The 57,671-nt window shown below is 40.6% G+C and carries 58 protein-coding genes and 1 pseudogene (2 of these 59 cut by a window edge); 41 read left to right on the top strand and 18 right to left on the bottom strand.

Features of this window, described 5'->3' with window-relative positions; translation table 11 throughout:
- The 3 genes from LV85_RS01640 to LV85_RS01650 form a co-directional block, all read left to right on the top strand.
- On the top strand, positions 1–250 hold the end of the coding sequence (locus LV85_RS01640) for a P-loop NTPase family protein (RefSeq protein ID WP_111316426.1). It extends 1,274 nt beyond the left edge of the window; only the last 250 of its 1,524 coding nucleotides appear in the window; the start codon falls outside the window, past its left edge; its stop codon occupies positions 248–250.
- A gap of 157 nt (positions 251–407) precedes the next feature.
- The gene (locus tag LV85_RS01645; RefSeq protein ID WP_111316427.1) at positions 408–785 is read left to right on the top strand and encodes a HEPN domain-containing protein; all 378 of its coding nucleotides are present in this window, start codon (positions 408–410) and stop codon (positions 783–785) included.
- Entirely contained in the window at positions 764–1,081 is a 318-nt protein-coding gene (locus tag LV85_RS01650) for a nucleotidyltransferase domain-containing protein (RefSeq protein ID WP_111316428.1), read from the top strand. Before LV85_RS01645 ends, LV85_RS01650 begins: the two co-directional genes overlap by 22 nt.
- Positions 1,082–1,114: 33 nt before the next feature.
- On the opposite strand, the gene LV85_RS01655 is transcribed toward LV85_RS01650, so the two are convergent.
- Positions 1,115–1,477 carry a DUF1304 domain-containing protein gene (locus tag LV85_RS01655; protein ID WP_111316429.1) on the bottom strand — a complete coding sequence of 121 codons (363 nt, stop codon included), beginning with the start codon at positions 1,475–1,477 and terminating at the stop codon, positions 1,115–1,117.
- Positions 1,478–1,566: 89 nt separating this feature from the next.
- Positions 1,567–2,130 (bottom strand): LOG family protein, encoded by a 564-nt coding sequence (locus LV85_RS01660; protein WP_111316430.1) that lies wholly within the window; start codon positions 2,128–2,130, stop codon positions 1,567–1,569.
- 150 nt (positions 2,131–2,280) lie between these two features.
- Between LV85_RS01660 and LV85_RS01665 the strand changes: the two genes are divergently transcribed.
- The 12 genes from LV85_RS01665 to LV85_RS01720 all read left to right on the top strand — a co-directional run bounded on the left by LV85_RS01665 (position 2,281) and on the right by LV85_RS01720 (position 13,753).
- Positions 2,281–2,856, top strand: coding sequence for a non-canonical purine NTP diphosphatase (locus tag LV85_RS01665; protein ID WP_111316431.1), 576 nt, complete (start codon positions 2,281–2,283; stop codon positions 2,854–2,856).
- A 37-nt stretch (positions 2,857–2,893) separates the two neighbouring features.
- Entirely contained in the window at positions 2,894–3,511 is a 618-nt protein-coding gene (locus LV85_RS01670; RefSeq protein ID WP_111316432.1) for a uridine kinase family protein, read from the top strand.
- Positions 3,512–3,603: 92 nt separating this feature from the next.
- On the top strand, positions 3,604–3,960 hold the full coding sequence (locus LV85_RS01675; RefSeq protein ID WP_111316433.1) for a hypothetical protein: 357 nt from the start codon (positions 3,604–3,606) through the stop codon (positions 3,958–3,960).
- 92 nt (positions 3,961–4,052) lie between these two features.
- The gene (gene secDF / locus LV85_RS01680) at positions 4,053–7,025 is read left to right on the top strand and encodes a protein translocase subunit SecDF (protein ID WP_111316434.1); all 2,973 of its coding nucleotides are present in this window, start codon (positions 4,053–4,055) and stop codon (positions 7,023–7,025) included.
- Positions 7,026–7,163: 138 nt separating this feature from the next.
- On the top strand, positions 7,164–7,565 hold the full coding sequence (locus LV85_RS01685; protein WP_111316435.1) for a molecular chaperone DnaK: 402 nt from the start codon (positions 7,164–7,166) through the stop codon (positions 7,563–7,565).
- A 356-nt stretch (positions 7,566–7,921) separates the two neighbouring features.
- The gene (locus tag LV85_RS22295; RefSeq protein ID WP_245942100.1) at positions 7,922–8,353 is read left to right on the top strand and encodes a hypothetical protein; all 432 of its coding nucleotides are present in this window, start codon (positions 7,922–7,924) and stop codon (positions 8,351–8,353) included.
- Positions 8,354–8,405: 52 nt separating this feature from the next.
- Positions 8,406–9,173 carry a histidine kinase gene (locus LV85_RS01695; RefSeq protein WP_111316437.1) on the top strand — a complete coding sequence of 256 codons (768 nt, stop codon included), beginning with the start codon at positions 8,406–8,408 and terminating at the stop codon, positions 9,171–9,173.
- Complete coding sequence (locus tag LV85_RS01700; protein WP_111316438.1) at positions 9,160–9,915, top strand: sensor histidine kinase; 756 nt, start codon at positions 9,160–9,162, stop codon at positions 9,913–9,915. Before LV85_RS01695 ends, LV85_RS01700 begins: the two co-directional genes overlap by 14 nt.
- A 56-nt stretch (positions 9,916–9,971) precedes the next feature.
- Positions 9,972–10,598, top strand: coding sequence for a response regulator transcription factor (locus LV85_RS01705; RefSeq protein WP_111316439.1), 627 nt, complete (start codon positions 9,972–9,974; stop codon positions 10,596–10,598).
- 3 nt (positions 10,599–10,601) lie between these two features.
- A complete protein-coding gene (locus LV85_RS01710) occupies positions 10,602–11,648 on the top strand; it encodes a Gfo/Idh/MocA family oxidoreductase (RefSeq protein WP_111316440.1) in 1,047 nt (348 codons plus the stop codon).
- Between the two features lie 58 nt (positions 11,649–11,706).
- Positions 11,707–12,141 (top strand): outer membrane insertion C- signal, encoded by a 435-nt coding sequence (locus tag LV85_RS01715; protein ID WP_111316441.1) that lies wholly within the window; start codon positions 11,707–11,709, stop codon positions 12,139–12,141.
- Between the two features lie 145 nt (positions 12,142–12,286).
- Positions 12,287–13,753: a glycine--tRNA ligase gene (locus LV85_RS01720; RefSeq protein WP_111316442.1), complete on the top strand. Its 1,467-nt coding sequence runs from the start codon at positions 12,287–12,289 to the stop codon at positions 13,751–13,753.
- Between the two features lie 64 nt (positions 13,754–13,817).
- On the opposite strand, the gene LV85_RS01725 is transcribed toward LV85_RS01720, so the two are convergent.
- Entirely contained in the window at positions 13,818–14,162 is a 345-nt protein-coding gene (locus tag LV85_RS01725) for a hypothetical protein (protein ID WP_111316443.1), read from the bottom strand.
- Between the two features lie 104 nt (positions 14,163–14,266).
- Between LV85_RS01725 and crtD the strand changes: the two genes are divergently transcribed.
- Positions 14,267–15,733: a 1-hydroxycarotenoid 3,4-desaturase CrtD gene (crtD, locus tag LV85_RS01730; RefSeq protein WP_111316444.1), complete on the top strand. Its 1,467-nt coding sequence runs from the start codon at positions 14,267–14,269 to the stop codon at positions 15,731–15,733.
- 210 nt (positions 15,734–15,943) lie between these two features.
- Here the strand turns inward: crtD and LV85_RS01735 are convergent, their stop codons facing one another.
- Positions 15,944–16,459 carry a regulatory protein RecX gene (locus tag LV85_RS01735; RefSeq protein WP_111316445.1) on the bottom strand — a complete coding sequence of 172 codons (516 nt, stop codon included), beginning with the start codon at positions 16,457–16,459 and terminating at the stop codon, positions 15,944–15,946.
- A 72-nt stretch (positions 16,460–16,531) separates the two neighbouring features.
- Between LV85_RS01735 and tpiA the strand changes: the two genes are divergently transcribed.
- The 6 genes from tpiA (at position 16,532) to LV85_RS01765 (ending at position 22,587) form a co-directional block, all read left to right on the top strand.
- Positions 16,532–17,293 carry a triose-phosphate isomerase gene (tpiA, locus tag LV85_RS01740; protein ID WP_111316446.1) on the top strand — a complete coding sequence of 254 codons (762 nt, stop codon included), beginning with the start codon at positions 16,532–16,534 and terminating at the stop codon, positions 17,291–17,293.
- A gap of 6 nt (positions 17,294–17,299) precedes the next feature.
- Positions 17,300–18,130: a 50S ribosomal protein L11 methyltransferase gene (gene prmA, locus LV85_RS01745; protein ID WP_111316447.1), complete on the top strand. Its 831-nt coding sequence runs from the start codon at positions 17,300–17,302 to the stop codon at positions 18,128–18,130.
- A gap of 175 nt (positions 18,131–18,305) precedes the next feature.
- Entirely contained in the window at positions 18,306–18,494 is a 189-nt protein-coding gene (locus LV85_RS01750) for a hypothetical protein (RefSeq protein WP_111316448.1), read from the top strand.
- A 103-nt stretch (positions 18,495–18,597) separates the two neighbouring features.
- Entirely contained in the window at positions 18,598–20,322 is a 1,725-nt protein-coding gene (gene recJ / locus LV85_RS01755) for a single-stranded-DNA-specific exonuclease RecJ (RefSeq protein ID WP_111316449.1), read from the top strand.
- Position 20,323: 1 nt separating this feature from the next.
- The gene (gene lptB / locus LV85_RS01760) at positions 20,324–21,061 is read left to right on the top strand and encodes an LPS export ABC transporter ATP-binding protein (RefSeq protein ID WP_111316450.1); all 738 of its coding nucleotides are present in this window, start codon (positions 20,324–20,326) and stop codon (positions 21,059–21,061) included.
- Complete coding sequence (locus LV85_RS01765; protein WP_111316451.1) at positions 21,061–22,587, top strand: GH3 auxin-responsive promoter family protein; 1,527 nt, start codon at positions 21,061–21,063, stop codon at positions 22,585–22,587. The genes lptB and LV85_RS01765 overlap by 1 nt, the downstream gene beginning before the upstream one ends.
- Before the next feature lie 97 nt (positions 22,588–22,684).
- Here the strand turns inward: LV85_RS01765 and ccsA (LV85_RS01770) are convergent, their stop codons facing one another.
- The 4 genes from ccsA (LV85_RS01770) to ccsA (LV85_RS01785) are packed head-to-tail and all read right to left on the bottom strand — an operon-like array spanning position 22,685 to position 26,583.
- Entirely contained in the window at positions 22,685–25,207 is a 2,523-nt protein-coding gene (gene ccsA, locus LV85_RS01770; protein ID WP_111316452.1) for a cytochrome c biogenesis protein CcsA, read from the bottom strand.
- A 26-nt stretch (positions 25,208–25,233) separates the two neighbouring features.
- Positions 25,234–25,650 (bottom strand): cytochrome c maturation protein CcmE domain-containing protein, encoded by a 417-nt coding sequence (locus LV85_RS01775; RefSeq protein WP_111316453.1) that lies wholly within the window; start codon positions 25,648–25,650, stop codon positions 25,234–25,236.
- A gap of 12 nt (positions 25,651–25,662) precedes the next feature.
- A complete protein-coding gene (locus LV85_RS01780; protein ID WP_211318360.1) occupies positions 25,663–25,905 on the bottom strand; it encodes a CcmD family protein in 243 nt (80 codons plus the stop codon).
- A gap of 3 nt (positions 25,906–25,908) precedes the next feature.
- A complete protein-coding gene (gene ccsA, locus LV85_RS01785) occupies positions 25,909–26,583 on the bottom strand; it encodes a cytochrome c biogenesis protein CcsA (RefSeq protein ID WP_111316454.1) in 675 nt (224 codons plus the stop codon).
- A 327-nt stretch (positions 26,584–26,910) separates the two neighbouring features.
- Between ccsA (LV85_RS01785) and vapC the strand changes: the two genes are divergently transcribed.
- Together vapC and LV85_RS01800 are read left to right on the top strand one after the other, a co-directional pair.
- On the top strand, positions 26,911–27,303 hold the full coding sequence (vapC, locus tag LV85_RS01795) for a type II toxin-antitoxin system VapC family toxin (protein ID WP_111316456.1): 393 nt from the start codon (positions 26,911–26,913) through the stop codon (positions 27,301–27,303).
- 64 nt (positions 27,304–27,367) lie between these two features.
- The gene (locus LV85_RS01800) at positions 27,368–28,663 is read left to right on the top strand and encodes a serpin family protein (protein ID WP_245942101.1); all 1,296 of its coding nucleotides are present in this window, start codon (positions 27,368–27,370) and stop codon (positions 28,661–28,663) included.
- 60 nt (positions 28,664–28,723) lie between these two features.
- Here the strand turns inward: LV85_RS01800 and LV85_RS01805 are convergent, their stop codons facing one another.
- The gene (locus LV85_RS01805; RefSeq protein ID WP_111316458.1) at positions 28,724–29,389 is read right to left on the bottom strand and encodes a heme exporter protein CcmB; all 666 of its coding nucleotides are present in this window, start codon (positions 29,387–29,389) and stop codon (positions 28,724–28,726) included.
- Between the two features lie 175 nt (positions 29,390–29,564).
- Between LV85_RS01805 and htpG the strand changes: the two genes are divergently transcribed.
- The 13 genes from htpG (at position 29,565) to LV85_RS22005 (ending at position 42,350) form a co-directional block, all read left to right on the top strand.
- On the top strand, positions 29,565–31,451 hold the full coding sequence (gene htpG / locus LV85_RS01810) for a molecular chaperone HtpG (RefSeq protein WP_111316459.1): 1,887 nt from the start codon (positions 29,565–29,567) through the stop codon (positions 31,449–31,451).
- Positions 31,452–31,798: 347 nt separating this feature from the next.
- Positions 31,799–32,455: a hypothetical protein gene (locus tag LV85_RS01815; RefSeq protein ID WP_146260408.1), complete on the top strand. Its 657-nt coding sequence runs from the start codon at positions 31,799–31,801 to the stop codon at positions 32,453–32,455.
- Positions 32,452–32,703, top strand: coding sequence for a hypothetical protein (locus LV85_RS01820; RefSeq protein ID WP_111316461.1), 252 nt, complete (start codon positions 32,452–32,454; stop codon positions 32,701–32,703). The genes LV85_RS01815 and LV85_RS01820 overlap by 4 nt, the downstream gene beginning before the upstream one ends.
- 249 nt (positions 32,704–32,952) lie before the next feature.
- Entirely contained in the window at positions 32,953–33,369 is a 417-nt protein-coding gene (locus LV85_RS01825; RefSeq protein ID WP_111316462.1) for an RrF2 family transcriptional regulator, read from the top strand.
- Positions 33,370–33,445: 76 nt separating this feature from the next.
- Positions 33,446–33,718, top strand: coding sequence for a DUF2061 domain-containing protein (locus LV85_RS01830; RefSeq protein ID WP_111316463.1), 273 nt, complete (start codon positions 33,446–33,448; stop codon positions 33,716–33,718).
- Positions 33,693–34,397: a phosphoadenylyl-sulfate reductase gene (locus LV85_RS01835; protein WP_111316464.1), complete on the top strand. Its 705-nt coding sequence runs from the start codon at positions 33,693–33,695 to the stop codon at positions 34,395–34,397. Before LV85_RS01830 ends, LV85_RS01835 begins: the two co-directional genes overlap by 26 nt.
- A 262-nt stretch (positions 34,398–34,659) precedes the next feature.
- The gene (cysD, locus tag LV85_RS01840) at positions 34,660–35,559 is read left to right on the top strand and encodes a sulfate adenylyltransferase subunit CysD (protein WP_111316465.1); all 900 of its coding nucleotides are present in this window, start codon (positions 34,660–34,662) and stop codon (positions 35,557–35,559) included.
- Positions 35,560–35,708: 149 nt separating this feature from the next.
- Positions 35,709–36,965, top strand: a complete 1,257-nt coding sequence (locus tag LV85_RS01845) for a sulfate adenylyltransferase subunit 1 (RefSeq protein WP_111316466.1) — start codon at positions 35,709–35,711, stop codon at positions 36,963–36,965.
- Positions 36,966–37,115: 150 nt separating this feature from the next.
- Entirely contained in the window at positions 37,116–39,215 is a 2,100-nt protein-coding gene (locus LV85_RS01850) for a HEPN domain-containing protein (protein WP_111316467.1), read from the top strand.
- Positions 39,212–39,988, top strand: coding sequence for a uroporphyrinogen-III C-methyltransferase (gene cobA, locus LV85_RS01855; protein ID WP_111316468.1), 777 nt, complete (start codon positions 39,212–39,214; stop codon positions 39,986–39,988). The genes LV85_RS01850 and cobA overlap by 4 nt, the downstream gene beginning before the upstream one ends.
- A 185-nt stretch (positions 39,989–40,173) precedes the next feature.
- Positions 40,174–40,749: a precorrin-2 dehydrogenase/sirohydrochlorin ferrochelatase family protein gene (locus tag LV85_RS01860; RefSeq protein WP_111316469.1), complete on the top strand. Its 576-nt coding sequence runs from the start codon at positions 40,174–40,176 to the stop codon at positions 40,747–40,749.
- Positions 40,750–40,864: 115 nt separating this feature from the next.
- The gene (locus LV85_RS01865) at positions 40,865–42,154 is read left to right on the top strand and encodes an ATP-binding protein (RefSeq protein ID WP_211318361.1); all 1,290 of its coding nucleotides are present in this window, start codon (positions 40,865–40,867) and stop codon (positions 42,152–42,154) included.
- A 31-nt stretch (positions 42,155–42,185) separates the two neighbouring features.
- Positions 42,186–42,350 (top strand): hypothetical protein, encoded by a 165-nt coding sequence (locus LV85_RS22005; protein WP_158531123.1) that lies wholly within the window; start codon positions 42,186–42,188, stop codon positions 42,348–42,350.
- A 38-nt stretch (positions 42,351–42,388) separates the two neighbouring features.
- On the opposite strand, the gene LV85_RS01870 is transcribed toward LV85_RS22005, so the two are convergent.
- On the bottom strand, positions 42,389–43,453 hold the full coding sequence (locus LV85_RS01870; RefSeq protein ID WP_111316471.1) for an acyltransferase family protein: 1,065 nt from the start codon (positions 43,451–43,453) through the stop codon (positions 42,389–42,391).
- The gene (locus LV85_RS01875) at positions 43,453–44,010 is read right to left on the bottom strand and encodes an ankyrin repeat domain-containing protein (protein ID WP_111316472.1); all 558 of its coding nucleotides are present in this window, start codon (positions 44,008–44,010) and stop codon (positions 43,453–43,455) included. Before LV85_RS01875 ends, LV85_RS01870 begins: the two co-directional genes overlap by 1 nt.
- Before the next feature lie 222 nt (positions 44,011–44,232).
- On the opposite strand from LV85_RS01875, the gene LV85_RS01880 reads away from it, so the two are divergent.
- The 3 genes from LV85_RS01880 to metK all read left to right on the top strand — a co-directional run bounded on the left by LV85_RS01880 (position 44,233) and on the right by metK (position 48,862).
- The gene (locus LV85_RS01880; protein ID WP_111316473.1) at positions 44,233–46,299 is read left to right on the top strand and encodes a helix-turn-helix domain-containing protein; all 2,067 of its coding nucleotides are present in this window, start codon (positions 44,233–44,235) and stop codon (positions 46,297–46,299) included.
- A 513-nt stretch (positions 46,300–46,812) separates the two neighbouring features.
- Positions 46,813–47,463, top strand: a complete 651-nt coding sequence (locus LV85_RS01890) for a CPBP family glutamic-type intramembrane protease (protein ID WP_111316475.1) — start codon at positions 46,813–46,815, stop codon at positions 47,461–47,463.
- Between the two features lie 145 nt (positions 47,464–47,608).
- Complete coding sequence (metK, locus tag LV85_RS01895; protein ID WP_111316476.1) at positions 47,609–48,862, top strand: methionine adenosyltransferase; 1,254 nt, start codon at positions 47,609–47,611, stop codon at positions 48,860–48,862.
- Positions 48,863–48,976: 114 nt separating this feature from the next.
- On the opposite strand, the gene LV85_RS01900 is transcribed toward metK, so the two are convergent.
- The 3 genes from LV85_RS01900 to LV85_RS01910 form a co-directional block, all read right to left on the bottom strand.
- On the bottom strand, positions 48,977–50,455 hold the full coding sequence (locus tag LV85_RS01900) for a CotH kinase family protein (protein WP_111316477.1): 1,479 nt from the start codon (positions 50,453–50,455) through the stop codon (positions 48,977–48,979).
- Between the two features lie 116 nt (positions 50,456–50,571).
- Positions 50,572–51,555: a D-alanine--D-alanine ligase gene (locus tag LV85_RS01905; protein ID WP_111316478.1), complete on the bottom strand. Its 984-nt coding sequence runs from the start codon at positions 51,553–51,555 to the stop codon at positions 50,572–50,574.
- Positions 51,556–51,759: 204 nt separating this feature from the next.
- Positions 51,760–51,999, bottom strand: a complete 240-nt coding sequence (locus LV85_RS01910; RefSeq protein WP_111316479.1) for a hypothetical protein — start codon at positions 51,997–51,999, stop codon at positions 51,760–51,762.
- A gap of 106 nt (positions 52,000–52,105) precedes the next feature.
- Between LV85_RS01910 and LV85_RS01915 the strand changes: the two genes are divergently transcribed.
- Complete coding sequence (locus tag LV85_RS01915) at positions 52,106–52,585, top strand: C40 family peptidase (protein WP_111316522.1); 480 nt, start codon at positions 52,106–52,108, stop codon at positions 52,583–52,585.
- Between the two features lie 295 nt (positions 52,586–52,880).
- On the opposite strand, the pseudogene LV85_RS01920 reads toward LV85_RS01915, so the two are convergent.
- The 4 genes and pseudogenes from LV85_RS01920 to LV85_RS01935 form a co-directional block, all read right to left on the bottom strand.
- Positions 52,881–53,258, bottom strand: a pseudogene (locus LV85_RS01920) (GxxExxY protein).
- Between the two features lie 378 nt (positions 53,259–53,636).
- Positions 53,637–54,704, bottom strand: a complete 1,068-nt coding sequence (locus LV85_RS01925; RefSeq protein ID WP_111316480.1) for an HmuY family protein — start codon at positions 54,702–54,704, stop codon at positions 53,637–53,639.
- Between the two features lie 23 nt (positions 54,705–54,727).
- Entirely contained in the window at positions 54,728–56,992 is a 2,265-nt protein-coding gene (locus LV85_RS01930; RefSeq protein WP_111316481.1) for a TonB-dependent receptor, read from the bottom strand.
- 204 nt (positions 56,993–57,196) lie between these two features.
- Positions 57,197–57,671: the end of a hemin-degrading factor gene (locus LV85_RS01935; RefSeq protein WP_111316482.1), read on the bottom strand. Its footprint extends 572 nt past the window's final position; the window shows 475 of its 1,047 coding nt (coding positions 573–1,047); its start codon lies off the right edge, out of view; its stop codon occupies positions 57,197–57,199.

Genomic DNA, 57,671 nt, shown 5'->3' on the forward strand with positions numbered 1-57,671 from the left:
AGGAGATAAGGACTACAAAGCTGCACTTCATTCAGTTCCAGGTTTGGAAGAAGTAGTGATGCAATTGGTGAAGGACATGCCAGAGAAAGAGAAGGAATTCTTTATGGAATTTGCACTTCATGGGTTAGCTGAATTCTCTCAACTGAGCAAAAAAGTGCTGGACACAGGTTTACAGTTTAAAGACTTGTTCAGCTCCATGTTTGATATGGGGCCAGGGGATCCTGATGATTTCGAGGAAGACGATTTATAGGATTTAAAACCACAGATACTAGCAGTTAATAATCGCAGATATGCGCCGAATGTTTCTAATGGCGTATGTCTGCGAAATTATTAATTAGATCAGAGAGGAAATGTAATAGTTTCTGGTTAAGATTTTGGATTATTTGATTTATAGTAAATTGGATAAAATGAATGTTGAAAACCAAATAGATTACTGGAGAAAGGGGGCCACCGAAGATTTTGAGGTTGCCGAGCTATTGATTGAGAAAGGTCGGTTTTTACATGGTTTATTCTTTTGTCATTTAGTGATGGAAAAAATCTTAAAGACTCATGTAGTGAAAACTTCAAAACAACTTGCTCCAAAATCCCATAATTTAATTTATCTCTCTGAAAGATCTGGCCTATCAATACAAGATGAAAATTTAAATTTTTTTGGTATCCTTATGAAGTATCAATTGGAAGGAAGGTATCCAGATTATAAACCGTATATTCCTGAGAAGAAATTAGTAAAAAGTTACCTGAAAGAAACACAAAAGGTATTATTATGGCTGAAAGCGAAGTTGTAGATTTATTGAAAAAGTTTGTAGAAGTATTGAAAGCTGAGGGTATTTCAGTTAGCAAGGCATTTTTGTATGGTAGCTATTCGGAGGGGACGGCTATTTCTGAAAGTGACATAGACGTGTTATTAGTATCAGATGAGTTTGAAGGGAACAATGATCTTTTGGCAGGTAAAATTTGGAGGCTCACCTCTAAAGTAAGTTCTAGAATAGAACCATTTTTGGTTGGAACAAGCGAGTATGAAGACTCAAATAATTCACCTCTAGTGACCAAAGTAAAAGAAGTTGGAATCCAAATAGTTTGATTTATATGAAAGTTGAGAGATTTGCTAAATTCATTACTTCAAATGAATCAATATCAAGGCAATTAGAGCTGGTAATCCTTGAATCCAGAATATTTTTTTACTTACCGTGGCTGCTGCGTAAAGTCCAGCCACCAGCACACATCCCAGGAAGAAAATTGCTACATAAGCTGACCATTGAGGATCCTCTATCAGAATAGACCAAATCAATCCTGCTACCAAAAAACCATTGTAGAGCCCTTGATTGGCAGCCATTGATTTTGTCTTTGGAAACACCTCAGGGGGAATTTGTTTGAAAGTTTTGCGTCCAATCGTCTCCCAAGCGAACATTTCGAAGTATAAAAAATAAAGATGAAGGGCGGCTATTAGCCCAATAATTACTTTTGAAGCGATTTCCATAAATCTTTAGGTTTTGGACAATTTAGCAAATTCTAAGGTTCATTATCAGCTGTTAGTAGCTGACAAGCTACAGTTTCCTTATCTTTTTCTCACCAATCAGCTGGCCTTCTTGCCTCATACTTTTCAATTTGATCGAGCAGATCTACAGGATCATCAGATACAATCAGCAATTCCTCCTGCTCAGGATACATAAAGCCTTCCTGCATCGCATGATTCAAAAAGTCAATCAATTTGTCGTAATAGCCATTCACATTGTAAAGTGCCAGTGGCTTCTGGATATAATGTAGCTGGTTTAGGGTCATAATCTCAAAAAGTTCTTCCAGCGTCCCGATTCCCCCAGGCATAGCGATAAATGCATCTCCACGTTCAGCCATAAGCCATTTTCGATCTCGCATGGTCTCCACTATGATCAGTTCTGTACAGCCACGGTGAGCCACTTCTCGATCCACCAATTTCTGAGGGATGATCCCCAGTACTTCTTTGCCCGCGCCAAGCATCTCGTCCGCGATCACACCCATCAAACCTACTCTCCCAGCACCATACACCAGAGACTGGTCGCGCTTGATCATCTCTTGCGCCAGAGCTTTGGCACTCGCTTCATAGACCGAATTACCTCCTTTTCGGGAACCGCAGTAAATAGTGATTTTCTTCATGAACTTGCATCAAAAGTATATCCCGAAATTAAGTGATTCACTTTATTAATGCCCAGCGAACGCTAAGGTTTTACGAAAGCTTAATGAACAAAGGATAACTTTTTGTCAAATGGCCTAGTGCTGAGAATCATTAAAGTTTATTTTTGAGTTATGAAAATTTGCTTTGCTACCAACAACCCCAAGAAAATCGAAGAAGTAAAGGCTGCATTAGGGGATAGCTTTCAAATTGTTTCCTTGAAAGACATTGGCTGCTTGGAAGAGCTTCCCGAAACTGGTGATACCCTGGAGCATAATGCTTTTCAGAAAGCAAAGTATGTGAAAGAACATTTCGGTGTGGATTGCTTCGCAGATGACACTGGTTTGGAAGTCGATGCGCTGGAGGGAGAGCCTGGAGTTTACTCTGGTAGATATGCCGGTGAGCCAAGAAGTGACGAGCGGAATATTGATCTTTTGCTCAAAAATCTGGCAAATTCTTCCATCCGAACAGCTCGGTTTAAAACGGTCATCGCACTACTCTTAGGAGATGAAGAATATAAGTTTGAAGGTCTGGCAGAGGGAGAAATTTTGAAGGAGCGTACTGGAGATGGCGGTTTTGGTTACGATCCAGTATTTCAGCCAACAGGATACAGGCAGTCATTTGCGGAACTGAGCATGGCAGAAAAGAATGCGATTTCTCATCGTGGAAAAGCTGTGGCTGAGCTAATTAGCTTTCTTAACCATAGATAATTCTGTTTAAAGCCAAAAACCACGTTAACTTTACCTCATGAAAAAACCATTCATTGTCGGCATTACAGGGGGCTCCGCCTCTGGTAAAACACTTTTTTTGGAGCGATTGCTTAGCACTTTTGATGCCGGTGAGGTTTGTTTGATTTCTCAGGACAACTATTATAAGCCTAGGGAATTGCAGCCGATTGATTCCCATGGAGTGCATAATTTTGACCGGCCTGAGAGTATTGATTTTGAAGAATATGCGGCTGATATCCGCAAAATTCAAGCTGGTGAGACGGTTCATCGTGAGGAATACACCTTCAATAATTCAGCTAAAACGCCAAAAATGCTAACCTTTAATTCAGCGCCTGTGGTAGTGGTTGAGGGGATTTTTGTGTTGTATTATCCGGAGTTGGCAAGTCTCCTTGATTTGAAGGTTTTTATAGATGCCAAGGATCATATCAAGCTCAAGAGAAGAATCATCCGAGACAAGGTGGAGCGGGGCTACGATCTAGATGATGTTTTGTATCGCTACGAGCAGCATGTGATGCCTACTTATGAGAAATACATCAAACCATTTATGAATGATGCGGATTTGATCGTGCCAAATAATCACAATTTCGATAAAGCACTAGATGTGATTCGCGCGTATTTGCGTGCTAGAACTGGCTGATCTCTACTGTTTTAATCTGATTTTGCTTTCAAATTGCAGAAATTCTTGGATGAGAAACACTCATTTTAAATAATTGGCTATATTTGCGCCGCATGAAAGCAACTAAACCAAATAGTAATTTATTCCAGCAGCGCCTCACGGTGATGCTTGCATTGCTATTGTGTTTGTTTATTTCTAGTGTAGAATATGTTCCTGAAAATGGACAAGTTGCCAATGTAGAAACACAGGATAAAGCAGCTTCATCCGATCAGGATCAGACTTTTTTGAATGTAGCAGTAGATGCAGTGGTTCCCTTCGTGGTCAATGTATCGCACAATATCCTTTATCTAATTCATGATATAGTTCGGTTTGAAGGATCTACTTTCGTTACCGAAGCTACTTCAGTTGCACAGCCAAATCAGCTCGTACAAATACTTTTTGAGCGAATCATATCCACCAAAGGACCCTAAGTTTCCTTCTATTTTCTGGTGAAAACCTGCTTCCTGCAATTCAGGCAAGCCGCAAATCTGTATTTACAATTAATTAATAATTTCAATTTCTCATGCAAAACAAAGGTGTCATTGTGTTTTTGACAGTGATCGTTACAGCATTATGCTTGTACTATCTGTCATTCACATTTGTATCAAATAATATCCAGAAGAAGGCCCAAGAATACGCAACTGACGTATCTGGCAATGTGGATTTTTCGAAAAGACAAAGCTATCTAGATTCTATCTGGAGAGCTCCAGTTTACAACTTCCTAGGAGCTGATTATACCTTCCAAGAGATAAAAGAAACAGAACTAGGACTTGGTCTTGACCTTCAAGGCGGGATGCACGTTACTTTGGCAGTTTCTCCAGTGGAGATTGTAAAAGGACTGGCTGGTAATCCTAAAGACGTAGCATTCAACAAATCTGTGGAAGAGGCTCGCGAAGAAGCGAAAACTTCATCTGATAAGTATGTTGATTTATTCTATGCAGCTTTTCAGAAAAATAGCCCTGGTCAAAAGCTAAGTGGAATTTTCGCAACTGCTGCAAACAGAGGCCGTATCTCTTTGGAATCTTCAGATTCTGAAATCCTTGAAATCATCGATAATGAGATCGAAAATGCCATCGAGCGTTCATTCAATATCTTAAGGACTCGTATCGATAGATTCGGTACTTCTCAGCCAAACATCCAAAGAATTCAAGGTTCTGGTCGTATCCAGATCGAATTGCCAGGAGTAGACAATCAAGAAAGAGTAAGAAACTTACTTCAAGGTGTGGCAAAGCTACAGTTCTGGGAAGTAATAGAGGTTAACGAAATCGGAGCTGCACTCGAAACAGTAAACGCTGCTTGGATTGCTGCAAACAAAACTTCAGAGACTGCTGCTGCAGATACTCTTTCTACAGAAAATCTTACTGGAGAAGACTCCTTAAAAAATGCGCTAGAGAAGCAACTTGCTGAGATCGATCCTACCAACCCTAATAATAATAGTGTATCACCGTTGTTTAGCTTGCTTAAGCCTAACTATGGCTTGGCATACGAGCTACGTGATACGATGGCTATCAATCGTATTTTGAAGAATGAAGATTATAAATCTTTATTGCCAAGAGATATCAAATTGCTTTGGGGTGTGAAGCCTTTCGCAGCTGAAGATGGATCTGAAACTTTGGAGCTATATGCTATCAGAGCTGAAAGAGGTACTGACGAGGCTCCATTGGAAGGTGATGTAGTAACTGACGCTCGTCAGGTACTAGATCAAACTTCTAGACCTGCTGTATCTATGCAAATGAACGCAGAAGGTGCTAGAAAATGGAGAAAATTAACATCTGAGAATATCGGTAGAAGAATCGCTGTAGTGTTAGATGACTATGTATATACTGCTCCGGTGGTGAATGGCGAGATCCCAACAGGACAATCTGAAATCTCAGGGAATTTCTCTCTTCAGGAAGCACAAGATTTGGCTAATATCCTGAAATCTGGTTCTCTTCCAGCCCCGACTCAAATCGTAGAGGAAAGCATCATCGGCCCAACCTTGGGTAGAGAGGCCTTGAATCAAGGTTTGATCTCTATGGTAGCTGGTCTATCTATTGTAGTTCTATTCATGGTAGCATATTATGCAAAAGGTGGTTTGATTGCTATTTCAGCATTGGTATTCAATATCTTCTTTATCCTAGGAATTCTAGCACAGCTCGGCACCGCCTTGACCTTACCAGGTATAGCGGGTATCGTACTGACGATAGGTATGTCCATTGATGCGAACGTACTGATCTTTGAGCGTATCAAAGAAGAACTCCGAAATGGTGTGAGTCTGATGGCTGCAATCAATGCAGGTTATAGCAAGGCATTCTCTGCGATTCTCGATTCCAATGTGACGACTTTCTTGACTGGTGCGATTCTATTTGCTTTGGGACAAGGTCCAGTGAAAGGATTTGCTATTGTATTGATGATTGGTATTGCATCTTCATTCTTCTCAGCCGTATTCATCACGAGAGTGATTGTATCTTGGATGAGCAAGAAAGGCGATAAGAGCTCTATTAGCTTTGCAACTCCATTTGCTAAGAATGCGCTAAGTGCATTGAGCTTTGATTTCTTAGGTAAAAGAAAAGTTGCTTACCTGATTTCTTCTTCAATTATTGTGATCGGACTAGGTATGGCTGTTGTCAATGGATTGAAATTTGGCGTTGACTTTACTGGAGGTCGTTCTTACATCGTTGCATTCGACGAGCCAATGGCTGCTTCTGACTTGAAATCTGGATTGGATAGAGAGTTTGATGGATCTGTGGAAGTGAAAACTTACGGTTCGAATAACGTGCTCAAAGTAACTACATCTTACCTAGTTAACGAGGATGATGCAGCTTCTAACCTAGAGGTAGAAAGCAAAGTAAAAGAAGGAATAGCGAGTGTAACTGGCCTTGCATTTACAGATGATGCTGAGTCATTAGCTTCTGGTCAATTTGCAATTACCGGCTCTTCCAAAGTAGGAGCTACGGTAGCAGATGATATCAAAGCATCTTCAGCTGAAGCGATGATCGTGGCACTGGTGGCGATCTTCTTGTATATTTTACTGAGATTCCGCAAGTGGCAATTCTCCTTGGCTTCCATCATAGCCTTGATTCACGATACCTTGTTTGTGATTGCAGCCTTTGCTATTGCAAGTGCATTTGGAGCCACCTTTGAGATCGATCAGGTATTTATCGCGGCGATCTTGACTGTAATCGGTTATTCGATTAATGATACCGTGATTGTATTTGACCGTATTCGTGAGAATATCGAAAATAAGGGAACGAGTAAATTGGTGAAAGTATTCAATGACGCGATCAACCAGACTTTGGGACGTACTTTGATTACTTCCTTTACTACTTTGATCGTAGTGATCGTACTACTTGTATTTGGTGGTGAGGTATTGAGAGGTTTCTCCTTCGCTCTATTTATCGGTGTCCTAGTAGGTACATACTCTTCTATCTATATCGCTACGCCTATTGTAGTTGATTTGATGAAAAGAGAACTTGATAACGAAACTGCCGCTAAGGAAGCCAAAAAGCTTGCTTAAATAGCAGTTCAAATTTCATACTAAAAGGAGCGGGTGTTATACTCGCTCCTTTTTTCTTTTCAAGTACCTTGGAAAATTCTTATCTTTTGGGAACAAAAGTATTTTCAATATTTCACATTTTCACAAAAGCACTTTTCAATGAAAATCGATAAATCAGATTTCGAAAGCATGAAAGCCAAGTACGACAAAGAAGTCAAAAAAGGCAAAACTGCTAAAGGCAAAAAAGGTAAAGATAAATTAGACCAAACCAATTGGATATTTTTTGATAGAGAAACCTTAGAGAAGCTATTGGCCAAAGCGGATAAGGATCCAAAAAAGGGAGGAATTCAGTTTTATATTACAGAATATACCGAGGAGGTCGCTACCAAGTACCATCCAAAAGAAGTAGAGCAGTTAACCGGAGCATTGACGCTAGTGATGAGACCAGCAAATGTGGAGAATGAATTGGTTATCCCATTGCTAAAAGGAGGTGAAGATGAGTATGAAAATAATGGTAGAATCTGTCCACCATATTGTGATCCAGAACCTACTAATACCTGATAATGGATAGTAGATTCTGGAAAGCATTTGGAGATTGGTATCTATTTGCTATCGCTGCTTTTTTAGTGATAGGTACTTACTATTTTCTTAAGCTCAATAGAAAGGAACAGGCCAATAGTTATTATTGGCTGCCTTTTTTAATCCTTGTATTTACAGTTTTCTATGAAAATCTCGGTGCCTACACCAATTATAATTTTGAGTTCAAAAAATCTGTCAATGCGTTTTTGGGTAATACTGAATTCCCAAAGTACAATCTCTGGGTATATAATCTTACTAATAAGCAGATTTCTACGATACTATATCTTTTTTTAATCAAAACCTGGCTGGAACCATCCAAAAAAAAGTACATCAATTGGATGTTGATTGTATTTGTGAGCGTTGCTATGTTTTTGCAATTATCTGGGATTGAACCGCTTTATTTAAATCAACCCTTCATTTTTTCAATGGGAGCAAATATGATTTTGCTAGGAAGTGGGCTTTATTTTATAGGAATCATTACAAATGATATGTATTTGAAAGCCAATCCCTTCAGATTGCTTTCTTTCTGGCAATTAACTTTCCTTTTATTCACTTATTCTTTGACATACATTAATTCAATGACCATGATTTATCTTTATGAATTTAATGCTCCATTAGGTGAAAGTATAGGTCAAATAGATAGAGTTATGGGTGTCTTAAACAAAGCAATTCTTGTATTGATTATTGCCTCACCATTTTTAGGTAGATTTTTCGATCCTGAACCATTTAATGCTTCGAAAAAAGTATCTGATTTATCCACCCAAATTTGATGTTGCTCATTGCTAGCAATCATGAATTTACAGATTTTCCAAAACATGAGAGATGGACAACAGATTGATTGAGGCCTTTTTCACAGCATATCCATTGACTTCAATTTCCTTGTACTTGATTATGATAATAGGCACAGTTTGTTTTTTTAGACTATCGAAAGATGAGAGAAAAAACATTCATTATTGGCTTCCTTTCTTAATCCTAAGTTTTACTTTTTGCTATGAAAATTTGGGGAACTACACGAACTACAATTATGAATTCAAAAAGTCGGTCAATGAATATCTGGGGAATTTCAAATACCCCAAATTCAACCTCTGGCTATATAATGTAGCCACTAGGCAAATTGGCACTGTACTTTATTTGTTATTGATTAAATCCTGGACGAAGGCATCCAAAAAGAAATACATTAATTGGATGATAATTGTGTTTATCGTTACTGTCTGCCTCCTTCAGTTTTCAGGTGTAGAGCCTATTTATCTCAGCCAACCTATCATTTTTGCCTTGGGGGCAAATATGATTTTAGTAGCAGTTGCTTTCTATTTCATAGATTTGATTACAGATCCATTTTATTTGGCAAAAAAACCATTGAAATTAGTTTCATTTTGGCTGATGACTAGTATCCTGTTCTCAATTACATTGAGTTACATTAGCTCTGTCACCTTGATGTATTTATATGAGGTCAACCCTATTTTGGGACAAGGGCTTCAGCAAATCCAGATCGTGATGAAAATCATCAGCTTAGGGGTACTGACCTTGGTGATAGCATCTCCATTCCTACCTCGATTATTTGACAAAGAACTTTCCTATGAATCCTACTGAAGACCAGATTTACGTTATTATTTTTAGTACACTCTTTTTGGGTGGCCTGATGTCTACATTTGTAGTCGCCATGGTTTTTATCCATAGGCAGAGGCAAGCCCAAAACAAACAAAAATTAGATCAGATCAAATTGGAACATGAAAAGACTCTATTGAATATCGAAAATGAAATTCAGCAGGAAACGCTGACTCATATCGGTAGGGAGTTGCATGATAATATTGGCCAGTTGCTATCCTTGGCCAAGTTGAATTTTGGATCTATCAAAGAGCATAAGCGTGAGGAAGGAAAAGAAATCCTAAACTTGGTGATTAAAGAAGTTAGAGGGCTATCCAAGCAACTCAATCTAGACTGGGTAGAATCGATCAGTATCAATGAATTTATTGCTCAGCAGCTCGCACGCATCGAATCAACTGGATTTTGTCAAACTACCCTACACGCAGATGTTGAGCTTGATGATTTGCCAAAAGATCAAAAGTTGGTACTTATCCGTGTGATTCAAGAATCTCTGAATAATGCGATCAAGCATGCTTCCCCGGAAAAAATAGAAATCAGAATAATGGAGAATAAGCGCGAAAAGCAAATTCTAATAACCGATAATGGCAAAGGATTTGACTCCTCGCAGAAATCCACTGGCTCTGGAATGTTCAATCTTAAGAAAAGAATGGAGACCGTTGGAGGAGAATTTAACCTGACTTCTGCTGTCGGAAAAGGAACAGAAATCAAATTAATCTTGCCAAATTAGAATATAGGGTATAATTTGAAGTTTAATCCCCCCGAAGAACTAATTACCCTATTCTAATGATCAGGATTGGCCTGGCTGACGACCACAAATTATTTGCGAAAGGAATCGAAGGAATTCTCGAAGAAGAAGATGACCTGTTGGTTGTTGGTGTGTTTCCCAACGGCCAGGAACTCTGTGATTACATTGCTGAAAATGAGATCGATGTAGTACTGACGGATCTCAATATGCCGATTCTAGATGGATTTGGGGTCTTGGATCATTGTAAAAAGAAACACCCACATTTGAAGGTCGTTGTCCTCTCTATGTATGATGAGGAGAAGATCTATAAGAAATGTATTAGCCAAAAGGCAGATGCGTTTATTCTGAAAGATGCTGATCCTGATGAGTTGATTTTTACCATTCATGAAGTTTTTGAAGGTAGGCATGTGTTGAATTTTGACAGAGTCAAAAAACAAGCAATACAAGGTGCCTATTTTGATGCTTTTAGGATGAAATACAAACTTTCACGCAGAGAAACTGAAATCATCCAACTCATCAAGGATGGTATTCAAAATACGGAAATCGCCCAAATGCTGAACCTCAGTAAGCAAACTGTAGAGACGCATCGCAAAAATATTCACCTCAAGCTTCAGATCAGTTCTCGAATAGAACTGGTGAACAAGGCCCACGAAATGAACCTATAAATTATGAGTACTCCTATTAAGACCGCTATCGTAGGCTTCGGCTCTGTGGCTGAAAAAATGCATGCCCCACTTATCGCCGTGTGTCCAGATCTTGAGCTGGTTGCCTCAGTGGAGCGCCGCACCAATCGCTGCGAGGAATTGTATGCTGGTGTGACCACTTACAGGAGTTTGGATGAATTACTTTCCGCAGATGTAGCTGATCTGATCGTGATCACTACACCCAATGAATACCACTTTCCTATGGCCATGCAATGCCTGGCAGCCGGAAAACATGTGGTGGTAGATAAGCCTGTGACAATCTTCTCGCATGAAGCTGAGCAGCTCAATAAGCTGGCAGATGAGAAAGGCTTGATCTGTTCGGTCTTTCATAATCGTCGCTACGATGGGGATTTTATGACGGTGCAGAAATTAATGCGTGAGGGGGATTTGGGAGATCTAGTTTATTTGGAGTCTCACTTTGATCGCTTTCGACCAGAAGTTTCTGAGAATTGGAGAGAAAAGGAAGTGCCTGGAAATGGAATCACTTATGACCTGGGTGCACATTTGATCGATCAGGTGGTCTTACTTTTTGGCCTGCCAAACTGGATTCATGCAGACATCCGCAAGCAGAGAACTGGTGCCGTTGCGGACGATTATTTTGAAATTATCATGGATTATGGTTCACTAGTAGCTAAGGTGACTGCAGGTGTTCTAGTGAATGTGCCTACTCCAAAGTTTTTGCTTTTGGGTAAAAAAGGCTCCTACCAAAAGTTTGGTTTGGATGTGCAGGAAGCAGCTTTCAAAGCTGGTGAAAAGCCAGAAGGCTCAACTTGGGGTGTGGAAACTGCGGAGAAGTGGGGAAATCTTTTCCTCAGCGAGGAGACCAGAGCTTACGAAACTATTCCGGGGAATTACAGAATTTTGTACCAAAACGTGGCAGACGCCATTTCGAAAGGCAGTTCGCTGGATATTACCATCCCGCAGACCATCAGTGTTTTGAAGATAATAGAAGCCTCATTTAAGAGCTCCGCAGAGGGGAAAAGAATTTCTAAAGCCGAGGGAGGCTGGTAATCCCCGTCCTTTTTGGCTGAGGTTTTGGGTTAATCGATTCAGTATTAAAAACTGAATTATGAAAAAACTATTCCTCTTATCTCTCACCTTATTCACCTTTATCTCATTAGCGCAGGCACAGATTAGTGCAGGTGTCAATATCCAAAGCTCAGAGACTTTTGTAACTATAGGTACCAATCCGAATAACAAAATTTTTGGTGAAGGACGAATCGGAACTGGTGGGGACATCGGTGTAGAACTGATGGGAGCCTATAATATCATCCAAAAAGATGATGTCAATTTTTATCTGGGTCTAGGGCTTGGGTTAGATGATGATCGAAACCACGATCATGATGACGACGATGACATCTACATAGCCTTACCATTTGGACTTTTAGTGACTCCCTTCAACAGTAAGAACCTCGGTCTAGTCCTAGAAGCAGCACCAATTCTGGCTGATGATCATGGAGATTACTTCCGTGCTGGATTTGGCTTCAAATACACATTCAGATAAAACAATAAACCACCAACAACCAAAAAAGGTCAACTCAGTGATTGAGTTGACCTTTTTGCATGTTAGGAAACTTCCCTGCAATTTCGATTCCTAGAGACTTTCATTTTTCTACGGGGATTCATTCATTTTCCCTATTTTTGCGCCTATGGCAAAAACAGCAACTCCTGCGGAAAACGCGCAATTGAAAGATATTATTTCCCATGCCAAAGAGTATGGATTTGTTTACCCTAGTTCTGAGATCTACGACGGCCTTCAGGCAGTCTATGATTATGGAGCTTATGGTGTAGAGTTGAAAAACAACCTGAAGCGCCTGTGGTGGGAGACTATGACACGGGTTCAGGATAATATTGTCGGTATCGATGCCTCGATTTTTATGCATCCTACCACATGGAAAGCTTCTGGTCACGTAGACAGCTTTAACGATCCGATGATCGACAACAAGGACTCTAAAAAGCGTTACCGTGCGGATGTTTTGGTGGAAGAACATGCTGCAGTGTTCGAAAGAGCTGGAGATATAGAAAAGGCCAATGCACTTACAGGTGCCTTAGCTAGATTGTTAGAAGCTGAAGATCTTGACGGAGTAAGGGATTTGATCACTAATGAAGGCATCAAATGCCCTATCTCTGGCACTTCTAATTGGACAGATGTTCGTCAGTTCAACCTGATGTTTTCTACCCAAGTGGGTTCTGTGGCTGAAGATTCTACTACGATTTACCTCAGACCAGAGACTGCTCAGGGTATTTTTGTCAACTTCCTGAACGTGCAGAAAACTGCCAGAATGAAAATTCCTTTTGGAATTGCTCAGATCGGTAAAGCCTTCAGAAATGAAATCGTAGCCCGTCAGTTTATCTTTCGTATGCGTGAGTTTGAGCAGATGGAGATGCAGTTTTTTGTACGTCCTGGCACTGAGCTAGAATGGTATGAGAACTGGGCGGATATGCGGATGAAATGGCATTTGGCATTAGGGATTCCTGCGGAAAAGCTAAGGAAGCATAACCATGAGAAGCTTGCTCACTACGCAAATGCCGCGATGGATATCGAGTTTAATTTCCCATTTGGCTTCAAAGAAGTGGAAGGGATTCACTCTAGAACTGATTTTGATCTGAAATCACATCAGGAATTCTCCAGAAAGAAGCAGCAGTATTTCGATCCAGAAGTGAATAAGAATTACATCCCCTATGTAGTGGAGACCTCCATAGGAGCGGACAGATTGTTCTTATTGACGCTTTGCAATGCCTATACTGAAGAGACCACAGAGGAGAAAAGCAGAACCTATCTGAAACTTCACCCAGCCATTGCTCCAGTGAAAGCGGCAATTCTTCCGATCACGAAGAAAGATGGCTTGCCAGAAAAAGGAAAAGAGATTCTAGAGTTATTGAAATACGATTTCAATATCATCTATGAAGATGCTTCTTCTATCGGCAAGCGCTACGCTCGTCAGGATCTGATCGGAACACCATTCTGTATTGCTGTGGATCACCAGACCTTGGAAGACAACACAGTGACTATCCGTCATCGGGATACTACGGAGCAGGAGAGAGTTCCTATCTCTGAGCTTCATGGTAGAATCGCTGAAGCGACAAGTTTCAGAAGAGTTTTTGAGAAATTATAAGAATTAGACAAGTATAAAAAACCTCCCAAGAGCGATCTTGGGAGGTTTTATAGTTTATAAAGGTTTATTCCTGTTTCAGCCATATAGATTTATCCCCTTCTTCCATAAGTGATCCATCATCTAGTTTTTTGAATGTCAATTCTAGGCCGAACTGATCATTTTTTTCAATCTTGATTTTTTGTCCTTTGATTTTATAGGAAGTTCTTGAAATTATATCTCCACCATATAATACATCAGCTACTCCCCCGGCTGCTAGCGTGATAAATCTGCCGCAGCCATACAAAGGATCATTCGCTGGAAGACAATCTTCAGGAGAATTTGCGTATGATCCCAAAATGTCTGGCTCCTCCAGTTTGTCGCAAGAAATAAAAACGAAAGCGAGTAGCGTAAGGAGTAGTAAGTTTTTCATAAAAAAGGAGTTAAGTGTATCAACAGTACGATTGGGAGCTAGTGATTGCTACAAAGCGTCTAACATTTACAAAAAATGCTAGTTTAGAGTTTGAATAGAAGTTCATGACAAAGAAAGCACTCATCATCGGTTCTGGTATTGCAGGCATAGCGGCGGCTATTCGATTGGCTGTGAAGGGCTTTGATGTTGAGGTATTCGAAGGGAATTCTTATCCAGGTGGAAAACTCAGCGAAATTCAACTGGGCGAATATCGCTTTGATGCAGGACCATCACTTTTTACACTCCCTGAGCAAGTGGATGCCGTTTTTCAATTAGCGGGAAAAGAACCCAAGGAATACTTTGCCTATGATAAACTGGATGTCACCTGCCAGTATTTCTGGGAAGATGGGACTAGTTTGAAAGCCTATGCAGATCTTAATCGTTTTGCTAAGGAAGTTCAGTCCAAACTGGGCGAAGCTGAATTAAGCATCCACGAAGCACTCAGACAATCCGCTTTTATATACAACAGTTTAGCGCCGCTCTTCATGAATCGTTCACTTCACAGGTTTGATACCTGGACGAATCCTCTTGCGCTGAAATCCTATTTGAGAATGGGGAAATTGGGGATTTTCTCTACCATGAACGAAGCAAATCAGAAGCAATTTACCCATCCGAAACTGATCCAGCTCTTCAATCGCTATGCGACTTACAATGGATCAAATCCTTATGAAACCCCTGCTACGCTCAATATTATTCCTCATCTGGAATTTAATATCGGCGCTTTTTTTCCAAAGAAAGGCATGCATGATATCACTCAGAGTCTGTTCAAGCTATCCGAAGAACTTGGGGTGAACTATCATTTTGGCCAGAAAGTAGAGAGGGTTTTAGTGGAAGCAGGTGTAGCAAAAGGCATACGAGCAAAAGGCGAAGATCACTACGCTGACTTAGTCGTTAATAATATGGATATGGTCAATGCATATAAGACCATTCTAAAAGATCAAAGACAACCCAAGCTTTTACTCAAGCAAGCCAAATCAAGTTCAGCGCTGATTTTCTATTGGGGAGTCAAGCGGGATTTTCCGGAACTTGACCTTCACAATATTTTCTTCTCGGATAATTACCCGCTGGAATTTGAGCATATTTTCAAGCGAGGGACGATATATGAGGATCCGACGATCTACCTAAACATCACATCTACTCATAAAAATGACGATGCGCCAGCGGGATGTATGAATTGGTTTACGATGATCAATGTGCCCAATAATCAAGGGCAGGATTGGGATCAGATGATCGCTGAAGCAAAAAGAAATATCATTCACAAGCTCAATCGTATCTTAAAAACTGATGTGGAGTCGCTGATCGAAGTAGAGGAAATTTTAGACCCACGAACTATAGAATCTAAGACTTCATCCGCTCAAGGTGCTCTCTATGGCAATAGCTCTAATAATAAGTTTGCGGCATTTCTCCGACATGCGAATTACTCTTCCTCGATAAAAAACCTGTACTTCTGTGGAGGCTCTGTGCATCCTGGCGGTGGTATTCCGCTTTGTTTGCTTTCTGCGAAGATTATGACTGAAATGGTGGAAGGGTAGTGGTCAGTTTTCAGTCGCAGTCGTAGAATAGGGAGAAATTGTTTTCACGTCATTGCGAGGAGGAAGAATGACGACCTGGCAATCTCAAAATGGTTCAAGTCTCATGACTTGGACCTAAAATAATGAAGTCTTCACACTTCTATCAGTCAGTTTAGAGAATCATCTGTAGTCTGAAGGTTGCAATAAAATAGACATAAGCCTGCAGACTGATCACTGAGACTGATCAGAGATCAATCCCTCAATCACTTCTTTCACCAAATCCATTTCAAAACCCTTGTTCATCAGATATTGAGTGACTTTGTACTTTTTCTTAAAAGAATCTGACTCCCTAGTTGTTTCCCACTTCTTCTCCGTTTGGCTCAAAAGCGTATCATAATACTCCTCAGCATCGATTTCAGTTAGGCCTTTGCGAATAAGTTCTTCAGAGATTTCACGCATTTTTAGCTCCATTCTGATTCGATTCCTTCCCCATTTTTTTAGTCTGAACTTTCCTCTTGCAAAGGCTCGTGCATAGCGTTCTTCATTTACAAATTCCTCCTCCACCAGTTCCGCGATTATTTTCTCCGCGGCTTCATCTTTGATGCCCTTCTCGTAGAGTTTACGCCGAATTTCCCAAGGACAGCGATCCTGATAGGCACAGAAAGTCGTCAGCTTTTCAAAAGCGTCTTCCTGCGACCAGGAGTTTTTTCCTGACTCATTTGGCTTATATTTTCCCCAACTGGACATTTTCCGTAATTTTAGACCAAATTATAGTGAATCCCTTTTTTATCAAACCTTATTAAATTTTCAAAACTCATTATGCGTAAGAAAATCGTAGCCGGCAACTGGAAAATGAACATGACCTTCGAAGAAGGCCAGACTCTTACTTCCGAAATATTGAACATGATGAAGGACGAGCATTCTGGCGATGCAATCGCTGTGCTTAATCCTCCTTTTCCACATATTTTCCCAGTCAAAAAACTGATCGGAGAAGCAAAAGCTGTATTTATCGGAGCGCAGAACTGTTCTGACAAAGAAGCTGGAGCATTTACCGGAGAAGTTTCTACCAAGATTCTAGCATCCTTCGGTGTGCAATATGTAATTATCGGCCATTCTGAGCGTCGTGAATATTTCCAAGAAAGCAATGAGATGCTTGCTGCCAAAGTGAAGCTTGCTCTTGTGAATGGCTTGACTCCTATTTTCTGCTGTGGCGAATCTCTTGAGATCAGAACAGCAGGTACGCATGAGGCGACCGTTACAACTCAGTTGACTGAAGGTCTTTTCGACTTGAGTCCTGCCGATTTCTCCAAGATCGTGATTGCCTATGAGCCAATCTGGGCTATCGGAACTGGCAAGACTGCTAGCTCTGAGGAGGCGCAGGACATGCATGCTGCTTTGAGAAGTCATGTAGCATCTAAATATGGTAAAGACATCGCAGATGGCACTTCTATCCTGTATGGTGGAAGCTGTAATCCAAAGAACGCACAGGAGCTTTTCGCGAAGCCTGATGTAGATGGCGGATTGATCGGTGGTGCTTCCTTGAAGTCTCGTGATTTTGTAGATATTATCAAATCATTCTAATATAAAATGGATTACCTGGAGTTTAAAATCAAGTGCCTTGATGAGTTCAGGGAAATCCTAATAGCTGAATTTTCTATGATAGGCTTTGATTCCTTCCTCGAAACAGAGGAGGGAATCGATGCTTATACACTGGAATCAGATTTCGATCGGCCTGCTTTCAATGCGGTGATCGACCAGTATATCGTGCCTGCTGAAATCAGCTTGGTGGAAGGCGTCATGCCCAAAGTCAACTGGAATGAAGAGTGGGAAAAAAATTATGATCCCATTGCTGTGGACGATCTGGTCTATGTCAGAGCCTCTTTTCACCCAAGCAAGCCTGAGTTCAAGTACGAGATCGTGATTAATCCCAAAATGTCTTTTGGCACGGGACATCATGCTACCACTTTCCAGATGCTTCGTCATCAGGGTAAAATCGATCACCAAGACAAAAGAGTATTGGATGTGGGTTCTGGTACAGGAATCCTTGCTATTATGGCTCAGCTACTTGGTGCCAAGCAAATCGAAGCATTCGATATCGATGATTGGTGCGTGGACAATGGCAATGAGAACTTTGATCTCAATGGATTGAAAACTCGAATGGAATTGGGGACCATCCGCGAAGTGAATCCTCAAGGTGAGTTTGACATAGTCTTGGCCAATATCAACAAGAATGTGCTGCTGGATGAAATGGATATCTACGTGGATTTGCTAAAGGTAAATGGGTATTTATTGCTTAGTGGATTCTATACAGAAGACATTGAGGATCTTACTAACTGCACTATGCCGCTGGGATTAGAATTGATTTCTAAGGAAAGTAAGGATAACTGGGCAGCCTTGATTTTGCAGAAAAAAGTGTAAGGACAACAGACCGAAGTAAAAAAGGTTAGTTGTAAGCCAAGAAAGTGGAATGGTTCTGAGGCTCACAGGCATCACATGCTGGCGTAAACCGTAAACTAAAAATCGTAATCAACAGGAGGAACTTTCAAGTTTCATCAGGACTTGTCAAACTCTACGACTTTAACAGATAACCTTCATGACTGAACTGATTATATACGCTGTCGTTTTTGTGCTTTTGATTGGGCATTGTCTTTTTGCAGGGAAAATGTATCGTGCTGTACACGCAGATTCCAGCTTGACATTGCATGAGAAAAACGATTGGAAACTTAAAGCACTTATTTTTCCAGCTTATTTTTGGGGAAAATATAAGAAGGCAAAAGGTTAGTTTTTTTGCTTTCAATTAAACTTTTGGGCTTCAATAGCCGATAATAGAACCAGTACTTTTAATTTATCAATTCACAAGAAACTTAGTTTACTAAATTAGCTTCATGGAGTACCTCTGGAAACACAAGCCCAAAACCTCACAAACAGCCATAGATGAGCTGAGCAAGGCGATCAATGTCAATCCGACATTGGCCAATATGCTGATTAATCGTGGGGTGGAGAGTTTTGAGCAAGCGAAGAGTTACTTCCGTCCCGCGCTCAGCTCACTTCATGATCCTTTTTTGATTAAGGATATGACTGAAGCAGTGGATAGAATTCAAGTTGCGATTGCTGCGGAGGAAAAGATCATGGTCTACGGTGACTACGATGTGGATGGTACGACGGCTGTGGCATTGATGTATGGTTTTCTGAAAACCTTCTATCCAGATGTGGTTTTTTACATTCCAGATCGCTACAAAGAGGGGTATGGGATTTCTGAAAAAGGCGTAAGATTCGCTGCCGAGAATGATATCAAGTTGATTATCGCGTTGGATTGTGGAATTAAGGCGATTGAGAAAGTTGCCTTAGCTTCCGAACTTGGGGTTGATTTTATTATTTGTGATCACCACACCCCTGGTGATGAGCTTCCAGCTGCAGTAGCCGTTTTGGACTCTAAGCGGAAGGATTGTACTTACCCATACAAGGAACTCAGTGGGGCTGGTGTTGGCTTCAAGCTGATTCAGGCTATCGCGATGAAGCGAGACATTGACAGTTCTCAATTGGATGCTTATTTGGATCTGGTGGCAGTGAGTATCGCTGCGGATATTGTCCCGATAACTGGAGAAAATAGGATTCTTGCATACTACGGACTTGATCGTTTAAACAATACTCCACGACCAGGCTTGAAGGCTTTGATGCTGAGCAGTAATTTGGAAAAGGACATCGGTATTTCGGATGTGGTTTTCAAAATTGGCCCGAGAATTAATGCTTCTGGAAGATTGGAGCACGCCAAGGCTTCTGTGGAATTACTGATTTCTTCTGATTTGGAAGGCGCCATGGAGCGCGCCAAAGTAGTAGATGAGGTGAATGCAACCAGAAGGAATTTTGATGAGAATATCACCAAGGAAGCTTTTGAAATGATTGCTTCTCGCGAGGAATCGGCTGAGTGGAATTCTACCGTGCTTTTCAAAGAAGACTGGCACAAGGGTGTAATAGGAATTGTAGCGAGTCGTTGTATTGAGAAATATTATAGACCTACGATCATTTTGACGGAGTCCAATGGCAAAGCAACCGGCAGTGCCAGATCTGTGGTGGATTTCAATATTTATGAAGCGATAGAGGAATGTGCTGATCTGTTGGATCAATTTGGAGGACATATGTATGCCGCTGGATTGACACTTCCAGTGGAGAATGTTCCTGCTTTTCAGGAGAAATTTGAGGCAGTGGTGAAGAGCAGAATTCAGGAAGTTCATCGCAAGCCTGTGATAGAAGTTGACGATGAATTGCTTTTAGATCAGATTAATTACAAGTTTTATAATATCTTGAAACAAATGGCGCCTTTTGGCCCTGGAAATACGGAACCGATTTTTCAGATCGCAAATGTTTATGCCGAAGATGTGATTGTATTGAAGGATAAACACCTAAGATTCAAAATCGTCCAAGATGGTCAGGTGACTACTCCTGTTTGTCTGGGATTTGGGATGGCAGATCGGGCAAAAGATCCGGATCTGACAACTGTGAACATGCTTCGTGGAAAAATGCGATTTGATATAGTTGCCGAAATGAGAGAAAATGTATTTCGCGATAAGAGTAGTTTGCAACTCTACGTGAAAGACATCAAATTTGACTGATATGATTCTTCGTGCCGAAAATTTAGTAAAAATCTACAAAGGTCGCCGGGTGGTGAATGATATCTCCGTGGAGGTAAGCCAAGGTGAGATAGTGGGCCTTTTAGGGCCAAATGGAGCTGGGAAAACGACTTCCTTTTATATGATTGTAGGCTTGGTCCAGCCCAATGAAGGCAATATTTTTTTGGAACAGAAGAATATCACCAGTCTGCCAATGTATAAGCGTGCTCAGGCAGGAATCGGATATTTGGCTCAGGAAGCATCAGTTTTTAGAAAGCTTTCAGTAGAAGAAAATATTATGGCGGTACTGGAGATGACCAAGATGCCAAAGAAAGAGCGCAAAGAAAAAGTGGAAAGTTTGCTGGAAGAATTCAGCTTGACCCATGTGCGAAAAAATCTCGGAATGGTGCTATCGGGAGGAGAAAGAAGAAGAACGGAGATCGCTCGAGCTTTAGCTGTAGATCCCAAATTTGTTTTACTCGACGAGCCTTTTGCCGGAGTGGATCCTATTGCGGTGGAAGAAATACAATCTATTGTAGCAAAACTAAAAACTAAAAATATTGGCATTTTGATCACAGATCACAATGTAAACGAAACACTTTCTATCACTGATAGAGCCTACTTGATGTTTGAAGGTAAACTGCTAAAAGCCGGAACTGCAGAAGAGCTCGCAGCAGATGAACAAGTGCGAAAAGTGTATTTAGGATCTAATTTTGAGTTGAAACGAAAAGTTTTTAATTAATGGCGGTTCTGAATTCTTTTATGACCTGGATCTTTAAGAGCCGTGTTGGTCAAATCGAAAACTTTAAACAAAACCCAATAGCTGTCCAAGAAACTATTTTTCAAGCGCTATTAGAAGCAGGAAAGAATACTGACTTCGGTAAGGTACATGGGTTCTCAGAGATCAAAAACTACACAGATTTTGCTAAAAGCGTACCTATAAGGAATTACGATATGTTTAAACCTTTCATTGACAAAGCAATGGAAGGAAGGGATAACGTCCTTTGGAATACGGAAATAGAGTGGTATGCCAAGTCTTCGGGAACTACTTCCAGTCGCAGTAAGTACATCCCTGTTACTTATGAAAGTCTGGAAGAGTGCCACTACAAAGGTGGAAAGGATATGGTTGCGCTCTATATGGCCAATTATCCAGATTCGCGAATGTTTGCTGGTAAGACTTTGACCATCGGTGGGACCTTAGAAAACAATCCGCTAAATCCTCAAGGAACTGCTAGAGCTGGAGATATCTCTGCGGTGATCATGGAGAATTTGCCTTTTTGGGCATACTTCGTCAGGACTCCTTCCAAAGAAACCGCTTTGATGGGAGAATGGGAGGCTAAAATCGAGAAAATGGCTCGCGAGACCATGGACGAGGATGTGACCTGCATGGCGGGGGTTCCTACCTGGACTATCGTGCTTTTGCAAAAAGTATTGGAATTAAAGAAGGCTAAGAACATCACTGAAGTTTGGCCAAATCTAGAGGTGTTTTTTCATGGAGCAGTTGCTTTTGGTCCATATAGAAGTCTTTTCAAAGAACTTATTCCTTCGGAAAAAATGCGCTATATGGAGACTTATAATGCCTCCGAGGGATTTTTTGGAATTCAGGATCAGAAAGATTCTGATGAATTGCTCCTATTATTGGATTATGGGATTTTCTATGAATTCATTCCTATGGACGAATTGAATAATGAAAACCCGGCAGTGATTCCACTTTCCCAGGTAGAGTTGGACAAAAATTATGCTTTAGTGATAACTACCAACGGTGGACTCTGGAGATATAAAATAGGGGATACGGTGAAGTTCACGTCTACGGCACCTTATCGATTCAGAATATCTGGCAGGACAAGGCATTTTATCAATGCATTTGGTGAGGAAGTGATTATCGAAAATGCTGAAAAAGCCATCCAATATGCAGCTGAGCAGACTGGTGCACGAATTGCCAATTTCACAGCAGCGCCAGTTTATTTTGATGGCTCCGGATCAAAAGGTGCTCATGAGTGGATCATTGAATTTCAGAAGAGTCCATCCGACCCTGCTGAGTTTGATCGACTTTTAGACCTGCATTTACGTGAGATTAATTCGGACTACGATGCCAAGCGTCACAAGGGGTTAGCTTTAGTCGAACCCATAATCCATCATGCGCCTGCTGGTCTTTTCGAAAAGTGGATGCGCAGCAGAGGTAAACTGGGAGGTCAGCACAAGGTTCCTAGACTTTCTAATTCCAGAGAATATTTAGATGAGATATTGGGGATGCTTCAGGAAGTTTGAAAAAGTAGGATAAAATAACAGAGCCCAGTGAATTATCACTGGGCTCTGTTATTTTTCTAACTTAATCTTTTTGACTTCAGAATTAAGATTTCTGATTTTAAACTTCCAATCCTTTATCCCGCATCTTTTTGAATTCATCGAATCTCCTGAAGATTGCCACTGTAAATCCTGCTAGCATAATGATGGTTCCTATCCAAAGTATGTTGATATAAGGCTTCACGATCGCTTTCATAACGACATAGTCCTTTTGGTATTGATTTGCTTTAAAGACAAATTTGTTGTCCTCTGGCAAAATGTTTTCCAAGCTGATTTTAATTCCCAACTCATTATCGATGACTGGTAATTTCCCTACTTGATTGTTGCGAATAATGAAGGTAGGTTGAAGCATTTTCTCCACATCATAATCAAGGATTCTAAGATTGGCTCTTACTGCTACATCACCTTCTTGTAGCACATAGCCGTCAAGTTCCGTGAGTACATCTGCTCCATCGAAGTAAGTCACATAATCTGCCACATGGAACTGCTCACCTGGTGTCACCTCATATAATTCATCTTCTTTCCAATCAGGATCTTCAGGATCATTCATGGCTGCTACGTAGGTGTATAGATCCTTGTCGATAAAGATTCGTGAGGCTGGAGAAGAAATCAATCCGCCCATACCCTCATTGAACTGGGACATTGGGCTCAGAGAGAATTTTAGCACTTCATTTTGATAATATTCGATCTGGAAATAATCATTCTCTTCCAGTACGATATCTACTTTATCGCCTTTTTTGAAGTAATCTTTATAATCCTCCAATGCGATAGCCTCATTGACTTTACCTGTAGATTGTAAGATCTTAGCAGGTACATTCTCAGAAATACCTTTGACCTTCTTCTGACGTCCACGGTAGATCACCGTGTAATCTTTCATCTGTGTAGGCTTATTGATCCAAAGCAACACATGCTCTTTGTTCAGCTCATCTTCCCAGCTATTGCTGTAGGTCAAGCCAGACATATTGATAGAAATGGTGTCAGAATATCCTGAGCTGAACATAATTCCTATTAGAATCATACCCAAGCCAATATGTGCCAAAGAACCACCTGCAAGTTTGAAGGAAGACTTTTTGAGGATTTTGATCAATATCACTGAGTTGGCAGTGATCGTAAATGTGCCTGCAAGAATTACGATAATGTATTGCCAATCATATACTTTGGCCAGGACAATTATCGCAGCCGAAAGTAAGACTGAAATAATATAAGGAGTCAAAAGCGCATCTTTCAAGGCCTTCTTGTCCATTTTCTGCCACCAGAAGAACTGTCCCACAGCAGTAAGCATCGCTAGCGCTACGGCAAACCAAAGTTGGAATTTGGTATAGAACTCCACCTGATCTGCTGGAGGAGCCATATTGGATATGCCTCCAAAACTTTCCACCATTGCATTCCACGCTGGAATAGAAGTAGGAAGAATAACCTGAAATGCCATCAGTGATAGGGTAGTCGCACCGATAAACACCCAAAATTCACGGGAGTAAACAGAAGCTTCTTTTTCTGAGGTAGGAATATGTTTCCAGTTTATCACACAGAGCACTACAGCTACCACAAGGAAGAAAAGCATGTAGATCAGCAATTGGCCTGAAAGACCAAGATCAGTAAAGGAGTGAACTGAAGAGTCTCCAAGTACACCAGATCGAACTAGGAACGTGGCATAAAGTACCAAAAGGAAGGTCATGATCACCAAGACCATTGAGGTCTTCAGTGCCGTAGCACTTTTCTTATAGGTAATCATCGTGTGGATAGAAGCCACTAAAATTAGCCAAGGGACATACACTGCGTTTTCTACAGGATCCCAGTTCCAATACCCGCCAAAGTTCAGCGTCACATAAGCCCAGTAAGCTCCCATAATGATTCCCATTCCTAGGATCATCGCGGAGAAAATCGCCCATGGCAAAGCTGGACGAATCCATTCAGTATATTTTTTGGTAACCAATCCACCCATCAAGAAGGCGAAAGGAACCAAGGTAGAAGCATATCCTAAGAACAAGGTAGGAGGGTGAATTACCATCCAGATATTTTGCAGAAGTGGATTCAAACCTGTGCCATCTTCAGGGACGAAATCAGGATTCATCTGGAAGATAGGTGCCTGAGTGGCATCTCTCAGTAGAATAAAAGGAGAACTACCTAATTTCAAATCGCCAATAACAACTCCCAAAATCATGGAAACCAAGAAAGCTTGAACGAGTGCAAACACAATCATTACGGGAGCTTCCCAGAACTTGTTGGTGAAGATCAGGATGCTGCCCAATACCACATTCCAAAAGATCCAAAGGATAAAAGCCCCCTCTTGACCTTCCCAAAAACTGGAAATCATGTAGTGAACTGGGAGGGCTTCTGAACTGTGAGAATACGCGTAATAGTATTCGAAGCGGTGATTGTAGATGATTTCAAAAAGTGACACTGCTATCATCACTGCTGATATGCCGTGTATTGTGAAGCTGATTCTACTGAATCTCTTCCAACTTGCCTTTTCTATTTCGTTTGCACGAAAATATTGAATGTATGCGTATGCGGTAGTCAGTGCACTGACGAAGGCCACTATGGTCATGAAGTGGCCAAGATTACCGATAAAGGTATTGATCATGGATTTTTTATTCTAACTGCTCTACCTCACATACCTGCCGCCTGCACTTCAGTTTCCTGATATTTTGATGGGCATTTCATCAGTATTTTATCGGCAATAAATATTTCATCATTCTTATAAGAACCAATTACCACCACAGATTCTGATCTTGTAAAATCTGCTGGAACCGGCTCATTGTAAAACACTTCTTGCTCTACTCCTTCGTTGTCCACTAGCATAAAAGTGAAGGAAACTTTGTCTTCCCGTACCTTTAAGCCAGTTACTTCTCCACTAGCGTCCTTCTTTAGTTGTCCTACTACGTGGATAGCTTTATCTTCTCCACCTTGCTTCATTTCTTTAGCAGTGGTGAAAGTTTCGTAGCTACTTGCATCACCGATCGAAGTCATGATGATTACGATCGCTATTGCTATGATTCCTAGTCCTAAGAGATGCCCTTTCTTCATAATTATTGAATTTTAGGAGTGAAGATTCTTTTCAAGTTTGCTGATCTTTCGATCGGTACTGATCAGATAGAAAAGGATTCCTACAAATATGATCAGGATAACTCCTACCAAGACGTAGATTTTGCCATTTGATCGCATCAGGTCTGCCATTTCCACGGAGCTATTGCTATAGTCAGCATCAGTGACAGCGATTTTCTCTTGTGCCATAGCCGTAAGGCTGAAAATCAAAAGAACTATAGTTACTAATTTTTTCATTGATCAGGAATTAATCATTCTGTCTTCCATTGTCCTCTCCACCCTACGCATTCTGACGCGTACAGTTGCGATCCAACAGCCCAAAAGCGTCCATCCAATTATCGCTGGATAGAAAACTGCCCGTAGCTTGGAATCCAAGTCGTAGGCATTGAAACCCGGGTTGCCACCATTTCCAGGGTGCAAACTGTCTGTTAATCTTGGTAATACGAAGATAAGTGGAATAAAAGCCGCGAATGCGAAAATGTTATAAATGGCTCCGATACGAGCTCTCTGCTGAGAGTCAGTCAGTGAATTTCTTAGAATTAAATAGGCAAAATACATCAATATACCTATGGCGGCTGCATTCTGCTTGGGATCACCACTCCAGTAATCTCCCCAGGTAAATTTTGCCCAAAGCATCCCGGTTACGATTCCCAAGACGCCAAATAGAATGGCTGAGTTAGTGTACTCAATGGCCATATCATCATGTCTGATGTCGTTGGTGCGAAGGTATTTGATGCTGTAGTAGACTGCTGCTACCAGCATCAGGATCATTCCGAACCACATGGTCACGTGAAAGTGTAGGGCACGGATGGTTTCGTTGAGGATAGGAAGTCTAGGTGCTTCCATCAGCAAGCCTGCGATAAGGGTGTACAGCAGCAGGGCGATTGCAAGAATTTTCCACCAGGATTGGCGCATAAGGAGCTTTTGCTAATTCAAGTGCAAAAATAAGGCATAAGTTCCTGAAAACGGTGCTTTTTGTGAGTTCTTTTACCACGGAGGTCGCTGAGATTATCGCGGAGTTCGCTAATTAGGGAACATTTAAATTGATGATGGGAATTGCTGCTTTAGAAACACTTGTTTAAATACTCTTTAATATGTGAAGGCTTCTGGTTTGCCTACGAAAAAGGCAACTGTAGAAGAGGGCTTGCGCTTAATACTTACCTTGAAAAAGCAGAAACGAATCAAGGAGTTTCGTGGTAAAATGGCATGGGAAGGTGATCTGGATAGAATGAGGACCGATTCATGATCCTCGTTGATTCTTCAGTTTGGATAGATTACTTCAATGGAAAAGTGAATGAACAAACTGATTTTTTGCATAAGTCACTTGGGACGGAAATTATCTGTACCGGGGACCTGATTATGACGGAAGTCCTTCAGGGTTTCACCGCTGACAAAAGCTTTAGAGAAGCAAAAGCTTTTTTTGAAGATTTACATTTCTTCCATCTAGGAGGAAAAGAAATAGCACTTACAAGCGCAGAGAATTTTAGATTATTAAGAAAAAAAGGAGTGACTGTGCGAAAAACTATTGATTCTGTCATCGCCACCTTTTGTATCAATAATGAAATTGATCTCTTGCACAATGACAAAGATTTTGAGCCTTATGTGACTCATCTTGGGTTGAAGTCGATTTTCTGATCATGTTTTAGCCCAATTGTAGCGTTTTAAGAGAAAGCAACGTCATGTTGAAAAATTGATCGCTATGAGAACTTTCTTTGTCAAAACCCAAACGTATCCAAAGCTTTTAGTAAGCATGTCGATTCTTTTCGCATTTATCCTCTGCTTTAGCTGTATAACCGGCGAGGATGACGGTCCTTCAGGAAAGGTGGAGGCAAATCTGAGAACGCTTTCTATGGATGAAAACAGCCTCTCGGAAGCAAATACCCAATTTGCAATCAATCTTTTTCAGCAAATTGCTACAAATGGGCAATCGGAAAATTTCTTTTTTAGCCCATATTCAGTTCACCAAGCATTGGCTATGGCGATGAACGGCAATGATGGGGAGGTTTTAGAAGAATTTATCCAAGTTTTGCAAATGGAGGGCATGAATCTGGAAGAAGCAAATCAGGCCGTCAAAGATCTCACATCATTCTTGCTGGAAGTAGATCCAAAAGTAGAGTTAAACATTGCTAATGGGATATGGTATAAAGAAAAATATCAAGTACAGGTCCCGTTTAAGAATACTTCGCAGGAATACTTCAATGCGGAGATTGCTCCGCTTGATATGAAGGATCCAAATTCTGTTAACATCATCAATAACTGGATAGAAAAACAGACCAATAATCTAATAAAAGATATGTTGGACTTTATTCCGGAAAATGCTGTGATGTACTTAGTCAATGCAATTTACTTCAAGGGGGACTGGAGCTATAATTTTCCAAAAGACAATACCCGCAAAGAAAAATTCACAGTCCACAATGGTCAAGAAATCATGGTAGATATGATGGACATGGGTGAATCTGCGGGATTCAAATCTTTTGGAACTTCAGATTATACGTATTTGGAAATTCCTTATAGTACGGGGCAATATTCCATGGGAATACTCATCAATGAAACCGGTGATCTTTCTCAACTTTCATCTCATTTCACGATGGAAAATTTAAATGAATGGCGAGCTAATTCCTGGGATGTCAACTTGATTTTGAAAATGCCGAAATTTAAGATTGAATATAGAATTGATGACCTTTCGAATGATTTAAAAACGATGGGTTTGGTTAGACCATTTGATTATCATCAAGATAACTTTACGAAGTTATTCTCCAACCCAACCGACCCTTTGAAAATCAGTAGGGTGATTCATCAAGCGCTTATAGAAGTAGATGAAAAGGGCACAGAAGCAGCAGCCGCTACTATTGTTGAAGTTGTTGAATTGGTTAGTTTACCACCCAATAAAGACGCAGTGGTATTTACATTGGACAGACCTTTTATCTTCTTTATCCAAGAAAAACACAGTGGTGCTATTTTGTTTATGGGGAAATTGGAGAATCCTAACCAATAGAGAGATGGTAGATAATCTTCCAATTTTTCAATCTACCATGTCGGACAATTTTTCCCAATCTCAAGACCTCCACAAATAAGGAAACAAAATATATCCTGTCACTGCAACAATCGCATTGATCGCTAAAAGTGAAAGTAGATAATCCATACTTACACTCCAATCCAACCCATCCATCGCATTTTTGGAAATACGGATAGCCATCAGTAAAATCGGAATGATAACAGGAAAGCTCAGAATAGCCATTAGCGTCGCATTATTTCCTGCTTTGGAAGCTATGCCGCTGACCATAGTCAGGCTGGCTGAGAAGCCCATGGCTCCCAATACCAAATTCAGGATAAACAAACCTTGGTCTTGAATGGGGTTTCCCAAGATCACTGAAAAAACTCCATAGCCCAAAAGCGCTAGAATTAGAGTTAGCCCGGTGTTATAAATAATCTTGGAAAGAATAATCGCCTCAGGAGAAGCAATCATATAATAATAGAGTTGTCGGCCTTGATGCTCTTGCACAAAGCTTTTTGCAACGGCATTTACCGCTGAGAAAAGAATAATGATCCAATACAAGGCATTCCAAGTGGGAGTGGAAATGTTTCCTTGCTGAGCGCCAACACTCAAATAGGTAATAAAAACTGCAGATACCACATAAAGCAAAATCCCATTCAGCGCGAATTTCTGTCGCCACTCCAGCGTGACTTCCTTACCTACCAGAACCGAGATTTCTTTCCACATCACCCAAAGGTAAGTCAGAAGTATGAAGTGAGAAATCTAAAATCGTGAAATTTCAGATTTTTCACTTTTGATTTCTGACTTTTGTTCCTGCCAAATTGACACCAAAACTGCTTTGGAACAACAGTTGCAATTCTGTGCCCGACAAACAAGTGTTTAACTAAACTAATTTATAGCCATGCAGGAAAAAGGCACGATCTCGATCCATACCGAGAACATTTTCCCGATTATCAAGAAGTTTCTCTATTCTGATAACGAGATTTTTCTAAGAGAACTCGTTTCTAACGCAGTCGATGCGACACAAAAAATCAAGCGATTAGCGACATTAGGTCAGTACTCAGGTGAACTTGGTGACACTACGGTGGAAGTAAGTTTCGATGAGAAAAAGAAAACGATCACCATCTCTGACCATGGTCTTGGGATGACTGCTGAGGAGATTAAAAAGTACATCAACCAGGTGGCTTTCTCCGGAGCAGAGGAATTTGTGGAGAAATTCAAGGATGCTAAAGACGCCAATGAGATCATCGGTAAGTTCGGTCTAGGTTTCTATTCGGCATTTATGGTCGCTGACAAAGTAGAAATCAACACACTTTCTTACCAAGAAGGTGCAGAAGCTGCTAAGTGGACTTGCGACGGTTCTACTTCCTTCGAAATTTCCAAAGGAAAAAGAAAAGAGCGAGGAACAGATATCATACTTCATATCAACAAAGATTCTGAGGAATTCCTAGACAAGTTCAAACTTCAAGGGATCTTGGACAAATACGCGAAGTTCCTTCCTGTTCCGATCAAATTTGGTACAAAAACCGAATCTGTAGAAGATGGAGTGGATGACAAAGGCGAGAAAAAATGGAAGTCAGTAGAAGTTGATAATTTCATCAACACAACTGCTCCGATCTGGACGAAGTCTCCAAGCGAATTGACAGACGAAGACTACCTGAAGTTCTACAAAGAACTTTATCCAATGTCTGAAGATCCGCTTTTCTGGATTCATCTGAATGTGGATTATCCATTCAACTTGACGGGAGTATTGTACTTCCCGAAAGTGAAAAACGAATTCGAACTTCAGAGAAATAAGATCAAACTATTCTCTCGTCAGGTATTCATTACAGACGAAGTGAAAGACATCGTTCCTGAGTTCTTGATGTTGCTTCATGGAGTAATTGACTCTCCGGACATTCCTCTCAACGTATCTAGAAGCTTCCTTCAGGCGGATTCTAACGTGAAGAAAATCAATTCTTACATCACCAAGAAAGTAGCGGATAAGCTTGCTGAGCTGTACAAAAAAGACAGAAAAGCATACGAGCAGAAATGGGGTGATATCGGACTATTCGTGAAATACGGAATGATCTCCGAGGACAAATTCTATGAGAAAGGAAAAGACTTCGCTTTGCTTAAGAATACCAATGGCGAGTTCTTCACTATCGAAGAATACCAGTCTAAAATAAAGCCAAATCAAACAGATAAAAATGATCAAGCGGTCATCTTGTATGCAACTGATTTGGACAAGCAGGATAGTTTCATCCAATCTGCTAATAAAAAAGACTACGATGTATTGGTGATGGATTCTCCGATTGACAGTCACTTTATCCAAAACTTGGAATCCAAGCTGGAGAAAACTCAGCTGAAGCGTGTGGATGCTGATGTGGCTGAGAAGTTGATCCAGAAGGATGAAACTTACGCCAACTTGCTAACTGAAGATCAGAGCAAGGAAGTGAAGGAGATCTTCGATAAAGCGATCAACAACAAGACTTACACGGTAGAAGTGGAAGGTTTAAGTCCTGAGGAACTTCCGGTGACGATCACTATGGAGGAATTCATGCGCAGAATGAAAGAAATGGCTGCTACCGGTGGCGGAGGAATGGGCTTCTACGGTTCTCTTCCTGATGCTTACAAAGTAGCCATCAACGGAAATCACCCTGCAGTGGATAAAGTTCTAAAAGCAGCAACTGAAGAAGAAAAGATCAAGATTGCTAAACAGTCATTTGATTTAGCACTACTATCCCAAGGCTTGCTAACGGGTAAAGACTTGACTGCATTTGTAAGAAGAAGTGTGGAAATGCTTTAATAGCTTTAACCCTTGAGGTTTTTGAAACCTCGAGGGTTTTTGTAGGACTATTAAAATCCCTAGCTCTTTCGCTGTGGATTTTTTGGTTTCCATATTTTCAAACCTAATTTTTCTTTGTTGATTACAAATATTTTGATTTTTGGTAATTAATTGTATAATAGCAGGTTGTGAATTGTATTTTGTTATGAACTAAAAATATATTATCTGATTGTCAGTTTGTTAACTAAATTTTAAGAGAATTTTTAGAGTAAAATTTGGATTTATTATTTGGGGGGGGTATATTTAGTTCAAGTTCAAGACGCTGCAGACTTTTTGTACAATTAACAACTCTAAAATTTTTAAGAAAAATGAAAACAATTAAACTAATGGCAGTTGTATGCCTAGCATGTTTTGCCTCCTCGTGTGAATTAGGAAATACGGAAATTGTTCCGAATGATGAGCATTTATTGATCAATAAAGAGGAAAACATAGTTAAATTAATTTTAGATGATCCTTTAACAGAAAAATATTTTAATTCATTGAATGCAGTTTTTCAAATTCGTGAACTCAAAAAAAATACTTCCGATAATAATAATTTAAGGATCACTGATTTTAATTCTTTAGAAGAGTTTAAGGAGTTTGTTTATGACAATTTTGAGAACCCTGAAGAAACTTATCAAACTATCTATAACTCTGCATCTTTGGGTCAAGAGATTAGAGGAAAATTCCCCGATATCGATAAACTTAGCCCTGAAGATTTTGAAAAAATAGTAAATCAAATTTCGTTTTCAATTGAAAATGTATCTTACGAAAATGCAAAACGTGGACAATGTGAGGATCAGCTAAGTTCAGATTTGCAGACTTGTCGTGACGGGGCATTAGTAGCAGCAGCTGGATGTGGTCTGTTAACACCAACACTGCTTGGCGCTCTAGGTTGTGGGGGAATCGTTTATTTAGCTGAATTAGTTTGTATTGATGATGCTGATAGATCTTATGGTATATGTAAAATTTATGAAATCCAATGAACAAGTTAAAACGTTTTGAGCAATTTTCAGTTGTGATAGCTATTGGGGTAGTTTATTTTGCTCTTTTGTTTAAGTCTATTCCAATAGCAATTTTATTATTACTATTTGGACTCGTAATACAAGTCTATATCTATTTTTTATACAAAAAAGAAAATAGAGGTCGTGAGTTTTTGAAAAGTAAAATTGCCCCTTTTATTGTTGGTACTTTTCTCATCATATTTTTCTTTGTGAAAGATTCATTTTTTTAGTCATAAGGAAATTTAGGGATAGAAGACTTAGCTTTCCAATCAGTCCTTTGATATGGCACTTCTTTCCCAAGGCTTGCTTAAAGGCAAGGATCTGACTGCATTCGTGAAGAGAAGTGTGGAATTACTTTAAATAATTGCTATTCATTATGAATATTAAAACGGGTATGATTCCATACCCGTTTTTTTTGCCATATTTATAAAAGCCTAGTAGCGTACTAGGGTATTCCCTGAAAAAGCTTATTTTTGTCTATGCTTTCTAAAAAGACCAAATACGCCCTGCATGCCCTGACTTACCTAGGCAAGCACAGAGATGAGAAAACGGTGTTGATCCAGGAAATTGCTGAGGAGCATGGGATTTCTCATAAATTCTTGGAGAATATCCTGTTGGAACTCAAAAAAGCCGGCATGCTCGGAAGCAAAAAGGGCAAAGGTGGAGGATATTACCTAATCAAAGAGCCTAAAGATATTCCGCTTTCTCGCGTGATCCGACTGCTGGATGGGCCGATTGCTATGCTTCCTTGTGTGAGTTTGAATTACTACGAACCTTGCGATGAATGTAAAAATGAGGCTGTTTGTGGAATAAATAGAGTAATGATCCAAGTAAGAGACGAGACACTTAAGATACTGGAAAACAAGAGTTTAGAAGATATTCTCAAAGAAGAGTAAAATTTTTTCACCATTAACCCTATATATTTTATAGGGTTTATATACTTTTGTACTTTACTCTCGTAATAAACCTAGTATGATTTTAGACCAACCACTCAAAAAGCTGTTTGCCAGCAAGCCGGGAAAAGACAGCAATGCGAAGAGCATGCTTAAGTCCATCTCATGGCGAATCGTCGGTACGCTTGATACGATCATCATCTCGTATTTTGTGACGGATCAGATAGTGATGGCCTTGTCCATAGGATCTGTTGAGGTCTTCTCCAAAATCATCCTGTATTATTTTCACGAGCGTGCCTGGGAAAGTGTATCAAAAGTAGAATCCAATGACACAAAGAAAGAATATGCATGAGTTAGAAGCTCAGTTGGCGCAATTGAGCGCTGGGGAAGGCTTGGCTTTGATTGCGGATTTATTTCCAGGGAAAGTCACTTTTTCTACGTCTTTAGGGCAGGAAGATCAGGTGATCACGCAGTTGATTGCTAGTGGGAATATTCCTGTTCAGATCTTTTCTTTGGACACTGGAAGGCTTTTTCCTGAGACCTTGGACTTGCTAGCTAGAACTGAAGCCAAATACAAGCAGAACATTAAAGTATATTATCCTACCACCCATTCTGTAGAGAAGCTGGTTTCTGATATTGGAATCAATGGTTTTTACGATTCGGTTGAAAATAGAAAATCTTGCTGTTTTGTGCGTAAGGTGGAACCACTAAGAAGAGCTTTGGCAGGAAATGATATCTGGATCACTGGACTTCGTGCTGAGCAGTCTGCCAATCGTAGCGATATGAAGTGTGTTGAATGGGATGAAGCTAATCAGATCATCAAGTACAATCCTTTGCTGAATTGGAGTTACGATCAGATGATCGCATATATAGATGAGAAGAATATTCCATATAATCCGCTCCACGATAAAGGCTTCATCAGCATAGGCTGCGCACCTTGTACTAGAGCAATTGCCGACGGCGAGGATGCTAGAGCTGGTCGCTGGTGGTGGGAAGATTCGAAGAAGGAGTGTGGGCTTCATGCGAAGTGACGGATGTTTGATGCCCGATGTCTGGTGAGGGGCCTCACTTCGATATTCATCATTTAACATTCATTATTCGAAATTAGAAAATTAGAATCAAGACAGAAGACTTCTGTCAGTCTGAGCGAAGTCGAAGACAATTAAATATGACATTAGAACTTCAACATTCATTATTCAGCATTTTACATTCGATATTAGAAGATTAATTAAGAATGACGAATACCGAATTATGAATAATGAAGTCCATTCGAAGACATAAATAGTAAAAGAAATGAACAACCTATTAATACCTAATCCAAAAGAAGCAGAATCGATCCACATCATCCGTGAGGTGGCAGCGCAGTTTGAGCGTCCGGTTTTGCTTTTTTCTGGAGGAAAAGACTCGATTACGCTAGTAAGACTGGCGCAAAAAGCTTTTTATCCAGCAAGAATTCCTTTCCCCTTATTGCATGTGGACACAGGGCATAATTTCCCGGAGACCATCGCATTCAGAGACAAACTTGTAGAAGAGCTTGGGCTGGAGTTGATCGTACGTAATGTACAGGATTCTATTGATCAGGGAAAAGTTCGTGAGGAGCGAGGAAGATATTCTAGTAGAAACTCTCTTCAGACTACTACGCTTTTGGATGCGATCGAGGAATTCAAATTTGATGCATGTATAGGTGGAGCAAGAAGAGATGAGGAAAAGGCCAGGGCTAAAGAGCGAGTATTCTCTGTAAGAGATGACTTTGGACAATGGGATGAGAAAAATCAGCGCCCAGAGCTTTTTGATATGCTAAACGGTAAAATCCATGTGGGTCAGAATGTGCGTTGTTTTCCGATTTCCAACTGGACTGAATTGGACGTTTGGGAGTATATTAAAACAGAAAATATTGAGATTCCATCGATTTACTTTGCGCATGAGCGTGAGGTATTCCTTCGTGATGGGATGATCTGGACTGCCAATGAGCATGTGTTTAGAGAGGATCATGAAGAAGTACTCGTGAAAATGGTTCGCTTCAGAACGGTAGGTGATATGACTTGTACAGCCGCAGTATTTTCGGAAGCGGTATCGCTAGAAGATGTAGTTGGTGAAATCAGAGACTCTTCCATCTCCGAGCGTGGTGCAAGAATCGATGACAAACGATCCGAAGCTGCGATGGAGAAAAGAAAGAAAGTCGGGTACTTTTAGAAGTAGCGACGTCATTGCGAGAAGGAGGTACGACGACGAAGCAATCTCCTAACTATTAGACTGCTTCACTTCGTTCGCAGTGACGGTAATTAACAACGAAGAGGTCTGGGCCCATGGTCTATTGACTATCAACTAAACAACTGAACAACATGTCTGAAAATAGAAAATTGATAAAAATCGCTACTGCAGGTTCTGTAGATGATGGCAAGAGCACACTAATCGGGCGATTACTATACGATACAAAGTCTTTGACAACTGATAAAATCGAAGCAATCGAGCGTAGCTCCAAGCAACGTGGATACGATTACCTGGATTTCTCTTTGGCCACTGACGGATTGGTAGCTGAGCGTGAGCAAGGAATCACGATCGACGTCGCGCATATTTATTTCAATACTGATAAAACCAACTTCATCGTAGCCGATACTCCTGGTCATGTGGAGTACACGCGAAACATGGTGACAGGTGCTAGCACTTCTCAGGTAGCGATCATCCTGATCGATGCAAGAAAAGGCGTGATAGAGCAAACTTATCGCCACTTTTTTATTGCCAATTTGCTACGCATCTCCCATGTGGTCGTCGCGATCAACAAGATGGATTTGGTAGATTATGACGAGGAAGTGTATTTGAAAATCAAGGCTGATTTTGATGTCTTGGTAGCCAAATCAGATTTCACAGAAGATCAGATTAACTTTATTCCTGTCTCTGCACTGAAAGGCGAAAATATCGCTCGTCAATCAGAGGAGATGCCTTGGTATGTAGGCAACACACTTTTGCATCATCTGGAAGTGCTTGAGCCAGCAGATTTGCAGGAGAGCTCTGTGGCTAGATTCCCGGTACAATATGTCATTCGTCCTAAGACGGAAGCTTGGCATGACTTCAGAGGTTTCTCAGGAATGCTTTATGGAGGAAATCTGAAAGTTGGTGATGAAGTCACTTTACTTCCATCCATGAATACTTCCACGATTAAAAGTATTCACTATTTCGATCAGGAGATCCAAGAAGCTGCTCCTGGAAGTTCCATCGCCATTACTTTGGATACAGAAGTAGATCTAAGCCGTGGAGATATGTTGGTGAAAAGTTCATCTGTACCAAGAAGTGAAAAGCAACTTACCGCTACGATCTGCCAGGTAAATAGTAAGCCATTGAAAGTAGGCGGAAAATACATTTTACAGCATGGAGTGAATCGTGTGCTAGCAAAGGTCGATCAGATTGAATCTAGAATCCATACTGATTTTACGGGAACAGAAACGGCAGATCAATTGAAATTGAATGACATCGGACGAGTACATTTCCGCTTGAGCAAGCCGATTCACTTTGATACTTACAAAGAAAATAAAGCAAACGGAAGTTTTATCCTGATAGAGGAAGGAGAATACGACACTGTTTCTGTTGGATTCATTGAGTAGTTTACCTTCGGAATTCATCATTAATAATTCGACTTTACGTGTTATTTGAGGAGATTTCTCGCGTGCCCTTGGCAGTTTGAAAGACCTTGAATGTCAAATCAACAAACCTATTACACCACTAACCCGATAGGGTAAAAAGAATTTTAAGCCATGCAAAGCTTTAGAACCGAATTAGAAAATCCTATAGTAGAACAGGATATCATCGACTTAGAAAAGAAAATTGCGCTTTTCAACGGTGGTAATATAGACGAGGAAAAATTCCGCAGCCTGCGTTTGGCGCGAGGCATCTACGGCCAGCGACAGCCAGGTGTGCAGATGATCCGTATCAAACTGCCTTATGGCCGTGTTTCTTCAGATCAACTTCGCCGAATTTGTAAGGTTTCGGATGAATATTCTACCGGAAGGTTGCATATCACTACACGTCAGGATATTCAGATTCACTACGTGAGTTTGGATAGGACGCCTGAGCTTTGGTCTGAGTTGGAGCGAGATGATGTGACTATTCGTGAGGCTTGTGGCAATACTGTGAGGAATGTCACTGCTTCTGAAACCGCTGGCATCGATCCAAATGAGCCTTTTGACGTGACTCCTTATGCGGATGCGACATTCAAATACTTTTTGAGAAATCCCATATCTCAGGAAATGGGCAGGAAATTCAAGATTTCCTTTTCCTCTTCTGATGAAGATACAGGCTTAAGTTACTTGCACGATTTGGGCTTTATCCCAAAAGTGAAAGTAATCGATGGACAGGAAGTTCGTGGATTCAAAGTAATGCTCGGTGGAGGTCTGGGATCTCAGCCAAGGCATGCGGAATTGTACACTGATTTCATTACTGCTGATCAGATCATTCCATTTGGGGAAGCTGTGATCAGAATCTTTGACCGCCATGGAGAGCGAGCGAAGCGTATGAAGGCCAGAATGAAGTTTTTGATCAAAGACATGGGCATTGAAGCCTTTTTGGATTTGGTCGAAAAGGAGAAAAAAGCGCTTCCATTTCAGTCTTATCCAATAGACTTTGAGACATATGATGCTGCGCAAAAGCTTCCAGATGCTCCTGCTGCCACAGTAGAAGAGGAGTTAGGTTTGGATTTTGAGCATTTCAAACTCACCAACATTTTGCCTCAAAAGCAAAAAGGCTTTGTCTCCGTAGGTGTAAGAGTTACACTTGGAGATTTCTACACTGATCAGGCTAGAAAACTGGCTGATTTGGTAGAGAAATATGCAAGTGGAGAAGTTCGTTTTACCCTTCGTCAAAACTTCCTGATCCGTGATGTTCGTGAGGATTTGGTTCCATATTTCTACAAAGAGTTGAAGGAAATTGGTTTGGCTTCTGCTGGTTATAATTCTTTGGGAGATATCACTGCATGTCCAGGTACAGATACCTGTAATCTTGGAATTGCAAGTTCAACGGGTATTGCAGCGGAATTGGAAAAAGTAATACTTGCCGAATACCCTCAATATTTGAAAAATCAGGATTTGGTGATCAAGATTTCTGGCTGTATGAATGCCTGTGGTCAGCACAATATGGCTCATATTGGCTTCCAAGGTATGTCTATGAAGTCTGGCAAGGTTGTCATTCCTGCGCTCCAAGTTTTGCTTGGTGGAGGAAATATGGGCGATGGAAATGGACGCTTTGCAGATAAAGTGACCAAAATCCCAAGTAAAAGAGGCCCGCAAGCTTTGAGGATTTTGCTGGATGATTTTGAAGCAAATGCCAATGATCAGGATTTCTTGAGCTACTACGATGAAAAAGGGCAGATCTATTTCTATGATTTATTGAAGGAATTAGGTGATGCTTCTACAGTGACTCCAGCCGACTATGTGGATTGGGGAAATACAGAAGAATATAAGATCGCAGTTGGTGTGGGTGAATGTGCCGGTGTGGTGCTTGACTTGGTAGCTACCTTGCTTTTGGAAGCAAAAGAGAAAATCGACATCGCTCAGAAATGTCTGGAAGAAGGACGCTGGTCTGATAGTATCTACCATCACTATGCGGGTTTGATCAATGCTGCCAAAGCGATTTTACTTAGCGAAAGCTTGAGTGCCAATTCGTATGCAAACATTATTGCCCAGTTTGACGAGGCTTTTGTAGCAACGGGAAAAGTAGATTTGGGCGGGACATTCGCGGAGAAGATCTATCAGATTAATCAGAACGAGCCTACTGAAGAATTTGCAAATGCTTATGCTGCACAGGCTTTGGATATTTATGGTTTGCTGAAAAGCTACCGTGAGGAAGAGGTGACTGCATGAAATTAGTCATTCAACCAAAAGTAACACTGGTCGGAGCAGGGCCAGGTGATCCTGAGTTGATCACTCTTAAAGCCGTTTTGGCACTTAATAAGGCCGACGTGGTCTTATATGATGCGCTTATAGATCCGGTCTTGCTTGAGCATGCACCAGAGACTGCGCTTAAGTTATTTGTTGGCAAGCGAGTAGGAAAGCATTCGCAGCCACAAGAAGATACGAATCAACTTTGCGTCAGCCTAGCCAAAAAGCATGGACATGTGGTACGTCTCAAAGGCGGAGATCCATTTGTCTTTGGGCGTGGATCGGAGGAGATCGAATATATAGAGGCATTTGGAGTCAGCACAGAAATGATTCCTGGTATTACTTCGGCGATTGCAGTTCCTGCATCAGCGGGAATTCCAGTGACCAAGCGAGGAGTATCCGAGAGCTTTTGGGTAGTAACTGGTACCACTTCCGCTGGTGAACTTTCCAGAGATTTGGCATTAGCAGCACAGTCTACAGCGACAGTTGTTGTATTGATGGGTACGAGGAAGTTGGCTGAGATTTCAGAGCTTTATACTAAGTTTGGAAAAGCGGATCTACCGATAGCGATTATTCAAAGTGGCACAACGCGCGAAGAAAATATCGTAGCAGGTTATATTTCTGACATCCTCCAAAAAGCTGAAGAAGCGAAGGTGGAAGCACCTGCGATTATAATCATTGGTGAGGTTGTTCGTGAAAGTATGAAGCTGGCGGAGATATATCGGGAAGTGGTTACAGTAGCTGGAAGACGGTAGACGGAAGACCGAAGAAAAAAAGCACAAGAAGTTTTTTCAGTTTTAAGACTTTGAAATGGGCCACGACAGAAAAGATTTGGTTACTTTCCAACGTAATATCCAAGACCGAATGATGAATTCGGAATATCGAAGTCCAGAATTCCCCGAGTCTATTGTCTTGATTCTAACATCTTGATTCTAAAAAAATGAACCACCTATACCCCATATTTCTTAAAGTACACGAACTCAATGTGCTCCTAATTGGTGGAGGAAATGTGGGTACGGAGAAGCTTCAGTTTCTTTTGAAATCAAGTCCTAATGCTCAGGTGACGGCAGTTGCCAGAGATTTCTCCCAAGACTTCTTGGATCTAGCAGCGACTACAGATTCAGTTACTCTCATAGAAGATCTGTATCATGAAAAGTATCTAGGAGGTAAGCACATCGTCATCGCAGCGACGGATGACAAAGCAATCAATCGACAGATTAGAGATGAAGCTAAAGAGCGGTACCTTTTAGTAAACGTGGCCGATACGCCAGACTTATGTGATTTCTATTTGGGAGGTATAGTCACCAAAGGAAATTTGAAAATAGCCATCAGCACAAATGGCAAATCCCCAACTGCCGCGAAGCGTCTACGTCAGCTTTTAGAAGAGGTGCTGCCAGAGGAAATCGATGATCTACTCGTAAACCTCAATGCCTACCGCGATACACTTAAAGGCGACTTTGAATATAAGGTGAAGGCGATGAATGAGCTTACTGAGGGATTGGTGAAGAAGGGATAAGAATTAGAACAATCTAAATAATCACATAATAAGTTAGAATTATGTGATTATTTTCACACTTTTATAACTTAATGTGTGAAAAATGCTTTTCAATCGAATTCTTACGTCCGAACTTTTGAAGTGGAAAACTAAGCTAGACCCCAAGCCCTTGTTGGTAAAAGGTGCTCGGCAAGTTGGGAAAACTTCCTTAATCAAAGATTTTGGAAATAAGTATTATGAGCAGATTGCATACTTTAACTTCGATAGGCAACCTGATTTACAGCAATTTTTTGAGCTCACCAAAGACCCTGAACGAATCATTCAGAATCTCTCTTTGGTAGTTGGCTTTCCTATCTTACCAGGTGAGACACTGATTTTTTTTGATGAGATTCAGGAATGTAAGGAAGCCCTGAACTCGCTTAAATATTTTGAGGAATCTAATCTCAGCCATCACATTATTGGAGCTGGATCTTTACTTGGTGTTACACTTGGAAATGCTAAGTCTTTTCCTGTAGGAAAAGTAGATTTCTTGGACATGTACCCTCTGACATTTCTAGAATTTTTAGATGCTAAGGATAAAGAAATGCATCAGTATCTTCAATCAATACAGTCTATAGAACCCATTCCTGATTACTTTTTCAATAGAATACTGGAAAGCTTCCGACTTTATACGATATGTGGAGGCTTGCCTGAAGTAGCAAAAGAACTGGTGGAGAGTAATTCGCTAGAAAGGGTGGAAGAGCTGTTGTTCGCTATTAATAGAGCTTATGAATATGACTTTTCTAAACATGTGGCAGAAAAAGACATTCAAAAAATAGCTTTTATTTGGGATTCAATTCCATCACAACTTTCCAAAGAGAACAAAAAATTTCTATATCAAACTGTAAAAAAAGGAGCTAGAGCTAGGGAATATGAAGATGCGCTGACTTGGCTGATTCAGGCTGGATTGGTTTATAAGGTTAATAGGGTGAATAAAGTGGGGATACCATTTTCCGGATATGATGACTTAAGTGCTTTCAAGATTTATCTGCTTGATATGGGGCTACTACGTCAAAAGGCACAGCTTGAAGCACGATCTATCTTGAATCCGAATGGTTTATTTTCAGAATTCAAGGGTGCTTTGGTGGAGAATTACATTCTCCAGTCTCTTTCAGCCCAGTTTCAGATTAAGCCACGATATTGGACTTCGGATGGTATAGCTGAGATAGATTTTTTGCTTCAGTTCAACAATGAATTAATACCTATAGAAGTAAAATCTGAAGAAAATGTGAGAAGCAAAAGTTTGACTTTTTATTCAAAGACATATAATCCTCGAGTCAAGCTTAGATTTTCGATGAGGAATTTGATTAATCAAGAAGAGCTGATAAACATCCCATTATTTCTTGCTGATAGAACCAAGTTCTTTTTGAACCAGCAGTTACATTAGAAAATTCTGATTTTGCTAGAAGGGATAAGAAATGAACCTCAGGCTCTCCATCAACTTTTACTATAGAGATGAAGAGCTTTGTTACTTCCAAATAATCCGAACCATCAATGCCTACCGCGATACGCTGAAAGGCGACTTTAAATATAAGGTGAAGGCGATGAATGAGCTTACCGAGGGATTAGTGAAGAAAAGCTAAAGAAATTGGCCCTGGGAGTATGCAGAGCCAATTTGCTATTAGGCTATTTTTAATCCGAACAAAGGTCTGAGAAACTTAAGTCTGCGGATCAGTTCATATGTACCAAAGCAGCCCGCAAGAGTAAAAGCCAATACTAGGATAAACTGAACTATTGTGGGAACTGGAATGGGAAATATCAAAACCGATGCTAAATACAAGAATACCATGTGTAGTATGTACACTGGATAGGCAGCCTGACTAAGGTAGGCCAAGGTTTTACTTTTTTTGTTTAGATGGATACTGCCAAATGCAAACACCAAAAGAATCCAACACAATGACTCTGTAGCTAACAAATACCCAGGTGATACTTTGCCAAATTGAGACATTCGGAGAACATATAATCCCATAGCAATCACTACAAATAACCACCGCCATATTTTGATCATTTCCCAGAAACCTGCCCCAGTCATCACAAAGCAAAACCCAAAGAAGAATGCCAGCAGTCCGAGGAAAAACCCATGCCAAGTCATCGCATACATCTCAAAGGGCAAGGGATTGACCAACATTACTTCAGCTACAAATGCCGCCAACACAATTAACAGTCCCCACGGTTTACTGAGCGATCTTTTGATCCATGAGGCAAGCTTTCCAGTTTCATTTTTCTTGAGGTAAAACAAGATTGGTGAAAGCAGTAGAACATAGGAGAAGATGTTTCCTAAAAACCACAGGTGAGCAGAAGACCAGATATAGTGCAATGTCATGTCGTAATAGTAACTGAATAGCAAAATGTGCAGTGGAACAATTGCAAATATCCCAAACACATAAGGCATAAGAATCCTGTAGGCACGCTCAGCGATCAATTGCATCCAGTTTCGCTTCCGCATTGCAAAATATACACCCATACCTGATACAAAGAATAGCAGCGGAATCCGCCAAATATTCAGCAGAGACATAGCATACCAAAGCTGATCCAATGATTTGGGTGAAGTAATGAAACCAATCATTCGGCCCCAAGATTGAAATCCGATCGAAATGTGATAGATCAAAAGTAAGCCGATTGCAATCACTCGAATCCAATCAATGTCGTATCTCCTTTGAGGTACATTTTGAGGTTTTTCACTCATTACTGCAGCATTTTTGCAATTTCTGGACGGATTTTTTCCAAATATGCATAGTCTAGCTTGAGACCCATTGGCTCTAAGGAATTGCCTATGACATCATAGATATCCTTTACAGCAGCAAATGGTGCGGACACATTATCTAGCGCTGTTGTGTCGTATTTATTTTTGATAGTTTTATCAGCACCTTTTTCCAATAGCAGCTGGACAATTTCCGGACGGCCAAAAAACGCCGCAGAAATCAGGGCTGTGGAACCATCGTTGTTTTGGAAGTTGATGTCTGCACCTGCATCCAGTAGTAGCTTGGCTGCTTCCAGTTTGTCAAATACCGCTGCTGTGATAAGGGGGCTCGATCCGCCAAAAGGATCTTTTACATTTAGGTCACTGCCAGCTGCAATGTGTTCTTTAATCGCTTCTAGATTGTTAGTGATGACTGCGGTTTGCAGATCAATTTCCGGAGCGTCTACTTTCTTTTCTGAAGCAGTAGCACAGGAAACCATTATAAACAAAGTAATAAGGAGCGCTGGCGCAAATAATCGATAGATTGAAACAGATGTTTTCATAGATAATTTTGTTTGATTTTTATTTGTGACAAAGTAAAATCAAAGGGCTGCGCAGTACTAAATAGCCTTGCTCACAAATCCATAAGAGATCAGGAAAGCGATATAAATTATGATGCATGGATATAAATTTTGACGCAAAATGCTGCAAATAGAGATTTTTGCCTGCTCGAAAAATGAGCGACCAAAAGGCCAAATCAATGATTTTTCTCCTAGTTTTACTGCATGGCCAGGACCTCTCCACAGGACAAAGAATTTTTAGATCAGCTGATTGCATTGGTTGAATCGCAGCTCGGGGACGAAGAGTTTGGTGTCGCGGAACTTGCTGATGAGATGCACATGAGTCGATCCAATCTTCTACGCAGGGTCAAGAAAGCATGCAATCTTTCGGTTAGTCAATTGATCAATCAAATCCGGTTGGAGCGTGCCATGGAGATGCTTCGAAATTCAACGCTGAATGTCTCTGAGATTTCTCATCAGGTTGGATTCAACAGCCCCTCATATTTTATTAAATGCTTTCGTGAGTACTATGGTTATCCGCCAGGAGAAGCAGGGAAACATGCTATTACTGAGCCGGTTGAAGTTGAGCCTTTAGCAGAGGAATTGAAAGGCTCTAAGCTTCCTTATTGGATTGGAGCTGCAGGACTGCTGATTTTGCTGATTGTGGGTTTACTGCTGTATAAAGGTGAGATTTTTGGAGAGCAGGTCTCAAGGGAAAAATCAATTGCTGTATTGCCTTTCAAAAATGATAGTGCCGACTCGACTAATGTCTATCTCATCAATGGACTGATGGATGCCACGCTCAACAACCTTCAAAAAATCAAAGATCTACGTGTTCTTAGTCGGACTTCATCTGAGAAATACCGGGAAAGTCACAAGTCCATTCCTGAGATTTCCGAAGAACTGCAAGTCAGCTACCTGATAGAAGGAAGCGGACAAAAGATTGGGGAGAGTATCGTGCTGAATATTCAGCTGATCGATGGAGCAAGTGACAAGCATCTGTGGAGTAAGCAATACCGACGAGAGGCGAGCGATATTTTCACATTACAGCAAGATATTTCTAAAGATATTGCTGAGAAAATTCAGGCAATTATAACTCCTGAGGAGCAAAACCGGATTGAGAAAGTTCCTACAGAAAATCTGAAAGCTTATGATTCTTTTCTGAAAGGACTCAATCTATTGAACAAAGGCGGAGATGACAATCTCCTTTCTTCAGTTGGTTATTTTAAGGAAGCAATCAAAGAGGACAAATCATTCGGGTTGGCCTATGCCTATGCTGCAGTGGCCTTGTATTATCACGATGTATTTCGAGAAGAAAAGACTCATCTAGAAGAGATGTCCGTCTACGCGGATCAGGCGGTTTTATATGACCCTACCTTGGACGAAAGCCTAAGAGCTAAAGCCTTGTATTACATGCTGAAAAAGGAGTATGCTAAAGCGCTTCCTTATTTAGAAAAGGGTTTGGAGTACAATCCCAATTCTGATCAGATTCTCATATTGCTGGCAAATTACTATAGTATGTATATGCCGAATACCGGAAAATATCTGGAATATGCGATACAAGGATTGCGACTGGATATAGCGGCAATGGATTCTGCATCCGCTAGCTTTCGTTACCTTGAAGTGGGTAATGGACTTATCCAAACGGGGTTTGTGGATGAATCACTTGACTATATTGATCTTGCCCGTGCTTATTTTCCAGACAATGCATTCGCTGGCTATGTTAGAGCTTTTATCAGCTATGCCAAAACCAAAGATTTACGTGATACGAGGAATCAACTCAAAGCGGAATTTGCCAAAGACAGCTCAAGGATAGATATCTTACAGGATCTGGGTAAAGTCAGCTATTACCTCCGGGAATATGACTCTGCATTTCTGTATTATGATAGACTAAATCAAATTCGTGAGCAGCAAAAGCTAGATGTTTATGTTCATGAAAATATGATTATTGGCGTCACTTATGTGAAAGTAGGAGAGATCGAAAAAGGGCAGGAGCTGATCCAGAGCTATAAAGATTACATTGAATCAAACCAGACGATATATAGGCCATTGGGCTTGTCCACCTATTACGCTTATAGGGGAGACTATGATAAAGCTTTGGACTACTTGAGGCTTTTTTCAAAAGAGGATAATATCCTGTTTTGGGTGATTTTATTTCTTCCCGAAGACCCTACCCTAGATAAGTTCAAAGAAAATCCTGAGTTCAAGGAAATCTGGGCTGGTATCGAGAAAAAGTTCTGGGATAACAATAGTAAAATCCGATTGCAGCTGGAGGAAGAGGGCTTGTTGTAAAATTGGGTTTAGTGAGCTGAAAAAATAAAGTTGACCTTTTGTAATTATTGACTAATTTTTTAAATTGATTTCACTTTTCACTTTTAGATCCTTAATATGAAGCGAATTGCAGTGGTTAAGATTTTAGCATTTACAGTTTCCTTTTTAGATTCTTCCTGCTTTTTTGCAAACAGAGATGAAGTCAAAAGAGGATTAAGAGCTGAGCCAGCTATTGAAGTTTAGATTAAATAGGATGAAAAAGATTGTTAAAGGATTTATCTGGGTACTCGCAATTATTTATGGGTTAAACGCTCTTTATATTCTTTTTTTTATGAGTTCAGAAGATGATTTTGATCTATTGGTTTTTGAGGGAGTCAGTAAATGGACTGCGGGGTTCAGCTATCTAGTATTTGCCATTGTGTTGTTTCTCTCTATAAAATTCGAAAAGAAGAAAGAGGTTTAATGTGTACCTGAAGAATTTTTAATGAATAGTCTAGCTTTAATTTTTACCTAATCTTGATATTTCTCAACTCTATGAAAATCACTGTTATACAGGACTTTCTCGCTTTTCTAAAAGACCCAAAAAGAGCCGAGACCTATTCTGAAATGCCTTCAAAAAGCTTCTTTACTTTGTTAATAGTCACATTGGTACTGATTATTCCCTTTGGTTTTTTGCTAAGCTTATTGGGAGCGGATCAATTTGATTCAATACTTGAAGAACTAATCAAAAAAAGTAAGTTGCTGGTGATAGTTCTAGGTATTTTCTTAGCTCCATTGATAGAAGAACCGATATTCAGACTTCATCTTAATTTAAAGAAATCTTCTATATGGTGGAGTTTGGTCTTATCCCTTTTAATGATGGGTGAGCTATGGTATTTGGTGCTTGCCTTTATGGTTTATTTGATTTATCTGCTCATTATGGTTAGCCAGCAGGAGCGCATAAATCTCAAATTCGTTGTCTATGCCTCTGCAATCTTCTTCGGTGTCGTCCATCTTGGAAACTACAGTAACTTCGATTTTGCTTCTCATTTTTACTGGATCCCCTTCTTAGTTGGCATTCAGTTTTTTGTAGGTTTGATTCTTAGCTATATTCGGCTCAATCATGGCATTAGCTATGCGATGTTGTTTCATGGAGCATATAATGCCGCCTTGATCATCCCAGGGGTTTATTTTTATGAAGGATGATTTTGAGGTTTTCCAATAGTTAGTTTAAAGAATTAACTGATGGTGCTTTCAGAATGCAGCAGTTATCTCTTCTCTTAGATTTTTTATTTCCCCCAGTTCCAGTATTTTTGTGCATCCATTAAAATAGCATTACCCTACATTATATATGGCATATTTATTCACTTCAGAATCCGTTTCTGAGGGGCATCCAGATAAAATCGCAGATCAAATTTCTGACGCGTTAATTGATAATTTTTTAGCATTTGACCCAAATTCCAAGGTAGCTTGTGAGACGCTTGTGACGACTGGCCAGGTGTTTTTGGCGGGAGAGGTAAATTCTGATATCTACCTTGATGTGCAGAAAATTGCTCGTGACGTGATCAATAGAATCGGTTATACCAAGAGTGAGTACATGTTTGAAGGGAATTCTTGCGGTGTGCTTTCTGCGATTCATGAACAATCTTCGGAAATCAATCAGGGTGTAGTTCGTCAGAATCCAGAAGAACAAGGTGCAGGTGATCAGGGAATGATGTTTGGTTATGCAACCAACGAAACTGAAAACTACATGCCTTTGGCTTTGGATCTTTCTCATATGATCCTTCGTGAATTGGCGGAGTTGAGAAGAGAAAATAAGGATATCACCTATATCCGCCCAGACTCAAAAGCTCAAGTGACGATCGAATATAGCGATGACAATGTGCCTCAGCGTATTGAAGCAATTGTGGTTTCTACCCAGCACGATGATTTTGACGAGGAAGGAAAAATGCTTGCCAAAATCAAGTCTGATATTGTTTCTATCCTAATACCACGGGTAGTTGCCAAACTGAAGCCAGAGATACAGAAGCTTTTCACTTCAGAAATCAAGTATCACATCAATCCAACCGGGAAATTTGTAATCGGTGGACCACATGGTGACACAGGTTTGACAGGTAGAAAAATCATTGTAGATACTTACGGTGGTAAAGGAGCTCATGGCGGTGGAGCATTCTCTGGAAAAGACCCTTCTAAAGTGGATCGTTCCGCAGCATATGCTACACGTCATATTGCCAAGAATATGGTGGCAGCGGGCCTAGCAGATGAGGTTTTGGTACAGGTTTCTTATGCCATTGGAGTGGCTAAGCCAATGGGTATTTATATCAATACATATGGTACTGCCAAAGTAGACATGCACGATGGAGCCATTGCACAGAAAATCGAGGAGTTATTCGATATGCGCCCATATGCCATCGAGCAGCGCCTGAAGTTACGTAATCCTATCTATGAGGAAACTGCCGCTTACGGTCACATGGGTAGAACCAATGAGGTGGTAACGAAAACCTTCTACTCTCCATACAGACCAGAAGTTACGCTTGAGGTAGAGCTTTTCACTTGGGAAAAACTAGACTATGTGGATAGAATTAAATCCGCTTTCAATATTTAATTGAAGAAAAATCACACATAAAAAAATGGCTGTTGGGAATTCCTAACAGCCATTTTTTATCTGTCCTAAATTGCTCACTTGAATTATTTGAGGAGTCTAGCGGAGAAAACCAGATTATAAATTGTTGATAAACCCAGTCATATAGGTAGCTCTATTATCTAACCAATTTTTTAAGGTTTTTACATCAGCGCCATTTCTATTCCAGACCTGATAATCTCTATTTTTAGCCCCTTGAATGATGAATGCGTATTCATCAATGTAATCCAGCAATTCATTGAAGTTATTAGCTTGGAAATTGGTCCAATTCTCTTTCATCAAGGCTTTAATCTTTGGGTCTTTCAAAAACTTAGAAAAAAACTGAGTCCCTTTAGCCGGAGATGACCAAAATATTGGGGTATTATACCTAGAAAAGTGCTCCTGTGTCCCCTCATATCCAAAAGCCCAATCAAAATCCCATATAGGTCCCATGGTAAATTTCCCCGTGCTAGCCTTATGGATATAGGTGCTTTTGGGATGATTGATTTCCTGGTTGTCGGTTAGCATGTATACAATAATGTAGTTGGCTATTGAATTAGCATCTATATAATCCAGATAATCAGTGTTGGGGAAATCTTCACTAGCGATCACTTCCTCTAATGATTCAAATTGATCCTTGACCACCGTGAAGCCAGTCACATCCTCTGGCTCTGGATATTTTAAAGTTACTGGCAAAGCAAAGCCTTTGGATTTAAACTGCCATTCCTCATCATAATTGGTATCTAGATTCAGAAGTATACCTGCATCATCCACATCAACTCTATTGGTTTTGACCTCAACCTGCTCCGTTAGCATATACAATCCGAGGTATTCCTCATTTATAGTTACCTCTACAGGTATCATGGTATTGGTGAAAGGCATATCTAGCAACTGCCCTATTTTCATCGCAACAGCATTTAGTAGGTGTGTGCCATCCAAATAATTAGCTAATAGGACCCAGTCTTTTTCCGGCTTTAATCCAAATACTTCCTCTTTACTGTCTAATTTAATTTTGTAGGGTTTTTTGGGTAAGCCCCAAGTGGTGTTTCCTCTTCCTTTAAATTTCCCGGTGCTAGTGAGGTCATCGTACTTTGATTGTCCTTCAAAACTCACGGAGCCTTCTAAATAATCTTCTTTCGAGGTAATTGATGCGCCACTACTTGTTTTGATTTTTACTTGAGCTAACTGGGTGTCCCAGTTGATATTGATCTTGTATTCTTTTATGCTGCCCGAAGCAGATTGTAGCTTGTAAATGACAGATTCTCTGAAATCCACAGTGTTTTTTCCGCTAGTCTGCTCTTTCCCATTGATTTGTACTGCCACCGCATTAGAAGTAAATGTAGGAATCAAGTTGTAATTATAACTTCTGATTTCACCATTGACCACATCATCTTGTATCGTAAATACGATGTCTTCCTCTAATTCAGGATTGTTGCTTTTTTCAAAAACAAAACTTTTAAAAAGTAGCGAGTTGTCATTTACATCAGGCGTGTTTTCATTCTCATGACAGCTTGCAAAAAGTAGCAAAGTGAATAGGTATAAATAGCTAAGAGGTTTTGATGGTGCTAATTGAAACATTTTTTCCGTAACTATTTATAAGGTAATAGGTTGTGAATGTACTGTAAGATTATTGGTTGCTCAGTTTGTTTCCAGGGATATTATCAACTTGGAAAATTTTGGAATGGAGATTCTTATCAAAACATCTCCTCAATCAACTGAGTATAAAAATCTCTGACATCCATGCCGATGGCTTTTACTTGCTGAGAGATCAGGCTTGTTTCGGTTTGTCCCGGGACAGTGTTTACCTCGATGAAGTAAAATTTTCCAGTTTCATGCTGCAGAAAGTAATCCACACGAATTGCGCCTTTACAGTTTAGCTTAGTGTAGATCTGAGGGATAATTCTATTCACACGAGTAACTTCTTCTTCGGATTGACGGCCTGGCGTGATTTCCTCAGTTACACCTGCTACATATTTGGATTCGTAGTCAAAAAACTCCTTGCTACTCACGATCTCAGTAGCTGGAAGCACTGTGATTTCTCCCTTTCCTCGGTAGCAACCAATTGAGAATTCGCGGCCAGATACAAACTCCTCCACCAAGACTTGGCTGTCTTCAGCGAAAGCTTTTTCAAGTGCCTCAGGTAATTCTCCCCAGGTTTTCACCTTAGACATTCCGATAGAGCTTCCACCATTGTTGGGTTTGATGAAAAGTGGTAAGGTCAAACCATCCTCCACAAGCTTTAGATTTGCAGCTGAGTTTTCAAAAAGCTGAATTGATTTAGCAATGTGCAATTCTTCTATATCGTCTATTACAGCCTTTGTATAGCCCTTGTTCATCGTGATGGCAGAGCTGAGCTGATCACAGGTGGTGTAAGGAATACCAATCATGTCGAAGTATCCGGCAAGCTTGCCATCCTCACCCGGAGATCCGTGAAGAATATTGAAAACTCCATCAAAGGTGATTTTATCATCGCCAATAGTGATGCTGAAGTCATTTAGATCCACTGGAATTTTTTCTCCTGATACCGTTAGAAAATGCCAATCACCTCGATAAATCAAGATTTTGTACACATCATAAAGATCACGATCAATGGTTTTTTCGACTACAGCAGCGCTTTTCAATGAAATCACAGACTCACCGGTGTATCCACCTGTCACAAGGGCAATTTTTCTCTTCATGGTATCAGAATTAACGATACGAATTACTCGATTTTTGGGGGATTTCCCACAGATGATAGAGGATTGTTTTTGTGAATTGTGTTCCCGTAGATATTCGCTGATAACTAGCGCAAATATTCGCTGATTAGATCTGTAACAAACTATAATTCGATATTAAAAATCCCCATAAATCAGCGGCCTTTTCTGCGTAAATCTGCGGGAAAATTAATCCAGCTTAATCTGATCCAGATAGAATTTCATGCGAGTGTGATCACGGGGCAAAAAGTCAATTTTATCGATTTTGTCCTGCTTATGATTGTAGAAGACCTCTACGTATTCACTTTCTAGCAAATACAAATTCACCTTGTGCTTGTAATACCGAATACCCACCACAAAGGTCCCTTCTGTGTAGAGGGTACTTATTTTTTTGTGGAAGGGAAGGCTGGCGAATTCTTCTTTGCTCATAATATTCTATTGCGTTCGTTAAGTTACAAAAATGAATCTCTTTTTTGATCAAAAAAGGTTGATTCCTGATCGGCTTCGTCTTATACTTGAAAGAACAAAAACCACTATGCTGCGCAAACAATTCCGTTTTACTGCTTTTTTTCTTGTGTTGGGATTGATGCTTGCGAGTTCCTGTGCATCCAAAAAGAAGGTGGCGTCTGAGCCCTTTAATACTGTTATTCAGACTGCTAGAAGTTATACAGGCACCCCATATCGCTATGGAGGTACGACTCGTTCTGGGATGGATTGCTCTGCCTTGGTTTACCATTCCTTTTACTCGGTGGGAGTTACGATGCCGAGAGTCTCTGCGGATCAAAGTAAAATGGGCAAGAGTATTCGAAAGAATGAAATCAAACCTGGAGATGTATTGTTTTTTGCCACAGGGAAAAGGAGAAAGCAAGTTACGCACTCGGGAATTGTGACAGAGACTTCTCGTGGAGATGTTCGATTTATTCATTCTTCTACTTCGCTTGGCGTGTCGGAAGATTACCTGAGTAATAATTATTGGTCCAAAGCATTTTTATTTGCCAGAAGAGTACTCGATTAAGAGAAGGATTCTCGCGGCGGCGCAACGGCGCGGCGTTGGGTATCCTTTGAAGTCTGTTTAGATTTCGGAGATGACACAAACATCATATTTTATTGGTTGGTCAGCTAGTCGACCTATCGTGGTCCTTGTGGCTAAAAAACTTGGTAGAGTCCAGCTTCTGGAGAAGCAGGACAACTATAGCTTTGTGCTCTCTGCGTCAAGCTCTGTGATTTGGCCGTGATAAAAACAATCTTTACCGCAAAGACGCAAAAATCGCAAAGTATATCGCGGAGAAAAATGATTCTTTTCTGGATGCTTACAGATTATTCACCACTCTTTTTATCCCTTCTGTTAGTTTAGAGACATTAAAATTTAGAAGTAAGCCAAGTTTGATGTCAGATAATCTCAGATAAGTTAAAAGCTGAGCAAAATGAATAGCTGAAAATTCGTCAACTGCCTTAACTTCTATAATCACCTTTTTATCTACCAGTAAATCAATACGATATCCTGCTTCCAATTTTACCTCCTTATAAATTACCGGCAACCCAACTTGAGTATTTACCTCCAAACCATGCTTTCTCAATTCATGAGCTAAGCAAACCTAATAACTACTCTCTAGTAGCCCAGGTCCTAATTGCTTATGCACCTCGATAGCAGATCCAATAATTATAGAAGAAATCTCATTTTCAGTCATTAGAAAAAATATTAGCCGATTAAAATTTGAAAACTTTTATTCATAAAAACAAGCAGTATACAACTGAATAACAATAATCTCTGCGATATACTCTCCGTCCTTAGCGCCTCTGCGTTGAAAAAAATCTTTACTGCAAAGGTACAAAAATCGCTGCCGACAGCTGAACGGGAATATATCGCCGAGACAAATTCTTCTTAAAGAACAAATTTTAAAGCAATAGATATAGTTGAATTTTTTAAATCCATGCAAACAGCAAAGAACTAAATACACCAATCAACTCTCTGCGTCAAGCTCTGTGCCCTCAGTGGTTAAAAATATAAAAACCAAGAACAGCTTCTGCCATCCTTGGTCTTTAAGAAATTCTGAACCTAATTATTTTTACCCTTCTACTACTAGCTCGTATTCGAAGGTTGGCATTCCTCTTTCACCATCTTTAGTCAAGGAAAGGAATCGCACTTTGTAAATGTTTGCGTCAGCATCTTTCACGACGTAATAAATATCAGTTTTTACAGCAGGTGCTGGTGTGCCTGGAGGGCCTCCACCGCTTCTCCAGCTAGAGCCAATCACTAGACGATCAGCTGTTTCAAAACTTAAAGAGAATACATCTTCCTCAGTAAAATCGGCATAAGCAATGTCGGCTTCTAATACCTGCGCTGCTCCTACGCCTCCGTAAATATTATTGTAAACTAGATCTTGGAAGAAATAAGCTAAGGTGCCATTAGTAGCATCTGGATAAGGTGTTGAGGATGTTCCTGCAGTCCAAGCGATATCCCAAGCTGTTTTAGCTGGTTCTACCTCTACGATACCATCTTCAAAACTTACATAAACTAAATTCCCTTCGCTATTTTTTGAAACTTCTAAGGAAGTAAAAGTGTCTGAATCTGCATCAGCATGCTCAAGCGTATAGCCAGTTCCATTTCTAGTAATTCTGATTTTTTTCCAAGGCCTTTCGGTTGCCTCGCTAGTTCCTCTGTTCAGAAGATAAACTTCATTGTCTCCAGCAGTTGGGCTGATAGCTGCTATAGCAGTATTGGAAAGTGGGTTAGCTGCATCATCTACATGTAGGATACCTTCCAAATTGGTGAAAGTGAGGATCAATTCTCCGCTAGCCTCAGCAGCAGCGATCTCGTCAGCGCCTACCTGGGAGATATCAGTTTTGCCAGTAGAAGAAGCCATTGCTCCTGTAGTTCCGTTGATTAGGACTTTGAAGTCAGAACCAGAAGAAAAAGCAAGATCCCAAGACTCTCGCTGAATAGCAGTCTGCTCGCCTGTACTCAGATCGATGTAAGCTGTATTTGGATAAGTGCTCCCTCCTCCGTCAACTTCAATAAGCCCTGACTCTGAAGGTGGAATTACTACTGGTTTAGGATCATCATCATTGCATGAGCTGAAAAGTCCCATGCCAGCTGCTAATGCAGCGAAAGAAAGAATGCGTACTTGTTTCATTTTACTATTAATTTGAGAATTAGTTACTGATTAAATTGGTATTGAATACCTAGGAAATATGATCTTCCGTAGCCGATTGGCCGACTGCTTCCTGTGCCGTGTGCGTCGCCTCCACCGGAGCTACTGTTGATTTGTTTTACATTAAAGAGATTTCTAGCTCCTGCATTTACCGAAATGCCGTGCTTGAATTGCTTTCTTACACTGAAATCCATCCACTGATAACCGTCGAGTTGGACTTCTTTTGCGCTTGGGTTGCCATCTGCATCTGTTACAGTTTCGTAACCCGGTAGCGAACCAGTAAGCTTATAGAATAAAGTAAATGTGGTGTTCCAAGGCTGAAGTGAGTAGCTCAGGTTGGCATTGATTTCTGGTGTCCAACTCATTTCTTGTACTTCTTCGGATTCCTCAGAGAGTTGATTGTATCGACCGATGTAGGATAAGCCAAGGTTGCCATCCCAGTTTTTATAGCTTTGGTTGTGATTCAGGGTAAATCCCGCAGTTCGGTAATTTTCTATATTGAATAAAGTCGTGACTTGGATGTCATCCGGATCTTGGCCATAAGCGATTCGGTTATCCACATTATTATAGAATGCCCCTAACACAGCCCCTACTTTCCAATCTATGCTGATTTGTTTTTTCCAGTCCAATGAGCCGTTGAAGCTATGAGAGGTCTCTGCTTTCAAGTCTGGATTTCCGGTGATGCTGTGACTTGCATCAAAGAAGTTGAAGTACAACTCACGGATAGAGGGTGCTCTGAATCCTTGCGCATAAGCTAGTCTCAAGTCGAGATTTGGTGACAAGGTGAATTTGGTGTTCAAAGAAGGTGTCAAATCAGGAGCCTCATAAGCGGAGTTGAAGGTTTTTCTTAGGCCGGGTTTGATCTGAATGCCCTGAGTTGGCTTCCACTCTGCAGACAGAAAAACAGCATAATCTTGTATGCCTTCGTTCTCGGTGATCCGTTCACCAGAACCTTCTTCGAGATTTAAATCAATTCCTGGTTGAAAATTAAGTTTTGAATTGAGCTTCCACATGCCGATCATTCTCCAGCTGAAACCCCTGTATTTGATCCGGGATTGAGATCCAGGAGCTTTGGAAAGGTACTTTTCTCCAGTTCGAGAATTAGTAACCCATGTTTCTGTATCACGCTTATAATCTGTAAATGCTCCTTGTAGGTTTAGGGAAAAATTGTTTGAAGTGTCCCAGTGTCCATTCAATCTGTGCATCCAGCGATTGGTGATGAATTTCTGATCGATCATTTCCAACGGAGCCTCTGGACCATCGGCATAGATGGTTTCATTCAGGAAGTCTGCCTGATAGTTTAGCGAAAGACTTTCTCCCATATATCCTGCTTTGACGTTGGCGAAGTTTTGATCTTTTGGCAGCCAAGCCTTCTCTCTTCCTACTTCATTGCCTTGCCATCCACCAAAATTGTTTTGGGAAAAACCCGCTCCGAAATTCCAGTTTTTCAATCCATAGGTGCCAGACACAGATCGGATATGTGTTCCTTTCCCTGCAAATGGACTGTATTCTGAGCCTACTGTTTCTTCTTGGATTTTGGCTTGAACCGCTAGTTTTTGGGAAGCGGAAGTTTTGGTGATAATATTGATCACGCCAGCCAGTGCATCAGCTCCATATACAACTGACATCGGGCCTTCGACGATTTCGATTTTTTCGATCTGATTGATATCAATCTGATTGATGTTGATTTCGTTTGAAGTTCCTTGACGGCCTACCATCGGTACACCATCGATTAGTATTTTAATGTTTTGCCCAGACATTCCCAGGAGCTCCATATTGCTGGATCCTGTGGCATTGTCCTGTGAAAAACGAATGCCAAGCTCAGTATTTAAAACTTGCTCGATATTTTGAGGAGCACGATTTTGAATGACAGTCTGATCTATACTTCTGACTTGGTAAACAGAGTTTTTGGCAGTCTGAGGGTCGAAATTGCCAGTGACTACGAAAGTCTCTAACTCTGATTCTGACTCATGAAGTTTGAAGGTCTCAGTAGTTTTTCCCGCTGGCCAATTCACCCAAAGAGTCTCAAACCCCACTGCTGAGATTTTGAGTTTGCCTTCTTTAGGGAGTTTTGCAAGCGTGAAATTTCCTTGCTCGTCAGCAACTTCTCCTTTGAGTTCAGGAAGCCAGATCGTAGCATGAGAAATCGCCTCGCCTTTGGTGTCCACTACTTTTCCTTTCAACACAGCTTGGGCTTGTACCCAAAGTGGCGTTACCAGCAAAAGCAACAAAAAAAGGAGTAAGTGTTTATTTAGATCAAATCTATGCATGTGCATAAAAATTTTTGAGATGGCGGGATACAAATCCCTTCGATACTTAATTATTGCGCTCCCTGTTTTATTTCAACAAAGCGACACAAAATTTAGATGATTTGGTGAACTCCAGCATTTATGCCACTTCGGTCTCCTGTCTTCGGTCTTCAAGCCAAGAAATCAAAGAATAGGAGGGAAATGGCATAAATGAGGATGATCAAATCAAAGGCTATCTACCAAAGCTTTCCACTCAGGTTTCTGAGGAAGTCCCGGCTTTCTCAATCCGAAGAACTGAGCGACCATTTCGCCTTCTTTATCGAAAAGCTCAACAGCAGATACCAACCCATCTTCCGTATTTTTATGAACTACATAGGCTTTGTCAACCACATTTTCATTCAAATGCATGTTGAAATCCGGATCAAGTACATTGAGCCAATCACCCATCTGGCGAACAGTCTGTACTTTGCCTTGGTGGATTTGGATATTGCCTTTGTTTCCTGCGAAAATCATGATTGGAAGCTTAGTCTCAGCGGCAGTTTCTACAATTTTACGTGCAGAAAGTCTGTCGATCTCATAAGCCCACTTGTCATCGATCCACTTCACAGCATCTTGTCTGTTTAGCTTGTATTTGCGAAGCATACCAAAGAAATCATGCGTATCCTTCATCGTTTCCCAGTCTTTAGAGAATCCTTCGAAG

The sequence above is a fragment of the Algoriphagus chordae genome (assembly GCF_003254055.1).
Taxonomy (GTDB): domain Bacteria; phylum Bacteroidota; class Bacteroidia; order Cytophagales; family Cyclobacteriaceae; genus Algoriphagus; species Algoriphagus chordae.

Excerpts from the sequence above, each read along its gene's own strand:
- LV85_RS01645 (WP_111316427.1), top strand. The coding sequence starts at position 408 with ATGAATGTTGAAAACCAAATAGATTACTGGAGAAAGGGGGCCACCGAA.
- LV85_RS01650 (WP_111316428.1), top strand. The coding sequence starts at position 764 with ATGGCTGAAAGCGAAGTTGTAGATTTATTGAAAAAGTTTGTAGAAGTA.
- LV85_RS01655 (WP_111316429.1), bottom strand. The coding sequence starts at position 1,477 with ATGGAAATCGCTTCAAAAGTAATTATTGGGCTAATAGCCGCCCTTCAT.
- LV85_RS01660 (WP_111316430.1), bottom strand. The coding sequence starts at position 2,130 with ATGAAGAAAATCACTATTTACTGCGGTTCCCGAAAAGGAGGTAATTCG.
- LV85_RS01665 (WP_111316431.1), top strand. The coding sequence starts at position 2,281 with ATGAAAATTTGCTTTGCTACCAACAACCCCAAGAAAATCGAAGAAGTA.
- LV85_RS01670 (WP_111316432.1), top strand. The coding sequence starts at position 2,894 with ATGAAAAAACCATTCATTGTCGGCATTACAGGGGGCTCCGCCTCTGGT.
- LV85_RS01675 (WP_111316433.1), top strand. The coding sequence starts at position 3,604 with ATGAAAGCAACTAAACCAAATAGTAATTTATTCCAGCAGCGCCTCACG.
- secDF (WP_111316434.1), top strand. The coding sequence starts at position 4,053 with ATGCAAAACAAAGGTGTCATTGTGTTTTTGACAGTGATCGTTACAGCA.
- LV85_RS01685 (WP_111316435.1), top strand. The coding sequence starts at position 7,164 with ATGAAAATCGATAAATCAGATTTCGAAAGCATGAAAGCCAAGTACGAC.
- LV85_RS22295 (WP_245942100.1), top strand. The coding sequence starts at position 7,922 with ATGTTGATTGTATTTGTGAGCGTTGCTATGTTTTTGCAATTATCTGGG.
- LV85_RS01695 (WP_111316437.1), top strand. The coding sequence starts at position 8,406 with ATGGACAACAGATTGATTGAGGCCTTTTTCACAGCATATCCATTGACT.
- LV85_RS01700 (WP_111316438.1), top strand. The coding sequence starts at position 9,160 with ATGAATCCTACTGAAGACCAGATTTACGTTATTATTTTTAGTACACTC.
- LV85_RS01705 (WP_111316439.1), top strand. The coding sequence starts at position 9,972 with ATGATCAGGATTGGCCTGGCTGACGACCACAAATTATTTGCGAAAGGA.
- LV85_RS01710 (WP_111316440.1), top strand. The coding sequence starts at position 10,602 with ATGAGTACTCCTATTAAGACCGCTATCGTAGGCTTCGGCTCTGTGGCT.
- LV85_RS01715 (WP_111316441.1), top strand. The coding sequence starts at position 11,707 with ATGAAAAAACTATTCCTCTTATCTCTCACCTTATTCACCTTTATCTCA.
- LV85_RS01720 (WP_111316442.1), top strand. The coding sequence starts at position 12,287 with ATGGCAAAAACAGCAACTCCTGCGGAAAACGCGCAATTGAAAGATATT.
- LV85_RS01725 (WP_111316443.1), bottom strand. The coding sequence starts at position 14,162 with ATGAAAAACTTACTACTCCTTACGCTACTCGCTTTCGTTTTTATTTCT.
- crtD (WP_111316444.1), top strand. The coding sequence starts at position 14,267 with ATGACAAAGAAAGCACTCATCATCGGTTCTGGTATTGCAGGCATAGCG.
- LV85_RS01735 (WP_111316445.1), bottom strand. The coding sequence starts at position 16,459 with ATGTCCAGTTGGGGAAAATATAAGCCAAATGAGTCAGGAAAAAACTCC.
- tpiA (WP_111316446.1), top strand. The coding sequence starts at position 16,532 with ATGCGTAAGAAAATCGTAGCCGGCAACTGGAAAATGAACATGACCTTC.
- prmA (WP_111316447.1), top strand. The coding sequence starts at position 17,300 with ATGGATTACCTGGAGTTTAAAATCAAGTGCCTTGATGAGTTCAGGGAA.
- LV85_RS01750 (WP_111316448.1), top strand. The coding sequence starts at position 18,306 with ATGACTGAACTGATTATATACGCTGTCGTTTTTGTGCTTTTGATTGGG.
- recJ (WP_111316449.1), top strand. The coding sequence starts at position 18,598 with ATGGAGTACCTCTGGAAACACAAGCCCAAAACCTCACAAACAGCCATA.
- lptB (WP_111316450.1), top strand. The coding sequence starts at position 20,324 with ATGATTCTTCGTGCCGAAAATTTAGTAAAAATCTACAAAGGTCGCCGG.
- LV85_RS01765 (WP_111316451.1), top strand. The coding sequence starts at position 21,061 with ATGGCGGTTCTGAATTCTTTTATGACCTGGATCTTTAAGAGCCGTGTT.
- ccsA (WP_111316452.1), bottom strand. The coding sequence starts at position 25,207 with ATGATCAATACCTTTATCGGTAATCTTGGCCACTTCATGACCATAGTG.
- LV85_RS01775 (WP_111316453.1), bottom strand. The coding sequence starts at position 25,650 with ATGAAGAAAGGGCATCTCTTAGGACTAGGAATCATAGCAATAGCGATC.
- LV85_RS01780 (WP_211318360.1), bottom strand. The coding sequence starts at position 25,905 with ATGAAAAAATTAGTAACTATAGTTCTTTTGATTTTCAGCCTTACGGCT.
- ccsA (WP_111316454.1), bottom strand. The coding sequence starts at position 26,583 with ATGCGCCAATCCTGGTGGAAAATTCTTGCAATCGCCCTGCTGCTGTAC.
- vapC (WP_111316456.1), top strand. The coding sequence starts at position 26,911 with ATGATCCTCGTTGATTCTTCAGTTTGGATAGATTACTTCAATGGAAAA.
- LV85_RS01800 (WP_245942101.1), top strand. The coding sequence starts at position 27,368 with ATGAGAACTTTCTTTGTCAAAACCCAAACGTATCCAAAGCTTTTAGTA.
- LV85_RS01805 (WP_111316458.1), bottom strand. The coding sequence starts at position 29,389 with ATGTGGAAAGAAATCTCGGTTCTGGTAGGTAAGGAAGTCACGCTGGAG.
- htpG (WP_111316459.1), top strand. The coding sequence starts at position 29,565 with ATGCAGGAAAAAGGCACGATCTCGATCCATACCGAGAACATTTTCCCG.
- LV85_RS01815 (WP_146260408.1), top strand. The coding sequence starts at position 31,799 with ATGAAAACAATTAAACTAATGGCAGTTGTATGCCTAGCATGTTTTGCC.
- LV85_RS01820 (WP_111316461.1), top strand. The coding sequence starts at position 32,452 with ATGAACAAGTTAAAACGTTTTGAGCAATTTTCAGTTGTGATAGCTATT.
- LV85_RS01825 (WP_111316462.1), top strand. The coding sequence starts at position 32,953 with ATGCTTTCTAAAAAGACCAAATACGCCCTGCATGCCCTGACTTACCTA.
- LV85_RS01830 (WP_111316463.1), top strand. The coding sequence starts at position 33,446 with ATGATTTTAGACCAACCACTCAAAAAGCTGTTTGCCAGCAAGCCGGGA.
- LV85_RS01835 (WP_111316464.1), top strand. The coding sequence starts at position 33,693 with ATGACACAAAGAAAGAATATGCATGAGTTAGAAGCTCAGTTGGCGCAA.
- cysD (WP_111316465.1), top strand. The coding sequence starts at position 34,660 with ATGAACAACCTATTAATACCTAATCCAAAAGAAGCAGAATCGATCCAC.
- LV85_RS01845 (WP_111316466.1), top strand. The coding sequence starts at position 35,709 with ATGTCTGAAAATAGAAAATTGATAAAAATCGCTACTGCAGGTTCTGTA.
- LV85_RS01850 (WP_111316467.1), top strand. The coding sequence starts at position 37,116 with ATGCAAAGCTTTAGAACCGAATTAGAAAATCCTATAGTAGAACAGGAT.
- cobA (WP_111316468.1), top strand. The coding sequence starts at position 39,212 with ATGAAATTAGTCATTCAACCAAAAGTAACACTGGTCGGAGCAGGGCCA.
- LV85_RS01860 (WP_111316469.1), top strand. The coding sequence starts at position 40,174 with ATGAACCACCTATACCCCATATTTCTTAAAGTACACGAACTCAATGTG.
- LV85_RS22005 (WP_158531123.1), top strand. The coding sequence starts at position 42,186 with ATGAACCTCAGGCTCTCCATCAACTTTTACTATAGAGATGAAGAGCTT.
- LV85_RS01870 (WP_111316471.1), bottom strand. The coding sequence starts at position 43,453 with ATGAGTGAAAAACCTCAAAATGTACCTCAAAGGAGATACGACATTGAT.
- LV85_RS01875 (WP_111316472.1), bottom strand. The coding sequence starts at position 44,010 with ATGAAAACATCTGTTTCAATCTATCGATTATTTGCGCCAGCGCTCCTT.
- LV85_RS01880 (WP_111316473.1), top strand. The coding sequence starts at position 44,233 with ATGGCCAGGACCTCTCCACAGGACAAAGAATTTTTAGATCAGCTGATT.
- LV85_RS01890 (WP_111316475.1), top strand. The coding sequence starts at position 46,813 with ATGAAAATCACTGTTATACAGGACTTTCTCGCTTTTCTAAAAGACCCA.
- metK (WP_111316476.1), top strand. The coding sequence starts at position 47,609 with ATGGCATATTTATTCACTTCAGAATCCGTTTCTGAGGGGCATCCAGAT.
- LV85_RS01900 (WP_111316477.1), bottom strand. The coding sequence starts at position 50,455 with ATGTTTCAATTAGCACCATCAAAACCTCTTAGCTATTTATACCTATTC.
- LV85_RS01905 (WP_111316478.1), bottom strand. The coding sequence starts at position 51,555 with ATGAAGAGAAAAATTGCCCTTGTGACAGGTGGATACACCGGTGAGTCT.
- LV85_RS01910 (WP_111316479.1), bottom strand. The coding sequence starts at position 51,999 with ATGAGCAAAGAAGAATTCGCCAGCCTTCCCTTCCACAAAAAAATAAGT.
- LV85_RS01915 (WP_111316522.1), top strand. The coding sequence starts at position 52,106 with ATGCTGCGCAAACAATTCCGTTTTACTGCTTTTTTTCTTGTGTTGGGA.
- LV85_RS01925 (WP_111316480.1), bottom strand. The coding sequence starts at position 54,704 with ATGAAACAAGTACGCATTCTTTCTTTCGCTGCATTAGCAGCTGGCATG.
- LV85_RS01930 (WP_111316481.1), bottom strand. The coding sequence starts at position 56,992 with ATGCATAGATTTGATCTAAATAAACACTTACTCCTTTTTTTGTTGCTT.